This is a genomic window from Rossellomorea sp. DUT-2, from assembly GCF_052665285.1.
Window position 1 is genome coordinate 230,686 of sequence record NZ_JBQPEO010000002.1, and the last position, 55,602, is coordinate 286,287.

Consider the following 55,602-nt stretch of genomic DNA (forward strand, 5'->3'; position numbering starts at 1 on the left):
TTATTTCAAAAATGCTCTTTAATGAACCAGAAAAAAGAACCCATGAATGCTCATGAGTTCCCATCTGTTTATTTAAGTAAACGGAAGACCGTCGGAATTCGATAATGCTCTCCCTCATAGGCTCTGATCGCTCCCAATATCGTAAAGATCAAGGCCAGGACCCCCACGACCGGAGCCAGAACTAATCCAATCAGCACCACCATCAAAATGGTGCTTACCAAACCATAGACGGCATATGAAATGAGAAAGTTGAAATATTCCTTTCCATGATAGTCTACAAACTCCGATTCATCCTTCTTGATAAGCCAGATGATCAATGGTCCAATGAATGCTGTGAAAAAGCTTAATATATAAATAAGAGCAGCCATCATTCTTTCATCTTTTGTCGGCATATTGAAATTCCTCCTTTTCACCGCTCACCCTAAATCAGAGTAAACAGTCACTTTGTTTCTATCCTCCTCTATATTTACGTGCATTCAGTCAGAAAGTTTCATCTTATCTCGTATTTTTTTGAAACCCCTTAAAGAGAAATTCATCAAACTTCAGGACAGTCCTCATGAAACGTGAATGGATGGAATATATGTTAAATAGAGGAGTTTGTCCTTAGTGGACTTGCAGAAAGGTAGTGGTGGATTTGAATAAATTTGAAGCCTTTATTCTGGGAATCATACAAGGTTTAACTGAGTTCCTTCCAATCTCAAGCACAGGTCACCTTTATCTGGGGAGGCTTAGCTTTGGCTTGGAGGAAGCTGGACTTTTCTTGGATACAATGCTTCATATCGGAACCTTGATCGCTGTTCTCGTTGTGTATCAAAAGGAACTTCTTTACATGCTAAGGCACCCCTTTAGTAAATTATCGTGGATTCTCATTATTGGAACGATCCCGGCTGTAATCGTTGGTTTTTTGTTCGAAGATTTTTTTGACACAATCTCAAAGTCGGGTACCACCATCGGATGGGAGTTTCTTGCAACGGGATGTATTATGTATGTTGCAGATGGAGTGAAAAATGGCTATAAAAAACTTGATGATCTTTCTTACACTGATGCAGTGGTGATCGGGAGCTTTCAAGCAGCAGCCATATTCCCGGCATTATCAAGATCAGGCTTAACCATTGCGGCAGGTTTATTCAGGAAACTGGACAGGGAAACGGCGGCTTATTTTTCATTTCTTCTGTCTACCCCTGCCATACTCGGAGGGATTGTGCTTCAAGGAAAGGAAATGATAGGGGGAACTGTTGAAGCGATTTCTTTTTCAAGTTTAGCCATCGGAACAGTAAGTGCTGCAGTGTTCGGATACTTCGCAATCCTTACGATGGTAAATTTCTTGAAAAAGCACTCGCTGAAAATTTTCTCTTACTACGTGTGGGCGTTAGGGCTCTTGATTCTCTTTCTTCAATATTCAGGAATCATGTAGGAGGAACTCGATGAACCATGAAACGATTGTACACATCCTGACACAATTAACTGATTGGGGTTACACAGGTATCGCACTTGCACTCATGATAGAAGTGATTCCAAGCGAGCTTGTATTAAGCTACGCAGGCTTTATGGTGAATGCCGGTAAGATAACCTTCATTGGAGCTTTCCTTAGCGGGGTCATAGGAGGCACAATTGCACAACTATTTCTTTATTGGCTTGGCTATTATGGTGGCCGCCCCTTCTTCGAAAAATATGGAAAGTATCTTCTTATTCAGCAAAAGCATTTGACTGCTGCTGAAAAATGGTTTGATCAACATGGTACCATCGTCATTTTCACCGCTCGATTTATTCCGATTGTCCGTCACGCCATCAGTATTCCGGCGGGCATCACCCGCATGCCTCTATCTACTTTTAGTCTTTATACCTTTGCAGCCATGCTCCCCTGGACATTATTGTTTATTGTCATCGGGATGGAGCTGGGTACTCATTGGGAGCATATAGAAGTAATCGGAGTACGTTATATTAAGCCTTTGAGTTTCATTGCGGTGTTAGGAACATTTCTCTATCTGTTTTTTTCCAATTGGAGAAACAAAAGGAAGGAATAACTTCTTTTTTCCCATGATATTGTTTAAAATAAGAAGGAAACAAGACCCACGAAAGGATTAACTATGAATTCCATACTATTAAAGAACGCAACCATATATCCCATCACATCAAAGCCCATTCAAAACGGCTCTGTCCTTATAAAAGACGGAAAAATCAAACAGATATACTCACATAGCGTAGAGCCATCCCGCGAGGCTTCAGTGTATGATTGCCGGGGAAAATTTCTCTTCCCCGGCTTCATCGACTCCCATACCCACCTGGGATTATATGACGAAGGTACAGGGTGGGCAGGTAACGATGCTAATGAAACCATCGAGCCCATGACGCCTCATATCCGGGCTTTTGACGGCGTGTATCCATTGGATCCCGGTTTTAAAGATGCTCTGAAGTACGGTGTCACAACGGTTAATGTCATGCCGGGGAGCGCAAATGTCATCGGTGGTACGACTGCTGTGATCAAAACCCATGGCTCAACGATTCGTTCTATGATCATTAAAGAAACCTCCGGATTGAAAATTGCCCTGGGGGAGAACCCGAAGCGGATTCATAGCACTGGCAACAATGATTCCATTACTAGGATGGGCATTATGGGTATGCTTAGAGAAGCATTTTTCTCAGCTAAATATTGCGATCACCCAGAAGATCTGAGGGTTGCACCTTTAGTTTCCGCTTTAAAACGTGAAATTCCGGTTCGGATACATGCGCACCGTGCAGACGATATCCTGTCTGCGGTCCGGTTTGCCGACGAATTCAATTTGGATTTACGAATCGAGCATTGTACAGAAGGACATCTCATCTCTGAGGAATTTCACGGTAGGAATTTAATGGTTTCAGTGGGCCCCACCTTCACGAGAAGATCGAAAGTAGAGCTGAAAAACAAAAGCTGGATCACATATCAAAAATTGACGGAAGCCGGTGTCGAAGTATCCATCACGACAGATCACCCGTACACTCCCATTCAATACTTAAATATGTGTGCGGCTATAGCTGTACGTGAAGGATTGGAAGAACATAAAGCTCTTGAAGGCATTACCATCCTACCCGCAAGAAACCTTGGTGTATCTGACCGGATCGGTAGTATTGAGATGAACAAGGATGCGGATTTAGTCCTTTGGAGTCACCATCCATTTCATTTTATGGCGAAGCCCATCATTACGATGGTGAATGGAGAAATCGCTTATCAAAACGTGTAGGAATTTGTTAAAAATTTTCATCAAAATTTAGCATTTTGCCTATTTCCTTTTTGAGATATTTCGTATATGATACAAATGGATAATATATTTCCGGTTACATTATTCTAAAACACTTTATAGAGTGATTGTAATGAAGGGAAGGCAAAAGGTGCGCCACCAGTTTCTGACTGGTCTTAGTGGGTTCGATTCCCACCCCGAAATTTTTTAGTTACCATTTAAAAATTTCGAGGGTGGGATCGTACGCAAGTAGACTGCCCTCAAGGAGGGTCTACTATGATCAAGAAACGTGAATTACATGAGTGTCATGAGCTCTATGACCTGATGGTGCACCCGGAAGTCTTCCCTTTTGTGCGTCAAAAAGCTCATTCCTATGACGAACTCCTATTCTTAACGAAACAAACGATTGAAGCTGAGGAACGTGGAGAACTCATTTCACGAACCATTTTGGACGAATGGGGCAACCCGATCGGAACAATAAACTTATTTGATATTCAAGAAAATGCTGGATTCCTGGGAACCTGGATTGGCAAACCCTACCATGGAAAAGGATACAACCAGCCAGCCAAAGACGCTTTCTTCGCTGAGCTTTTCTTTGAACTGGGTATGGAAACCATCTTCATGAGAATCCGCAAAGTGAATACCCGCTCCCAAAAAGCAGCAGAAAAACTTCCATATGTAATAAAAGCGAATGACACAAGAAAATCTCTTTACGAACAATTAAATGCTCAAGAAGAAGTATATGATATATATGAAATCCCTAAAGACTTATACACACTCTATCTATATCAGCATCAACAATCCCAAGAAGAAGAGCAGGCTTTGGAAGCTTAGGATATAAACCGATTTCCCAATGAGGAAATCGGTTTTTTGTATAATATCAATGCATTTACGATTCCTCTCTCCTCCTTCATACATAAATTCAAGTGACATCCGGGAAAGCTATAGTGAAGAAAAAGGTTTATAGGAGGGCTGTCACAATGCCTATTCGAATTATTTTAGTTGTACTATCTTGGGGAAGCCTGTTGTTTCTCAAAAAGCAAACCATCCTCCGCTTCTCTCCCGCTGCGATTTTAGTGAGCTTCATTCTAACAACCATCACCCTATGTAATTCGGTGCTAAAGTTATGGGAGATTCGTGGGAATAAACAAGAAAAATTACTAGGTGATTTAATGTTTATTCTTGGCCCGTTCTTATGTGCTACACTTTGGGTTTCAGATTAACCTTTCGATCCTTCCCGCTTTATATGCTCTTGAACCTCGCCATTAATTATATATTCGCCTATCCCCTTACCTCATTCTTTGAGAAAAAAGGCATATATAAATTAAAACGGATGAAGAATCATTATATGTATATGGTTACTATCAGCTATTCCATCATTATTTATTGGTATCAATCCCTTATCGAAAATAAATTCATGAACAAGAATGAAGACTTATCCTCCCATAGATTCAGCGGGAAAACGAACGATATTATTGCAAAAAAAGCATTATAGCTCATAAAAAAAGGAGCTGCTGATCGTTGACGTCTTATCTCTTTTTCAAGAGATAAACACAAACTACAGGCAGCTCCCTCTTTTTATTTTTTTTTCGCTACTTTCTCGAAATACAAATTTCTTACGACATAGGTTTTATAATTCTCCAATTTTCTTTTTTCCAGTGGATGATAATGGATTCCCGCCTTTTTGAGCTCTTGAAGGTACCATCCTTTTGAAAATTGATAAGCCATCGTGCCTCTCCCCTTCAACCATTTATATACTATATGCTTAAAGTGGAGGACAATGACTTTTTATCGGGACATAGATGAAAGTTCCTCATACATGTCTTGTATGGTATAAGCTTTTTGACCTTTTTCCATGCTGTGGATATAGGTATCTCTATTTTCCTTTAACTCCTTGACTTTCATAAGGAAGCTCGCTTCTGTCAGCTCTTCTTCTTCCAGCTTTAATGCATATCCATGCTTTACGAAGCTGTTAGCGTTAAGGATCTGATCTCCCCGACTGGCTTCCCTTGATAAGGGGATCAGTAACATTGGTTTTTTCAACGCAAGAAATTCAAAGATCGAATTAGATCCCGCGCGCGAAATCACATAATCTGTCATGGCTAAATAGTGAGGAAGCTCACCTTTTATGAATTCATATTGTCGATAGCCATTTTGGGTATAAGTTTCATTGATATTCCCTTTACCGCATATGTGTATGATTTGAAAATCGGCTAACAGGTCATCCAGATTCCCTCTTACCGCTTCGTTAATTTTTCTGGCACCAAGACTCCCACCCATAATCATCAATACAGGCTTATCTTCATAATACCCGGTTAATCGTTTTCCTTCCCGTGCATCTCCTGTAAACAACTCTTCACGTATTATCGCTCCTGCACATAATGATTTATCACTTGGAAGTGATTGAACCGTTTCAGGAAAAGTGGTGAAGATTTTGGTCGCGAATGGAACCGCTAATTTGTTCGCGAGTCCCGGCGTTACATCTGATTCATGAATCGCTACTGGAATCTTTGCCATCTTGGCAGCCATGACGACGGGAACGGAAACAAATCCCCCTTTTGAAAAGATGATGTCTGGCTTCGTCTTTCGAATGACAGCTAATGCATCGAACACGCCCTTCATCACCCGGAATGGATCCGAAAAGTTTTTCCATGAAAAATATCGTCTGAGCTTTCCACTTGAAATACTTTCGTACGGAATATGAGGAAACTGTTCTGTTATGATTTCCTTTTCGATTCCCTCTTCCGATCCAATATACGTTATCTCCCAGCCTTCTTTTTCAAAGTGTGGGATCAGTGCCGTGTTTACTGTAACGTGACCTGCTGATCCACCACCTGTAAATAATATACGTTTACTCATATGTATAAACTCCTAACTCGATTTTCTACTATCTTTCTCATTCATCATTATACACTTTACCAAAAATGCAGGTAGGATAGAACTAAGAAAATTTGACAAAAGAAAAGGGTTCCTCCTGTTATGTTCAATAAGAACCCTTTCAATCTCAGCGAAGAACCCATAGGAGGATGCAATGAAGACTTCCTAAAACAGTGCTTCTTTATCTCGCTTCAGTATGTAGTTCGCTACATTTCTTCCGCTTATTGTAACCATCGGGGAGCCTCCACCCGGATGAGTCGTACCTCCGACATAGAAAAGGTGCTCAATGTCCTTGCTGACGTTGGAAGGGCGAAGAAACGCTTCTGTCATCCGGTGGGAAGCAAGGCCATATAGAGAGCCTTTATAGGCGGAGAATTTCTGTTTGATCGTATCCGGGGTATATACTCTCTCTACTTCTAATGATTCACGTATAGGAAGACCTTTTGCTTCTAATTTCTGATAAATCTTCTCCTTATAAGCATCGGCTTGCTCGTCGGATAACGGAGCGGCTGGAGCATTCACAAGGATGAACAAATTACTTCCCTTTGTAACACGGGAATCAGTGGCAGCTGAATGACTGATATAGATCGTAGGATCACTTGGAAGCTCTTTTTTTATGAAAATCTCCGAGAACTCCTTTTGATAATCTTCTGTGAAATACACTTGATGATGATGAACGGAATCCTGAAAGGTCCGTAACCCTGCCAAAATGACAAAAGCGGAAATGGAAGGTTCATAGGCATCCAGTTTCCTATCAGGGTGGCTTGGACGATCTTTCTCTTCAATAAGGTTTTTCGTAGCCGTGATAAAATCTCCATTCACTATCACATCATAAGCAGATATCGTTTCGTCGTCTCCAGTTACAACACCCACTGCTCTTTTGTCCTTGACCACAATCTCTTTAACTTTTTTCCCCAGGTGGACAGTCCCTCCCAGTTCTTTAAAGAATTGATAGAAGCCCTTAGCTATACCAGTGTTCCCACCATTCGTATAATACACCCCTTCTTTCATCTCGAGGTGGCCGATCAACGAAAAGGTAGCAGGGCACGCATACGGCGAGGATCCAATATACGTTGCATAACGATTAAACACCTTCAACACATCCTCATCCTGAAAGAACCTTCGGTGAAAATGATCCATCTTTTCAAAGGGACGGACCTTCATAAAGCTATAGGATAGCTGAGGGGAAAGATAATCCCGCCATGAACCAAAAACCCGGTAGAAAAAACCCCGCTCGGCTAATGTATACAGCTTTTCCACTTCCCTTAAGTATTCTTTGTAATGAGATGCCCCGTACGGATCTAGTTTTTCAAGTTCCGTACTCATTTCCTCCGGGTCCGCTGATTGATATAGAATTCTCCCATTGTGAAAGACGTTTTTCGTATGTTTTACAAGTCGCTTAAACTGAAAATAATGAGAAGAGTCTCCTCCCGCATCATTGATCACCGATTGAAACACTTCAGGCATGGTAATGGTATTCGGACCAAAATCAAAGGAATACCCATCCATTTCAACAGGCATCATTTTCCCTCCAGGATGAAGGTTATCTTCTATGATCGTTACGTTGTAGCCTTTACTTTGGAGAGAAATACCGGCGGACAATCCCCCTAATCCGCCTCCAATAATGACAATATCCTTCATGAATAGGTCCTCCCCTTCCAAACGTATCCCTGTTTCTTCATTCCTCTCAGCATCGAAGCCCACATAATGATGATAAAGCTTATAGAAGCAAGCGGCATGATAAGAAAATGCCACCTGGATTGATTGGATGCCATATCAATCATAAGGGTTTGTACCCATATCGCAACCAACGGAACACAATAGCTCCATTCCCCTGCTATTAACCCATATAGGAACAGGGGAAGCGGCAGTATGTAAAATACAGAGTAAAAAAGGGAAAGTAGCCAAACTGAAATGGGATTTCTCCCTAAACCTATATAAATATTTTTCAAGAAACCTGCCCATACTTCCCTATTCGTATCATACATATGACATGTCACGTCATACGTGTTGTTAACGATTGTTACCTTCCAACCCTTCTCTTTCACTTTCCTCGCAATATGCACATCTTCTAATAAAGACGATTTCACCGCTTCATGACCACCGCACTCTTCATACGCTTCCCTCTTAAAAAACATAAAGGACCCGTGAGCAGCCGTAAATGCTTTTTTAGTCGTATGATTGGCAACTGCAATGGGTAAATGAAAATATACCAGGAAGTGTTGAAATGGAACCAGCATTTTACCGAGTAAAGTAGGGATGGGAAATTGGGGAAATCCCGTTACAAGCCCTGCATCGTAGTGGTTCATCTGAAATAATACTTTCTCAATGACGGACGGGGACACCCTGACGTCTGCATCAAGGAATAAATAATAGGTTCCGCTTGCATGTCTGCTAAGCTCCTTGCATGCATGGACCTTTCCTACCCATCCTTTTGGAAGGGGCTTCCCATTGACTACCTTAAAACGGGAATCCCCTTTCGTCAGTTGAGATAGGAGCTCTTGCGTACGATCCGTCGAGCCATCATCTAATATGATAAATTCTACATGTGAATGGGTAATCTTCTTTATATTTGCAATTAATCCCTTCACATTCCTTTCTTCATTTCTCATTGGCACCAGGACTGAAACAAATTCATTCGAAGATAACTTACTGGAAAGCTTCGGCAAAAAGAGGAGATTGATGAATGTGACCAAAACAAATAAGAGCGTGATGAGGATATAATAATTCAATGTCTATTCACCCCCGCTTCCTTCTTTTCCAGAAACTCAACCATTCACTATTCGTAGGGAATCCTTTGAGTAATAATTGAAAGCTCGATAGGTCTTCTTTTATGATATCAGTTTTTAGGGAATCGAGCCTTTTTTCCATAATCGTCCTTAAACTGTCTGTAAGCTCTTTTCTTGATTGTTTGCTATGATCACCATTCTCTTCACAGATCCGGATAAATAATTCAGGCCTTTGATCATGACGAAATGTGTAGTAAAACGTGACCATCGTTACCTTTATCCCTGGGTTACGTTCACTTAAGAAGCCAGGTCCACTCATAAATGAAAGAGGTCTCTTCTCAAGATGCTCTTCCTTCCCCTGGGGAAAGATCCAGACAGTTCTTTTCTGTTGCAGGCATTTTTCAGCAAACTTTAAAGAAGAGACTAAGTCTTTAGGTGACTCAGGGTTCACAGAGAATGCCCCGATTTTACGAAAAAAAGAGAATTCCTCCATCCCTTTCTGACTCATCATCGCATAGCTGTCTTCTTTTACAACATAATGATTTAAGTAAAAGACCATCAACCCGTCCCACCAGCTCGAGTGATTCGCGAGTATCAAGTGTCCGGAAGGTGATTTCCTTTCCTCCCTCTGATCATCGATCCATACACGATAAAAATGTTTTTTCAGCTGATAAGTAAGGTAGTAGGCCAACATGCGTTGAAATCCCGGACTTTTCTTCGGTTCGATCATACTACCTTCTCCAATCGTTTTCTAAGTAAGAGAGACACACCGTAAAGTGCCAATGTAACCCAAACAGCCAGCCACAAGCCTTCTACGATCGCTGTCACGATAAACATAAAGATCACGAGGAAATACAACCGTCTCATCCGCGAGCTCCAATGTGAAGAAACACCCTCGTGTTTTAGCCAATAGTACAGAATAAATTGAATGAAGAACGAAACAAAAAACCAGCCTAAGAAATTTTGATTTGGAATATCATAATACATCCCACCCTCATCCCATATCCAGTATTCACGTCCTTTAAACGCTACCGGATCAATAATCAAGTCCATCGTCACCGCTAAAAGGGATGTGACCGTGCTATAAATAAACGCTCCCATTACAGTCTTACTGTGGTAAAGTAGAAATTCATAGTGTGCCATACTCGTGAAGATTACCATTACCCAGGCAAAGCCTATGGTGATGGGTACGCCAACTAGTTGAATGCCAAAGTCTTTTTCATAATGGTAAGAACCAAATATCAGTCCATAATGAACACCTAAAGACTCTGCAAAAATCGTAAGGAGCATTATACACATCGCGATGATGGCCCCATTTTGTCCTCCGAATTTCCTCATAGCATAAAGAATAGCCAAAAAACCGGCCAAATATAAAAAAACGGCATTTGCCCATTGAAGGGACGGTGGAAGCCAATCGAGAGAAACGAGAATGATCCCCACCCCGTACCATATTAAAAAAACAATCCAAATCCAGTCCTGCCATTGTTTAGTCATTCTCTGCCTCCCTGACAACTTAATCTTTTCAACACCCATTATATAAGAGTGCTGCGTTAAAATGCATATTTGACTCTCTATCACTTAAAAATATGATACAGTATGATAGTGAATTTATCATATGTTCAAGTGCCGTTATGCAAAGGAGTTCATTCCATGAGAGAAACACACACTTTTAAAGATAAAATCAAACAATTGTCCCTTATACTCATTCCCATTCTGGTCACCCAGCTTGGGATGTTTGCGATGAATTTCTTTGACACCATCATGTCAGGAAAGTATTCTCCCTCCGACCTAGCAGGTGTCGCCATAGGTTCCTCCCTTTGGGTTCCGGTATTTACAGGGTTAAGTGGCATCCTTCTCGCGGTTACCCCCATCGTCGCTCAATTAATAGGAGGAGGAAATAAGAAAGATGTTCCTCACACTGTGCTTCAAGGTGTCTATGCTGCCATTGCTCTATCACTTTTCGTGATGATTGTCGGAGCATTCGTTCTTAATCCAATTCTGAACGGAATGAATATCGAAACACAGGTCCGTACTGTAGCCAAAGAGTACCTTATAGGACTTTCATTTGGGATGATTCCATTGTTCATCTATAATGTGCTGAGATCGTTTATTGATGCTTTAGGAATGACAAGGGTCACCATGTTTATTACATTGCTTTCCCTTCCAATCAATGTGGTGTTTAATTATATACTGATTTTCGGAAAACTCGGTTTCCCTGCATTAGGAGGAGTAGGTGCGGGTTATGCATCAGCCATCACTTATTGGGTCATTACTCTCATTGCCTTTTGGGTCGTGCATACGAAAAGTCCTTTTGACCAATTCTTTGTCTTTAAAACCCTTCATAAGCCAAACCTTCTTAAGTGGAAAGAGCTCTTTCAAATCGGGGTACCCATCGGTTTATCGATTTTCTTTGAAGTAAGCATTTTCTCTGCCGTTACTTTGTTAATGAGCAACTATGACACCGTTGTCATCGCAGCTCATCAAGCAGCGATCAATTTTGCATCCTTTCTCTATATGATCCCTCTTAGTATTTCGATGGCATTAACCATTGTTGTAGGGTTTGAGGTAGGAGCGAAAAGGCTTCGGGATGCAAAGATCTACAGCTGGATGGGGGTATGCTTTGCATTACTATTGGCAGTCATATACGGTGTGATTTTGCTCGTGTTCCGTTCAGAAATCTCGTACCTTTATTCAGATGATGCATATGTATTGGAATTAACGGCTCATTTCTTATTGTATGCCGTATTCTTTCAGCTATCAGATGCCATTCAGGCTCCGGTACAAGGGGCACTCAGAGGATACAAGGATGTTAATATCACCTTTATGATGGCACTCATATCCTATTGGGTCATTGGATTACCTTTGGGTTATGTCCTGGCAAACTACACTGACTTTGGTCCATATGGATTTTGGCTTGGTCTGACTTCCGGATTAACGGCAGGTGCCATAACATTGACTGCCAGGCTGTTATTCATACAAAAAAAGTATCGTAAAGAATATAGCCTTATAAGTGAATAAACCCATAAATGAAATCAATAGACACGACAGATTCTATTTTCTGCCGTGTCTATTCTTTCATTCACTGACGAAATACCTTTCCCAGCACATCCTTGCCCCCTGTAACGGGGATGATGGAGCCGGTAATGAAATCAGATTCCTCTTTACAAAGAAAAGAAATGATCCTCGAAAGGTCTTCCCCTGTCCCAGGTCGCCCGACCGGTGTGCCCGGATCATGATATTCTTTTGCTTTATGGATTTTTTCTTCTTTCCATTCGCCTACGATATCTCCAGGGCAGATCATATTGGCGGTTATTCCATTACAAGCTTCTTCTATTGATATCGTTTTCGTAAAGGAAGCGAGTCCCGCTTTTGCTGCCGCAAACGCGGAACGATAGATCCAGCCTGGTGCTGTTTCAACTCGATCATATCCAAACGTAATGATTCTTCCCCAGTTCTTTTCACGCATTTTAGGGATGATCAGCCTTGATAAATAAAAAACGCTATTTAAATTTCCATTTACTATGTAATTCCATTCTTCCGGGGAATAATCCACAAATGACTTCCGCTCTTTCACGTAAGGACCTGCATTATGAATTAAGATATCGATACTTTCGACTTCAGTCCATATTTCCGTTACCATTCGTTCACATTCTTCCGGTACAGAAATATCACCTTTGACCGCTATTAATTTATTGTTAAATTTCTCCTTCAAGTGGGAGACAAGATCCTTAACAAATTGATCGTCTTGCCTATAGTTAATGATAACGGTATAGCCTTGTTTCGAGAATTCTTCTACCGTTCGCCGGCCGATCCCCTTCGACCCTCCCGTTATTAGCACAACTTTTTCTTTCATCAAGCTCACTCCACGTACTCGTTATACTTCAATAGTAAGAATGATTAGGCTGAATTGCAAATGTGAGCTCTTAATTCATGTGTTCATGAACTTACACGCGCTATTCTTTGTATATCTTTCCTAGTTGAGTGAAAACCTAATCTCAAACCTTCTTTGGAGGATTTGTTGTGCCAAATGTGAACATCACTTTAATTTTAAAGTAAAAAAAACAACCTCTCCAAAAGAGAGGCTGCTTTCATGGTTGCGTTATATTATTTACCAATGAACTGTTGAGTCCAGTAGTTACCGTTTTCTACATGTCCTACACCGATGTGAGTGTAGTTTGAGCTTAAGATATTTTTACGGTGACCATCGCTGTCCATCCATGCTTGTACTACTTCTTCTGGAGTAGCTTGACCCATAGCGATGTTTTCACCGGCAGAGCTGTATTGGATGCCGAACTGCTTCATCATGTCGAATGGTGAACCGTACGTCGGGCTATCGTGAGAGAAGTAGTTATTCGCTTGCATATCACGAGACTTTTCACGTGCAACTTTGCTTAGCTCAGTATCTACTTTAAGTGCTGGAAGACCTTGTTTTGCACGCTCTTGATTTGTTAATTCCACTACTTTTTGCTCATATTGGCTTAATTGACCTGTTTCTTCACTAGCCTGTTGTTCTGGTTGCTGTTGCTGTTCGTTTGCTGCAGGTGCTGGTGCAGGTGCTGGTGCTTCTGCTTTTGGAGCTGGCGCCTCTGCTTTTGGTGCTTCTGCTTTTGGAGCTGGTGCTGGCGCTTCTGCTTTTGGTGCTTCCTTAGCAGGCGCTGGCGCTGCCTGAGCTTTAGGAGCTTGTCCTTTTAACAGCTCTTGTACATTAATATCTTTACCTTCGATTTGGTATTTTGCTAGAGTATCTTGTACAAATTTATTTAAATCTTCTTGATTACCACTATATTTAAATGCGTTCACTTGTTGAGCAACCTTATCTGTTGGACATGGTGCTGCTGCGTCAGCTTTACCTGCCGCGAATGGTGCTGCTAATAAAGTGAATGCTGTTGCAGTTGAAATCATCATTTTCTTGTTCATAAAAATGAATTCCTCCTTAGTGAATGTGTTTTTCCTTGCTGCACATTCATCATACCACCCTGTTTTTGTTACATTTACGGGAGAACTTGGTAACTAGAAATCAATTGTTCTATTTTGAAAGACAATTTCTTTATAGTACTATAGTAATCATTGATTCTAGTAGGGAGAAATGTATTTCCGAAATGATTTACTTACATTTCCAATGATTGTATTATTTAGTCTTGAAGACTAATAATTACCTGTATATCAATATTGACAGCTTTTTGAAGGGTCCATCATTGTAACGGATGTTACAGTAACATTTCACACAACATGCGATTTCATCCTAAAGATAGGTATTCGTTGCATTTTTTGTCAGATTGAATGATAATATATCCTTCTACTTCAAAACCAAGACGTTTTAATTGTCTAACCCCTACATTGCATTCAATCGGATTACTCCCCATTACGACAATTGGTCCCTCAGGGATATCGTGGTAATGCCTTGTTATATATCCGCATGGGATCGCTACAATATTATCGCACTCTTCTTTAGATGAATCTTGATAATCCCGAACATCCACCACTACATTCCGGGAAGTCACCTCGAGAGAAGACCATTGTTTTGTTCTAACAGGAAAATATCGATAGTACATCATATAAGAAAGTACACTAAATAGAAGTAAGCTTATTACTAGCATACTGGCATCATCCTTTTTTATCATCTAATCATCATTATATACCTGTGTAGGTATATAAGAAAGGGAAATGCTCAGAATGAGATGATTTGTTTATTTTCTGATACTCCATCATGGATGGATACGCAATGTCTGTCCTCGGTTTTACATGCTAAACGTTTAAATGTCTTTATGTATCTCCGTTCAATTGTGAGACCATTTCAAGATGTACCTTTATTAATGAAACTTTCTCTTCACTCGTCAGGTCCGATTCAATGATTCTCTTCGTAGCTGATAGGTATTTTTCTTCCTTTGATTTACGCACTCTTGGATGACTATTTCCGTCCAATAGTTCACGTTTAATGGTTTCCTTCAGGATTTTTTCTGAAGAAGTATCCTCACTTATTAATAATCGGTTTTTCCATATCTGCCTGTAGGCCTCTAATAATGCTTCGAATGATTCTAATCTCATGATCCAACAACCTTTACATAAAAAGTTTATTTATTAAGCATACTAGAAAAAAACAAAGAAAGGTGATGTACATGACTACACCCTATCGCTGTCCCAGCTGTAAGACGAATCGTACACGATTTAATATTATACAACAAGTATCTCAGAGTGTGAAACTCGATCCTGCCTCTGGAGAAGTTGTTCAAAGTTATGAAGAAGGGCAGATCGAGCCTTTTCATCTAGCATACAATGGACCGGATTTAAAAGTACAATGTGCCGCTTGCGGTTTAGTGGAGGATGAGATGACGTTTAAGAAATTTGGAGAGAGTAAGATGTAATTCATTTTTAAAAAGGGGTAACTGGTTGGTTCTGTGTTTGAGTACAGATTCACCCGGTTACCCCTCTTCTTATTTAGAACTGGATCCAATCAATGATTGGAAGCTTCTTTAAGCTTTGTTTCTTTTTCTTCTTCCGTTACATCTTTATTCGACATACGTAATGGGATTTCATTCATAAAGAACGTTAATACAAAACCAACAAGAAGGATGATAGCACCAATAAAGAAGACATTCGTTAAAGCGAAACTTAACGACTCTCTCACCCCATCGAGAATGGTTGCGTATATCCCTTGGTATTCTTGAGGTAATGTTGATTGTAATTCTTTTAATTTCTCACCATTCATAATGTTTTGAGGATCCTGAAGCTGCTTCAGCACTCCTGATGATTCAGGATTTGTAAGAAGAGGTGAGTCTTTCACTTCTGACATTTTCTCAGTCATCTTTGAAGACATGGAAGAATTCATCACGGTACCCATGATGGCTACACCAATCGTACCGCCGATTTGCCTGAATAATTGGGTGGCAGCGGTAGCCACACCAAGGAACTTATGCTGGACAGCGTTCTGAACCGTTAAAGTGAACACAGGGAAGCTCAGCCCAAGACCTGTTCCTACTATAATAATATTAATTAGAGCCGTTGTATTGGTTGTGTTCGTATCCATAAAGGATAAGAGAATCATTCCAGCACTCATGACGAACAAACCGATTAGGGCCAGAAATTTATATCTGCCTGTCTTCGTGATGATCTGCCCACCAACTGTACTTGCGATCACCATACTCAATGTCATCGGCATCATTACCAAGCCGGACTTAGTGGCAGATGTCCCCATGACCCCTTGAATAAAGAACGGCATATACATAATGGCTCCAAACATCCCGGCACCCAGGATAAATCCAATGATATTGGATAAAGTGAAGATTTTATTCTTGAATAATTGAAGTGGAAGAACGGGATTACTTGCTTTCTTTTCCGTAATGATAAATAAGACAAAGAATATCACCGTTGCTGACAGTAACCCTATAATCGGAAGGGAAACCCAATCATAATCATTTCCACCCCATGTAAAGGCCAATAATAATGGAATAATCGTCAGAGTAAGCATAACAGAGCCCAAATAATCCACTTTCAGTCCTCTATTTGGTTTCTGTGAAGGAAACATTTTATAAATCATCCCAAAGGCGACGAAACCTACTGGCAGAAAGACCCAGAATACCCAATGCCAATCTGCATTATCAACGATCCAGCCTCCTAATGTAGGTCCGAACACACTTGCCAGACCAAATACACTACTCATTAAACCTTGCCATTTCCCTCTTTCCCGAGGCGAAAACAGGTCTCCTACAGCCGTAAAAGCAGTAGACATGATCATCCCGGCTCCAAAGCCTTGAATACCCCGGAAGATGATTAATTGAATGATTGAGGAAGAAAGTCCATTCAAGAATGACCCGATCATAAAGACTCCTATACCAAGGAGGATGAATGGCTTTCTTCCATACATATCCGATAATTTCCCTACTAATATGGCTGTTACCGAACTGGTTAACATAAAGATTGTAAATACCCAGCTATAGTAGTCAATCCCACCGATTTCAGAGATGATTCGGGGTAAAGCCGTTCCTACTATCGTTTGATTCAATGCTGCGAATAACATGGCTGACATGATGGCTATCATGATCATTACTTTTTTACGATGTTCTAAGTGCTCCATTTTTAAGTCTCCCTTAATATTTATAATAATAATAATTCACTTACTTAAGTAATTAAGCATAATAGAAGGGATGACCCATTACGGTCAACCCTTGCTCTTTCATGCTCACACTTATTACTTGCGATTCGATGCCAATAGTTTTTCAAAAAGTTCAATCAGGTGGTTTATCTCTTCTTTATCAAATTTCACAAATAGTTCCTGGAAGTATTGAGTCTTTTTTTCTTCACATTGAGAAAGCATTTCTTCGCCCTGAGGTGTCAGAGCTAACTCTACTACTCTACGATCTTCGTTAGACCGCATTCTTGTGATATAGCTTTTTTCTACTAATGTATCTGTAATAGAAGTGATGTGACTTGCCGATACTTCCATACGTTTGGATATTTCCGAGGATTTCAATGCCCCATTCTCGCTAATGAGCTGAAGCACCCGGAATTCTCCATTGGAAATGAACTCACCAAAGATGGTTCGAATATCTGATTTCATCATTCTAAAAACGGATCTGAATAATCCCTCTAACTCGTACATTTCTTTTCCCACTAAAAATCGACCTTTCTCACTTCTTGCACTAAATAAATAGTTCACTAAGTTAACTATTATAGTTTAAACATTTTCTTATGATCTGTCAATGGTCATGAACCCGTCAAGACCATGACGGTTCTGACTCCCATCTTGGAGAATAGAATGATACTGATTGATAGTCCGATCCCACATAGGAATCCGGTCAGCAACCGTAACGAATTAGTACTCATTCTCCACTTCCACTTCTGGGTGTATCCATCTGCCAGTAGGGGAAAGATGAGCATCCCCACATAAAGCAAATGAGCGAATGATACCAAATGGAAATACAACCAAACGTACGGGATCCCGATTAGAATGCCCATGAGAATACCCATACAGCGAAAACATACTGGAAATTGTTTCCCCCTGACGACGAGGGAACGCTCTCGTATTCTATGACAGGGCATAAAGGATAATGTAAGGATGCCTTTCACTCTATTCCCTCCTATGGACTGCAGTCCGGAGTACAATCACAGTCCGGTGAATCACAGTCAAACTTCTTTCCCCCTGGAAAAGGAAGACAGTCAGGTGAATAGATTGCACAGTCCCAACAATCATTGGTCCTTTCCCTTTTATGTTTTTTTCGCTGATAATACACGATCGTTGAAATAAACATGATGACACTTAGTACGATGAGGCCAGTAAAGATGATGAACTGCAGAGTGGTCTCATGTATACTCAGCCCGTAAAGTCCACCGATTAATAAGATCAGTTCTACACTAAACAATAGAAACACCATGAATTGTTTCTCCACCCCTTAGGTTATTCAGTTATATCTATCTCCTGCAATGAACGTATTACTTCTGATTTATGTAAATCTTCTCCAATTATGACGAAATTGGTAGGATATTTCATGTCTCCCGGCATAAATAAGGGCATACCATATGAATATTGAAACAAGGTTGGATTTTTTCGCCCCTGTAAAGGAACATACCCCTTCATTCTATAAATGCTGTCAGGTTGATTTTTCACCCATTCTTCAAACGCTTCTCCATTTACTGTTCCATTGAATGTATACACGATTGCTTGTAAGGTTAAATGCTCGCCGATCGATGCTTTCTCATAGGAACCGTTTCGGTTATCCGCTTTTAAAGATAATAGATCTGTCATAGAGACCTTTGAATAGTTCGTTAAGTACACTTTAGCATTTGGGTTGATTTGCTGAAGTTCATACGAGAATGTTCCCTGCTCCATCTCCGTAAGCAAATCCATCTTATTTGCCACAATATACTCCGCATGGCGAATTTGTTCTCTCATCAATTGTAATACGGCAGGACTGAATTCACCCCTATTTTTCCACTGGAGTCCATCCACAACAGTAACAATCCCTCTAAATTCGAACTGATTTGCAAAAAGTGGGGATAAGATGGAATCGACAACTTCAACGGGATGGGCTGCTCCTGTTGTTTCAATGACCAGTACATCGAAATTTTCATTAAACAGTAACTCCTGAAGCTGTGACTCCAGCTTTTCCGATATGGTGCAGCATATACATCCATCAAGCAACTCCCGTAAAGCCGTATCTTTTTCAACTTCATCACTATCGATGGATACACTTCCTAATTCATTCATTAATACAGCCGGTTTTTTATTCTGGTCCTTTAAGGCTTGAAGCAAATCTTTTAATAACGTCGTTTTTCCACTTCCAAGGAATCCGGATAGTATATAAACATCTTTCTTCATTTAATCTTCCTCTCTATAGATCCTATACATATTCTATTAGAAAGCGCTTGTGAACACAATGAAGGTATTCTCGTAAATCTCTTTTCACAAAGTTTATAGCTATTTTAGAGATAAAAGTAGTAGTGGATGTCCACTACAGGATGCTGGATTTGCATAACTTCCAAGAAAAAGTGCATATATCATGAGTGTTAGTGCGAAAATACGGACCGTTCCTTTCCGCTCCAGGCACTTGCTTTCCGCGGGGAGGAAGTCGAGCCTCCTCGGGCTTTGCCCTGCGGGGTCTCGACCTTTCCTCTATTTCCCGCAGGAGTCAAGTGCCTTCCGCTACAATCCACTCTGTGCTTCTATATTCTGACTGGCTAATGGACTATAAACAAAAAAAGCTCCAATTATAGATATTTTGAGCGTTTGTTCCAAAAAAACAATTTTACTAAACAATTGTGTACAATATCAACCTCATGACGCTTGCTCAAAAATCAGTTCTTAGTCAAGGTTTTGTGACGGATCAATTGAATACCTCTTTTTAGGTGAGTAAAGGTTAATGTCATATTGAAGAAAACTATACTTTCTAATTAGATTGTATTTTGACACCTTATAGATCTGTCACGAAAATTCTCTTAAAGATGGTGTGTCCAACAATAGGGGTGCAGCTCATAAGCTGAGGAGGATCGGCCGAACGCAAGCTGCAAGTGGAGCGGTTCCCCTCACCATCCAGCACACACTAATGGACAGAGTCAAAGTAGACCTTATGTTAAAAAACAACAAACTTATGGAAAAGAGCGATTGTAAAAAGCGTTTTATTATGTTTACACGCATAGAATGAACTAAAGAGGAATTGGGTCATCTAAGATGATTTATGGATGTTATTTACTTCTTTCATTTATCATCATAAAAGACCGTTCCGTTTCGGCAGGATCAATACACATGTGAGTACTATAAAAGGTGGGGTTGTCATTGTACTATGAGAAGATCGTTCCGCTTAAGTTAAGGGACTTTTTGAAGAATCCTTCTCATGAAACATTGAAGGATCTGTTGCTTCATAATACGGGTGAAACGGATTACGTGGATTTCAAATCAGATTGGATTGAATTCACAAAGATGGCGAAGCATATTCTGGCTATCTCCAATACAGGAGGTGGATGCATCATTATTGGAGTGATGCAATTTGATGATGGATCGTTAGATTTAAAGGGGTTGTCAGATGAGGAATTTTTAGATAAAGCAGATGTTGATAATAAACTACAGCATCTGCTTCCTAAATATTTACGTTATCGCACCGAGGACTTCATTTTCCCTAAAGGGATTCACCCTTTGTTGAACTTAAAACGATTCCAGGTTCTCATCATTGATTATGATCCACGATACGTTCCCTACACCTCTATTGTAACAAGAGGTGAATTAAGGTATGGGGCCATTTATGCCCGGCAAGGGACGAAGACAATCGAAGCCAGCCACGAAAAATTGGTGGACGTCATTCTCCGCAAAGTCCTGTCAGGTGGATCGGAAAGTGATGAGCGTACATTAAAAGAACATCTGGAACACCTTAAAATTCTGCATGTGGAACATGATCAAGCGGAAGATCCGAAGTACAAGAAATATTTACATGATTTGATTGTAAGAAAGATGAAGAAGATAGAAACTTTCCTGGACCTGGATTCTTCCGAGTTTCATTCTTGGTAAATCACTCAACCGTTTTCAGAAACTCACTGATGGCTTCTTGATTCTTCTGTTCATCCATGTCTAAAACCTGTCCTGCAGTCGCTGTAGAAAGATCCGTAAAGCTTCCTTCTATCGGTACTCGAAGTGTGTCCACAGAGTTTACGGGATTTAGCATTAATGACATTCCATACTTAATCACTTCACTCATTGGTGTAGAGGTTTCTACGTTTTTTAAACCTTCTCTCATAATGGAAACGACGGTTGTAATTCCTTCTCCAGACTGCATTTGCTCCATTAGACTTTTTTCTGCTAACGAAATGATTTCCTGCTGTCTCTCCACTCGTCCAAAATCGCTACTTATGTCTCCTCTAAACCTTACATATTGTAAGATTTCTTCTCCTCTTAACACTTGCTTCCCGGGATCCTTTGACCATTTCCAATACTTGATCATCGGTTCTGACACTGTAACCCCGACCCCTTCTGGAAAAACGAGATCCATTACGTTTATGAAATCATTAAAATCTACTTTCACGGTATGGTGAACCTCTATGTTGAAATTACTTTTTATCGTTTCAGCCAGGAGCTCTTCTCCACCCCACGTATACGCATGATTGATTTTGCTCTTTTCATATCCAGGGATGTTTACAAATGTATCCCTCATGATGGAGACAATCTTCATGGATGTTGATTGCGGAGTATATTGAGCAACCATTAAAACATCTGCACGGGCAGGTTCGTTATTTCGTTGATCTGAACCGATTAGAAGTACATGAACAGGAGATTTTCTATCTTGAAGGACTAAAGGGAAAATAGATTCATCTTTTTCATCTAAGAAATGCTTTTGCGATTGAACTTCTTCTTTTGGTGCAGGTTGTTCTCTCTCATCCCAGAAAGGTGAACAACTTACAACAATGAATACAGAAAATAAAGTCAGCAGTAACGCTGTTTTTTTCATAAGATCACCTCATATATACTCTCATTGTTCATTGTTGGTACATCTCATATATTCTATACGAGTAAGAAGAAACCAATAGCCAAAAAAAAGATCTCAGGTACTTTCACCCGAGATCTACCACTTAATTATTTTTGGTTAACTCTTCGATCGCTTTTTTCACTTGCGGATCGTTTTCTTTTAGCTTTTCTCGAAGATTGGACATTAGCTTAACCGTCGTCTCAGCATTTAACGTTCCAGTTACCTCTAGTTCATTCTTTTCCTGGAACTGCTTAACCGCTTTTGTCGTATCTTCATCATAATATCCATCAACGTTTCCTGGATTCAAGTCCAGTGCATTGAGCATCTGCTCTGCTGTTTTCACCTGATCGGATAAGTCTGATTCCTTCAGTTCCTTTTCAGGATTGATGTATGGAAGTTGTGCATATTCCGGCATCTTCACTTCAATATCGGGAGTGATCCCCTTTTCATGAATCCAATTGCCATCTGGTGTTAACCATTTAGCCGTTGTAAACTTCATGTTTGATCCATCTTGGAAGGTTTCCGCTGTTTGGACTGTTCCCTTACCAAAGGTTTTCGTTCCAACAAGGGGAATATCATTTGACTCACTTACAGCTGCTGCTAAGATTTCGGCAGCACTTGCGCTTCCACCATCTACAAGAACAGCTGTAGGAACATCTACCTTCTGCCCTGATTCAGAAACGTACTTTTCCACTTTACCGTTGCTGTCTTCCACTTGGAATAAAACTTCACCTTCAGGAACAAACAGGTTAGAGATTTTCACAGCTTGATCCAGCAATCCACCTGGATTTTGTCTTAAATCAAGAACAAGTTTTTTCATGCCTTTATCGTTCATTTCATTTAAAGCTTCCGTTAATTCTTTATACGTATTCTCCGAAAAGCTCGTAATTTGGATTTCAGCTACACCATTTTCTTTCATTTCTGCATAAACCGTTTCAATTGGAATTTCATCCCTTGTAATGGTTACTTGCATTGGCTTATCCTGACCTGGTCGTTGAATGGTCAGTGTAACCTTTGTCCCTTTTTCACCACGAATAAGGAGAACCGCATCGGTGACAGACATTCCTTGAATACTTTTGTCATCCACTTTCGTGATTGTATCGTTCGGCTGTAATCCGGCTTTCTCTGCCGGAGAACCTTTTATGGGAGATACGATGGATATATATCCTTCTTTCTCCTGTATTTCTGCACCGATCCCTTCGAAAGAAGAAGAGATGCTTTCCTGGAATTTTTCAGCTTCTTCTACATTCATATAATCAGAATAAGGATCTCCCACACTATCAAGCATCCCATTAATAGCACCGTTTACTAAGGTGTCCTGATCAAGGTCTTTAAAGTAATTTTCATTTAACTTATCATATGCTTCATAAAGTTTTTGAAACTCTGAACGTTCGGTTACCCCTACATTTACTGCCTTCTCGTCCCCAAAGGCCAGTGCAAATGTTGTAATTCCTGCAGTTGCAAATACAAGGAAAAACAAGAGCATAACAAATTTAAACTTCTTCATTTTTATAAAACTTGAATGGGTTTCTTGTTGTGACTGATCTGTCTTATCTTGTTCCAAAGCTTCCACCACTTTCGTTGCTATGTATCTTGTGTGAATTTACCGACTACACTATCACGAAACAGCTATATGAGCAATCTTCCCACTCATAGCTTCTTTATTCTATCAGCTTTTCAATATTAACGAAAGGAAAATCCATTGTCATGATTATGATGTGTCAAAATCGTTGTAAAAAACCCTACTGTACTGACAGCAAATAAAGAATATAAGAAAGACTCTGTACCAATGATCGGCCAGCCAACCACCAGCACGATGCTATCAAAAGCAAAGATTAATTTCCCCACATTCATTTGAAAACTTTTTCCAATCAGTTGAGCCAATAAATCAGATCCTCCCGTGGCAGAGTTTCCTTTTAACATAAGGCCGATTCCAATCCCAACACATGTCCCGCCTAAGAAGGCGCTCATAAGCGGGGGAAGAGTGAGAGTATTCTTCCACTGATGAAAAAAGTCTATCATTAACGAGGATAACCAGAGACCGTGAATACTATTATAGAAAAGTTTTCTGTCCACATAAAAAGCCAGCATATATAACGGGACACTCAGTAAGATAATCGTGAGCCCCGGCTTAAAACCAAACCAATAATGGGCAATCAGGCCAATCCCAATCATACCCCCATCCAGGAAATGATGTGGCATGAAAAAGAGATTGATACCGATCCCTACAAACACACTTCCTATGATAATAATGCTAAAAGTCCTCATCATGCGTCTCACCCGCTCACTTCAAACTGGGACAGCCCCTATTATTGTTGTATGTGAACTCGTGAGAAAACAGAACAACCCCAGTGCGGAATGGATTTAAAAAGAGTCTCCAATATGAATCACAAGTGACACAGAAAAGGGTCAGAAGCCTAAAGCCCCTAACCCTTGAAAAATCATTATATCTTTTTCACATTATTGAAATATTCCTCTAAAGACCAATCATTTTCATGAATGACTTTGGCAGCATCCTTACCAACATACCTATAATGCCAAGGCTCATATTGATATTGTGTAATGGAAACCTTATCTTTAGGGTAACGAAGGATGAACCCATATTTATAGGCGTTTTCAGCAAGCCATTTCCCTTCCTTCGTGTCGGCAAATTCAATGTTTACCTGGAAGTTATTACTTTGACTTGAAATATCCATGGCTAAACCGGATTGATGCTCACTTTGGCCTGGAGGAGCCACGGCCATTACGGCTTTTTCTTCTCCGAATTGAGCAATTTCTCTTTCCAGCAGCATTTTTTGATATTCGTATGAACGATAACCTGAAATAGCCGTTAGTAAAATCCCTTGTGATTGAGCGTCAGCGAACATTTTCTCTAGCTGCAATGCCGCTTCTTGTCGAAGATATGCCTTTTCAAGTTCTTGATTACCAAATACAAACGGAACATCTGGGCGAACCAAATCATTTGGTTTGTATTCATCTAATGCATATTCCTTATTCACAAGAGCTAAAAGGTTGGATGGATTTTGAATCACTTGTTTTCCATCCACTACTTTCACATCGTTAAAGTAGTGAGACTCTAATTGTAGTTCTGGCGGAACCGCTTCTTCCTCTGAAGTCGGAGGTTGTTCTTGTTCCGGCTGTTCATCCAGCTCCGGTTGTTCTCCTGGAGATTGCTGCTTAGGTTTTTCTTCTTTTGTTTCTTGTTGTTTCTGGCCAAATAAATTCTCTGACCAATCTTGTACTTGCGAACATCCCGATAACATAATCAAGGAAGCAGTCGTTACGAAGATGATCTTTTTCATACTTTCACCTAGTTTCTCTAAAATGGTTCCATCCTTCATCTTATCATGTAATCAGATTTCTGTAAGCAGGACAAACTTCACAAAATGAAAAACTGCCTATAAACCCGGAAGTGGGAATGTAAGCAGTTTCTTTTAATAATAGTTGAATCTACTCTTGAATAGCAGCTTCCAATGCAACTTCGATCATTTCATTGAATGTTGTTTGACGCTCATCTGCTGTCGTCTCTTCACCTGTTAAGATATGGTCACTCACTGTAAGTACAGATAATGCATTGCGTCCATATTTTGAAGCTAATGTATATAGAGCTGACGTTTCCATTTCAATGGCCAGAATACCGTATTGGGCCCATTTTTCGTGCTCTGCATTGTCATTGTAGAACATGTCGGCAGTAAATACATTTCCGACCTTTAGGTTAAGGCCTTTTTCCACACCGGCATCATAAGCACGTTTAAGCAGATCAAAGTTAGCTGTCGGAGCATAGTCAATCCCGTTAAACGTTAATCTGTTCATTTGAGAATCAGTTGATGAGGTCATAGCCAGAATGACGTCACGAACTTTAACATCCTTTTGGATAGCTCCACAAGTACCGACACGGATCAGGTTTTGTACGTTATAGCTTTGCATCAATTCGTTGATATAAATGGAAATGGAAGGTACGCCCATACCTGTTCCTTGAACCGAAATTCTTTTTCCTTTATATGTCCCTGTGTACCCAAACATATTACGAACCTCATTATAACATGTTGGGTTTTCCAGAAATGTTTCTGCAATGTACTTTGCTCTTAGTGGATCTCCTGGTAATAAAACCGTTTCTGCTATTTCATTTTCTTTTGCATTAATATGTATACTCAATTTACTTTTCCTCCTAACAAGTCTGTTGAAACACCATTGTAATCCTTTTTTATTTCATATGCAACGCTTGAAAATGGAAGGATAGAAAGCATTGCATGGGGTCAAACTAACGAAAGAAGGAGGGATTCACATGGTAAAAGAAAAAATGAGTAAGAAATTGAAGCAGGCAGTACAGCATGCAAATGAAACAAACCCTTCTACCCGATCCGGGACACAACCTAACTCTTCAAGAACTGAAAGACTTAAATCATAACGGGGAGGAAGATTGCTATGGGTAAAAAACACAGAAACAGAATCAATGCTCCTAAGAAAAATAACCATATTCCAAAAGAAGCCCTGGAAGCAGAGCACAATGCACATGCGAAGGAAAATTCAGCTCAGAACCGAAAAAACGGTCCGGGTAATCACATATAAGGAATTCCAATAAAATAAAGGAAAGAATCTTACTTTGAGGAAGATTCTTTCCTTTTACTTTTTGTTGTCCCCTATTTAATGAATCAAGATCCGGTTCACTCTTTTCCATCCATTTGGCTGAAGACGGTAATAATAATGACCTCTCCGCCCCTCGTCAATAAAGATAATATCACGTGTAGCAATGTATCTGCCCTGATAATCTTTAGGAACCAAATCTGGTACGTTAAATGTTCTGAACGTTTTATACAGGGCTTCTTCATGATTATTTGCTTCAACCGAGATTCGATATACCTCTTCATAGCCTTTATCCTCTCCATACTTTGGAGTTTGGAAAATGGTCATGTCATAGGTCGATCTCAAAAGCTTAGGACGAATGATTTTTTCAAGTAAAGGCATGAGTACCCCTCCGTCATTATGTTGTACTCATACTATTACACATAGACCTTGTCGAATCCTTCATGGAAACATAGGAATCTTTGTCGAATTGCTTCTTTAAGTGAATTTATTAATCACATCTTGCAGTTTTGATGAAAGATGAGGGATATCTGACGTTCTAATGGTTAATTTAACCATGGATTCGTCCATTTCAAGAGCTTCTGCTAAAAATCCACCTAACCCTCTTGCCCGTCGATCCACTTCCAGAAGCAGATCCACTTGTTCTTCAGATTGATTCAGGAACATCACTTCAAGTTCATCTAATTTTCGTTGATATGGACCATTGACCGGAACGAATTCGAATTCCTGTATGAATGGATAGCGACCTCTGTAGCGGCGTGGTGCCTGCTCACATTCTACCTTGCGAATCCTGAAGCCCAGTTCCTGAACAGATGTGAGCACCGCATTCGTCAATCCATTCGGAACGATTTCAATATAATCTTTGTCTTTAGGATCAACTGCATTTTTAATATCCAAGCCAGTGGCTACCCACACCCTTGTATTTCCATACGTGATGGGAGTTTCAAATGGTAAGGTAAAGGTAAAAGGAAACTCTTTCTTTTCATTTTCACCGATGGTAAACGGCTCGGATATTTGAACTTTTTGAATGGGAGCATAATCAGTATACTTTTTGTCATCTGATTCACGAATATATGTAGTAAAGAGAGTTAAATAGATAGAATCAATGTTTTGATCTGCGCTTCCTCCTGTAATTTCTACTATACCCTTTGCTGTTTCCCCTGCTTGATAGCTTGATTTTTCTAATTTTGTATCTACTGTAGCCGCTCCGATTCCTATTGAAGCAAACACTTTGTTAAAAAAAGACATATGATTTTCCTCCTCGATTATCGTTCTTGTAATGTGTCAATCACTCGGTATAATTCCTCCAGAATCTCTTCAGCGTCCCTAAACCCTGAATCAATCTGCAGAAGTCTTCTGATCACCATTCTGGTATCATGCTGAATGGCAAGTTCTACTTCCCAGCTTCTCTCCTTTTTCATCGTCGGTTCATAAGAAGAATACAATAAAAACAACAGAAAATGGCCGATTGCGTAGAAATCACTCTTCTTGGATTTATCCCTCATATAATCCTTCTGTTTCCCTGGGGTAGTCTCTGGTGTTGCATTCATTTCACAAGCAAGGCCAAAGTCTATTATTTGAAGCGTTCCATGATCCAGTAGAATATTAGGGATCCTTAAGTCTCTGTGAACGAATCCATTTTCATGGATCCATTGAACGAGGATAACCAATTGTACACCTAACTTTAGTGATTCTCCCTCTGAGTATGTTTTTCCTTCCTGAAAAATTAACTCCTCAAATGTTTGACCGTCCATTTTTTCCATAACGAAATAAGGAGTCTTCCTATACTCACCTGCTGTATAAACGGATGGAAACTGAGGATGAGATAAAGTTTGTAGTGCATTCATTTCATTTTGAACATATTGGACGTGATTAGAAAATAACTTTTTGTAAGGGCGAATTCTTTTTAATATGGCTTCTTTTCCACTCGAGTGGTCGATGATCGAGTAAGTAGTACCATAGCTTCCTTTTCCAACTAATCGGATGATATGGTAGCCATTGATGTTTTCCCCCGGTTTCCACGTCTGTTCAAAGCCATCGATCAGTCTGCGAAAAAGCGTGAGTGGCATATCCCATTTCCTCTCATTCCATCAGCTGCTATAAAAGCTGGAAAAAAAGCTTTTACTCTTATGCTTCTTATAATGCTGATGTCCAAAATGTTTATGTTTAGGTGATTTATGCTTTCTCCACGCATCACTTGAGCTGTATCGATGATGTTTCGAACCTAACAGACTTTTAATTATTTTCTTTAACATAAGCAAACCTCCCCAAAATGTTTCTCTTCCACTTGTATTACTATATACGTTTCATTTTGAAATTAGTTTCAAACATAAAAAAATATCTTGTGGGAGCGTGATCCCTTGATTTATTCACCGTTTCAGAAGTTTTTAAACCTTATCAAGACTGGGAACAATGACCATACGAGGCCGCTTCTTAAAGAGGAATCTATTTGTGAGCTTTATAATCAAGCAATCCAAGAGCCTGCTCCGATTGTTAATTTCCATCAGGATCTTGAACTGTATGAACAGATTGTCATGAAAGTAAATGATGCTAATCTCAATAACGTAACAAGAACTGCATGTTACCTTGATTTTTTCAAGAAACACCCTGAAATCCACTGGTCGTTTCTTGCTCATATGGTATCCAGGAATGCTGGTTATCATATGACTGACATTCGAAATAACCTGATTTCACTCGTCTTGTCCAAAAAAGAGCAAAATGCGTTTTTCTCATTTCTCGAGTTGTGTAACGCAGCCATTTTTCAAGATGCGTATCCTCAACTATTACTATATGAACATTGGAAAAGAACGGGGCATCCTTCTTTTCATCTTCTAAAAAAATTCAACGTTTCCATGTTCATGGAAAGTATATGGAATGACTTTCTTACAACGGGCAATAAACAAGTTTTAACTATAGGGCTCATCATGAATGAACAGCATATGATTCAAAAGAGAATATTAACAGGTATGAAGAAACCAACTGGAGTGGATGAATGGCTATTCCTGTTGCAGGATCGTTTAGAATTCACTTCTATTCTCTTCCCATATGGAAAACAATCCCCCTTCTATCTGGCTGGTCTTTCTGTCTCTCACTTTGAACAGGTTAAGCACAGAATTCTATTAGGCAAGAGGTTATACGGAATTTTATTTAATCACTCTGTCTTTCCAACTGCATACTCATTTGCGATTCACCATTGCCACAGCGGATCGAGAGCGGATTACTGGCCTCACATTTATTCGAAGGAAAATAAAAAAACCCGTCTATATAGTCCAACTTTATGTTCTGTCTGGGATAACATGCCTTCTTTCACACTCTCTTCGTCTGACTGGTTTACTGACCAGCCGATCGAAGTGATGGCACCTCTTATGACGATGATGGTACCTGATCGTTTTTCTATGACCAAAAAGTGGAAAGCGTTTACCTCATTACTTGTGAATCTAAAGAGGGATTAACTCAAAATAAAGTGCCTCCATGTTTTTCTAGAACCCGAAAAACATGACAGACACTTAAGAGTTAATCCCATTATGTGAAAGGACATTCCTTACGATGTGACTCCCATTTCGATGGTTGAAAAGATCCTATACATCTTCTTCCCATTCTTCATCAATGATACATTTGGCAATCAGATACTCGAATGTGATATCCGCTATTTCTTCCAGCTCATCTTCTGACGGTACATATCCTCTTTGAACGAGTTCTTTCATGAAGAACTCGGCAATTTCCTCGGTGTCGATAAAGACTTCTATCTCCCGCATGTGATCGCCCCCTTTGATTCTCAATTTATGACAGAATGCTTCCAGTTATGCTATGAGAAAAAAGTTTTCATAAGACTTAAAAGACAAGCATAGACTTTATCATCAAAGATAAGGAGCGATTCGATGTTAAACACATTTACTCAAAAAACGAAAATGATGTTAAAAGATTTAGAAAATGGTGAGGGAATGATTGTCTCAGGAATGCAGTGGATTCTTCGCGTTGTATTGCTATCATTTTTAATCATAAGCGTTCCGGTTTTTCTGTATATCATGTGGCTTATTCCTTCTCTTTAACAATAGATTGTGAGTTTGTATGAGTTTTCAATTGTTCTAACACATAGTCCATCTTATTCTTATATTTAGTATCTTCAAAGAGAAGATACAGTGCTTTGTAATCATTATAATGGTCCAGAAGCTGATCAATCCAACTTGGTTTTGGGTGAGCAGGTGAACGAAGGGATTTTATTTTGCCTTCTTTTTTCTGCGGAAATACGAATCCGTATTTCTTAATAAAGGCTTCTGCTTGCTCTTCATCTGCAACTAAGGTGATTTCATCTTCGTCTGCTTCCAACCACTCACCATCTGTAATTCTCATTAACTCATAAATAACATCTTCCCAGGCATCGTCCTTATAACGCCATATTTCCGTCCTGAATCCTACCACCTTAAAGAGATCCTCTTCATACCCCTTGACAATAACAAGATCTCCGAATAGAAATTTATATTCAATATCGATCTGTTCCTGTTCAAAAATGTATCCATCATAAGAATCAAGCAATTCTAATGATTTCTCCTTGAAAAGTCCTTCACTTTCGTTTACCTCATATAAAAACTCACCATCGAGTTTCTTAATATCGGTGATTTTCCCGACAGTACCATAAATTGTTACAACTACCGTTTCTCCAACTCTGAATCTAGGCTCTTTTCGTTTCTTCATTCTCCCCTCACCCTTAATCGCCTTTTTTATATGATATGCAACAACAAGCATATCGGTATACACGAAAAGCCTTTTTAAAAATGGACCGACAATTTGTTTAGAACAAATGTCGGTCCATTGGCTTCATTGACTTTAAGGTTATTTAGTTACACTTTTTCTTCTAATAAATAGGCGTCCCATGCCATATCGAAAATGGACATACTTTCAAGATAATGACCATTCATTTCAAGATAAGAACTAATCTCATGGTATTGCTTTGATTGTTTAGGAAAGCTATGATCATCATAAGCCGAATTTGCGAAATGAGTTAATTCATCCTTGGCAGTAGGTTGCCTGTATTTCATTAAATAATGATAAAAGGATTTTCTCACCTGTTCCACCTACCCTTGTTGTTTCTTTTCTAAAAGGATAGCCGAAGAAGGTGAATTCGTAAAGTTTTTGCTTTAGGTGAGTGCTTTTCCCCTGTATGACCCACGGTTAATACCGAAAGTAATTTTTCTTTAGTAACCGGGGAAGTTCCATTAAATCTGTGTACGTGATCACTTTATCGATTAATTTGGTGTCGATTAACATAAGCTGGTCTTCTATTTCATTGATGACCGCTTCTTCCTGATACTCCATTCCACAATGACTGCAGCTCATACTGGGGACAATCGAGATTTGAATCGCTCTTGAACCATCAGGGAGCTCCCAATACACGTTCGATTTTTCCTCATGAGCTGTCTCTTCTTCACACCATTCGCACACTTTTGCATTATTTTTATCCATTGATGGTTTTTTCCTTATCATCATTTTTATCTTTTTCCATTTTCGTTAGCATCGCTTTATGCTTCTTTTCTTTAAGCTGATCTCTCTTCCCTCTAAAGTCCTTAAGGGAATTATGATCCGGATTTTCCTGGTATTCCTTTCGCCGTTCCAAACGCTTAAGTCCACTCGGGGTGAGGGAAGAATGGGTTTGATTCATCAAGCCGGCAATTCCAATGGTAGGCTCTTTAATCTCTTCATCATGATACACTTCTTTAAAGTAATCATCTGCCCTGCCTGCTACGTATTCTTCCGGTTCCGGATAGGTGGAGATGACTCCTTCAAAATTACGGACGACCACTTTAGAAGCACTTTGAGATATAAGGTAATTCGGTTGCAGGGAAATTTTCCCTCCACCACCTGGGGCATCCAACACAAAGGTCGGTACGGCATAGCCGGATGTATGCCCCCTTAAGCCTTCGATAATCTCCAGTCCTTTGGAAACAGGTGCGCGGAAGTGCCCGATTCCTTCTGATAAATCGCATTGATAAATATAGTATGGACGTACCCGGATCTTAACAAGATCGTGCATAAGCTTTTTCATAATAGGCACACTGTCATTTATACCGGCGAGAATAACCGCTTGATTCCCTACAGGAACTCCTGCATTTACGAGCATCTCACACGCTTTCTTGGACTCTTCCGTAATTTCGATCGATGTATTAAAGTGAGTATTCAACCACACTGGATGATATTTCTTCAAGATATTACACAGGTTTTCGGTAATCCGCTGTGGAAACACGACGGGCGCCCTCGTTCCAATCCGTATGATCTCAACATGTGGAATATCTCTTAAGTTCTTTAAGATGTATTCAAGAATCTGGTCATTAATCAGTAGACCATCCCCACCCGATAGCAGTACGTCTCTTACAGCGGGAGTCTCCCGTATATATTCAATGGCAGCATCAAGTTGCTTCTTTGGTACGCCCATTCCAATTTGTCCCGAAAACCTTCTTCTCGTACAGTAACGACAGTACATGGAGCATTGATTTGTTACGAGAAATAACACTCTGTCAGGATATCTGTGCGTCAATCCGGGAACAGGAGAATCTTCATCTTCATGTAAAGGATCCTCCAGGTCATACTTCGTTTTATGAATTTCCTGACCGATTGGAACGGATTGCATCCGGATAGGGCAGCGCGCGTCATCCTCATTCATTAACCATGCATAATAAGGAGTAATATTAAGGGGGATCGTTTTAGTCGAAATCCTTACACCTTCCTCTTCATCCGGTGTCAGGTTTACCACTTTCTTTAAGTCATCAAGGGTTCTGATGGTGTTTGTCAGCTGCCATAACCAATTATTCCATTGTTCATCCGTTACGTCTTTCCAAAGCTCAATATCCTTCCAATCCCTTTTCGGTTTATAAAGATTCATTTTCATCTACTCCACCAACTTTCCAAAAGTATCTTTCCACCAGGAACAAAACTATACATTAGCCTATGAAATAGAATCCAAATCGGTTTTCATCCTTTTACATTACACTCAAATCTTTTTCCCAAATGTTCATATCTTCCATTTTGTCGAAGATGATGCAATTGTTCGCCAGTCTTCCACCGTATCGATATCCGAGCTGATGGAATACCGCATTCATACCAAATGAAAGTGCCCTGGCAATCGTATAAGCACAGAAAATGTCGCGGTTAAGCAGTTCCCATTCCAATTTTCGGATCAGATGCTTCATATACCCGCCTTTGCGATAGGAAGAGCGTGTAGCACAATCCGTCAGTTCAGCGTTCTTACAGGTTGAAGATACATCGGCGGAAGCAGCACTGATGATTCTTCCTTCCTCCTCGATATAAACAAAGATTGTCCCACTTTTCATTGACTCTCTCACATAGTCGGGATTGTGTAATGGTACAGGATATAGCTTAAATACCTCCTGATAAAGGTCGGCCAGCTGCCCTGCATGGTCTTGGGTTGCGACGGAAATCGGTATAAGACCTCCGCTTTCGTGTCTTCCGAGCTCCTGGACGGATTGAAGAATGGCATCCTCATCCCTCCAGTACGAGCTATTTCTTCTTTCATCCGTTAAAAACTTACTCATAAAAAATGCTTTATCCCCATTAAAGTAAGCGTTTACTCCCCCCTCCAAGATGAACCCTTTTTCGAAAAAAAAGAGAGATTGATCCCGCCTTGCTTTCACAATTACCTTTTCATAAAGATTGGACTGAGCTTCTTTCTTCACATACTCCCACAGTAATACCGGGTTCCCTCTAAACTCATCCACCCGCAGTCTTCTGTTATAGCCATCCTTATAAATGGCGGCTTCTATCTTCGGTTTTTTAATATATTCGTATGTTTGCATTCTCATAAGCCCCTTTTTTACCAACATATGAAGTGATAAGGTAAGTTATGAAACAAACCACTATAAAAAGGAACAACCTATGTCTTTAATCATGAGAGTTGTTCCTTCTTTGGATGATATGAAGTTTATAAGATTACATTGAAGATGACCAACGAACGGATTGTGAAAGGGTTAAATCACCATTTAATACTCTATACCCATAAAGAGGAAAATTATGACTCTTTATTACACCAATCCAAAATAAATAAGGAAAGGATTTCAGCAGTTTGGTAGATTTTATTCAATTCGATGTATTCGTTTGCGTCATGAGCCACTTCAGTTGTTCCTGGACCAAATACGACGACCGGAATATTCCCTCCCTTAGATAGGATTCCACCATCCGTTCCCCAGGGAGAAGCTTCAATGATTGGAGTGGTTTGCAATACTTCATTGGCATGATAGCAAAGCTTCTCCACTAATTCATGTTCACAGGAAAGGTCACCCGGCTGCCACCTTCCACCAAACCATTCGATTTCCACAGGATGATGATCAAACCATGAATCAACCTCATTCATCTTCGAGAGGGCATCTTCTACCTCTTTTTCTACTTGTTGTAAGGACTCCCATGGGCCAACCCCCACCCTGCCCTCTATGATAGCAAGATCAGGAACGGAGGACGGCCACTTCCCGCTTTCAATTCTTCCAATATTAATGGGTAATGGGATGGGAATATTTCTATATAACGGATCGTCCACCCTCTTGTTTCTGGATGATTCCAATTCTTGAAGAGTTTGAATGACGGTATAGGCTTTATCAATGGCGTTTATCCCTTCATACCTTGTGCCCCCATGTGCCGATTTCCCTTTTACTTTCAGGCGGAACCACATGGATCCCTGTTGCTTCGGAAAGATCTTCATGTTGGTGGGTTCGGGAATAATGGCAGCATCTGCTTTGTACCCCCTCACTAAGGCGGCAAGCGTCCCGGTCCCGCCACTTTCCTCCTCTATCACACTTTGAAAGAAGATATCACCCTTCAGTGGAATGTTTAACTCTTTCACAATTTCCAATGCAAGGAGTAAAGCAACCGATCCCCCCTTCATATCGGTTGAACCTCTTCCGTAAAGCTTTCCATCTTCAATCACACCACCGTAAGGATCATATGTCCAATTCTCCCTGTCCCCTTCCGGTACGACATCGATGTGCCCATTTAACAGGAGACTCCTTCCTCCACCTGTCCCTTTTAACACACCCACTACATTTGGGTTGCCTTCGAAGTTCTCACGATCACAACGATAAAAAGGATGATCCAATACATCCGATTCTTTCACTTCCCAAATGTCCAACTCCAAGCCAAGCTTCCTGCATTTCTCGATGACAATCGCCTGTGCCTTAGATTCATTGCCCCTTACACTATCTTCCTGCACCATCCTTTGCAGGAGCCTGATTGTACTTTTCTTTTTTTCTTCTATTATTTCCTTGATGAGACGGTGAGTTTCCAAATCGGTTCCTCCTAATCTACATACTTGATAGCGGGACTCACGGTATATTGAGCATCTGTTGTCTCTTCAATATCCTGAAGTGTGTATGGTTTAAAGAGTTCTTTTAATATCATACGACCATCCTCAATGGTAAATACGGCCCTGTCCGTTATGATCATTGAAACACACGATTTCGTCGTTAATGGAAGCGTGCATTCCCGAACGATTTTGCTTCCACCTTTTTTATCTAAATGGGTCATGAGCACGATGACTCTCTTCGCCTTCGAGGCAAGTTCCGTCGCACCTCCCATCCCCGGTACTTTTTTGCCTGGTATGATCCAATTGGCAAGATCGCCTTTTTCACTAACTTGCAGGGAACCGAGAATCGTTAAATCGACTTTGCCCCGGCGAATCATGGCAAATGCGATGGAACTATCTGTATAACAGCCTCCATTCATTAATGAAACAGGGTATCCTCCCGCATTACACAAGTTTTCGTCTTCTTTCCCTTCACCAGGCGCAGGTCCGATTCCAATAATCCCGTTCTCCGATTGAAAAACAACGGGAAACGCCTGGGGGAGATGATTGGGTACAAGAGATGGTATTCCGATCCCTAAATTTACGATCATATGCTCTTTCACTTCCAAAGCCGCACGCTTAGCTAACTTATCCTTCAATTCGTTTCCCATGCCCATTTCCAGTCGACTCCTTTAGATAACACAATATGATCTACAAAAACACCCGACGTAACAATTTCCTCAGGATCCAACTCGCCGACATCCACAATTTCCTCTGCCTCTACAATCGTAATATCTGCTGCCATAGCCACAAGTGGATTCGTATTTCTGGCACTTTTATCATAAATAAGGTTCCCATATGTGTCGGCTTTTTGGGCATATACTATCCCAACTTCTGCAACCAGGGCTGTTTCATATAAGTAACGGTCCCCATCTATCTCCAGTATCTCTTTTCCTTTATTTAAATAAGGATCATCCACACCTATTTCGGTTACGATACCCTTCAACCCCACTCCACCAGCCCGAATTCTTTCGGCCAATATCCCTTGAGGAGAGAATTCAACTTCCAGCTTCCCTTCACTCATTAATCGACCTGCTACCGGGTTAGACCCGATATGAGAGGCTATCACCTTCTTGACTCTGTATTGTGCAACCAGTTGTCCGATTCCGATATGAGGAAATCCTGTATCATTTCCAATAATCGTGATATCCTTCGTTCCCCAATCCAATAAGTGCTTACATATAGTAGGAGGAGAACCCACCCCTCCAAATCCGCCAAACATCAAGGTCATTCCATCATTAAAAAAATGTTTTATATTTTCATAGCTGCTTCTTTTATTATGAAGACGGGACATATTTAGATCTCCTTCCAATTCTCATCTACTAGTTGAAAGGTTCTTCTTAGTCTTTTTACCATTTCCTCGAGCTCCCTTTTCGAACTGTTCAATGGAGGAGCAACCATAATGGCGGATCCCTTCCTCCCATCTATCCCCGCAGCTGCGGGATATAATAGAATCCCACATTCTACCCCGGCTTGAACAATATAAGAAGTAAATGGAGCTCCAAAGGAATTCAGCTCTATTCCCAGCATCAGTCCTTTTCCTCTCACATCTTGCACAAAGGAAAATTCAGTTTTTAATTTATCCAAAAGATTTTTCAAATAGGTTCCTTTATGATCGACACCTTCAATCATCTTTTCTGAATCAATCAGTTTTAGAACAGCAAGTGCTGCTGTTGCAGACATTGGATTTCCACTATAGGTATGACCGCTCATAATGACTCTCGACCCATTCAATATCGGCTCCATAATGTTATCGGAAATGAGCGTTGCAGCAATTGGGGCATACCCGGCACTCAGCCCTTTCCCTATCGCTACAATATCGGCTTTTACTTGCCACTGCTCTAAAGCTAAAAAGGTTCCAGTCCGACCACAGCCTGTCATCACTTCATCTGAAATAAACAAAACATCATGTTTCTCACAGATTGATTTTATCCGTTTATAATAACCTTTTGGAGGAGTAATCGCCCCACCTGCCGCACCGATGATCGGTTCTGCCATAAATGCAGCAATATTATCGGCTCCTATTCTGCTGATCATCGTTTCTAATTGAGAAGCGCAGGCAAGGTCACATGATGGATATGTTTTTCCGAAAGGACAGTGAGCACAATAAGGCGGCTCAATGGTCGGCCAGTCACCTAAAAAGGAGTCGAATCGTTCTCTTCTGGATGGATGTCCTGATGCGGATAATGCACCGAAAGTGATACCATGGTAACTCAGCCATCGGGATAAAATCTTTCTTTTCATCGGTTTCCCTTGTTCCTGCCAATGCTGGATGGCAATTTTGATGGCCGTCTCAACCGCCTCAGAACCACTATTAACGAAGAAACTCCATGGATAGCCTGTCTTATCGTGAAGAAAGGCCGCTAAATCCTCAGCAGGCTGATTACTGAATTGAGAGCGATACACAAATGCCACTTTATTTCCTTGATTCACAATGGATTGAAGAATTTCTTCCATACCATGTCCTACATTTGCCGTAACTGCACCAGAACAAGCATCTATATACTCCCGGCCATCAGTATCGTACAAATACACACCTTTTCCGTAATCAATTGTCGGATAGTGTTCACCAATCAACGGCTTTATTAAATGCGAATGAGGCATAATCCCCCTCCTGAAAGAATCAGATTCGTACTCTCTTTCGATTCGCTCATCTGGATGCATAAAAAGATTTCCCTACCATTATTCATATGTATGAAAAACAGAATCTTTCTTTTCTTTAAGAAAAAAGAATAGTACAAATGAATTTTTATTAAAGCTCAAAGACCTTGTAAAAAAAAACAGCATTTTTTCTCTCATCAAGAGTTTATTGAGTGAAATGTACTAAGATTCTTAAAAATTCGACAAAAAGTTTACAAAGTGACTAGATAAATTAGGTCGATATGTATAAAATAATGGTAAGTTCATCCTATGATGCTACTTTTTGCTTATCTTCAGGAGGGGGAAATGGTGAAAAAGACAAGAGAAAAACATCTAAAAAAAGCAACAAAAACGAAGAAAAATAAGAAAGAAAAACAGAAAAAGACCTTGGGAGCCTTCTCATATTTCCGGACAATCCGGGGAAAAGTGGTTCTGTCTTTCGGTCTATTGACCATTGTCCTTTTAGTCCTTGCCTCTACTTCTTACTTCAATATGCTGAAGCTGGGAAAAGAAATCAACACGTTGATTACATACGATATGCAGGTTGATACGAAGGTGAAGGATTTATCAAAGGTATTAAATGAGATTGAAATAGGAGAACAAGGCTTTGTCATTACAGGGGCAACGGGATTTCTGGCACCCTATCAAAATGGTAAAGGTCAGGTAGAAAGTCACATCGAAGACTTGAATACTTTATTACAGGACGATCAGGAGCAGCTTGACAAATTAGATAAGATCGAAGCTCAATATGGATTCTGGATTCAATTCGTTGATCGGGTAATCGAGACAAGGAAGGATAAAGGTCTTGAGCAAGCAGCAACCCTCGTTGAATCGGGTACGGGGAAGAAGTATTTGGACGGAATCCGCTCATATGTAGATATGATTGTGGTCGACCAACAAAAGGACCTGAATAATCGGATTGATTCTCTAAATCAACAGGTTTTCCTGTCCAAAGTCGTTACCATTGGCTTATCGGCATTTGCGGTTTTATTGGCTATCTTCTTCGGAATCATTTTATCTCATACAATTAAAACGAATACAAGGAAAATCAGTCGCTCTATTTTAGAAATAGCCAACGCAGGCGGAGATTTAACAAAACGAATTCATGTGAAATCCAAGGATGAGCTAGCAGACCTGGCATCTGATACAAATCAGCTTATTGCCGGAATTGCCATCCTGGTAAAGCAGGTTTCGGAAATGGCAGAAAACGTTTCAGCCAGCAGTCAGGAGCTTCTTGCTTCAGCCGAAGAAACGTCAAGGACGATTACTTCCATTGCAGAAACATCTACTGAAATTGCAGCTGGAAGCGATCAAACAACAAGTCGGATGTCTACTTCATTAGAAAAAATGAATAGCTTGGAAGAAGCCGCCCGTTTCTTATTCAATCAAGCTGAACAAGTTAAAGAAACTGCTCGTGATATGAGAGTAGTCGCTGAGCGAGGCGGCAAAACCGTTCAAGCCTCTTCTTCTAAAATGTTGAACATTGAAGAAACCATGTCCAATACAAGTGAAACCGTCGAAGCGTTAGGACAGCGTTCATCACAAATTACGACAATTATCGGTACCATTACTGACATTGCAGAACAAACCAATCTACTTGCTTTGAATGCTGCCATTGAAGCGGCACGTGCCGGGGAGCATGGTAGAGGATTTGCCGTTGTGGCAGATGAAGTCAGAAAACTGGCGGAACAATCCCGACAAGCGGCAAAAGGTGTAACCGAAATCGTACACAGTATTCAAGAAGAAGTGAATGTCATTATTAAGCAAAACTCGGATGGAGTAAAAGAGGTTATCGCAGGGGTCGAAATCACCAATGAAACAAACGCCTCCCTTGAAGATATTCTAAGCCAAACCACTAAAACAACGGTGGTAGTGGATGAAATGGTTGGTCATATTCAGGAAACCCTTAGTCTAAGTCAAGATGTAGCCGCTTCATTTGCCTTGGTCAATGAAATCGCTGAATCTACTGCTTCTAACACAGAAACCACTGCGGCTGCATCTGAGGAAGGATCTGCTGCGATGGAACAAGTAACAGCAAGCGCTTCAGAGCTTTCACAACAAGCAGAAAAATTGAAAGAACTTATTTCAAGTTTTAAAATTTAATACTGAAAAAGAGCCGTCGAGTGACGGCTCTTTTTCATTTCTCATATAACAACTAAATCTGTAATCACTTCCCGCAGTAGCAAACGGCTCCAATAATAATTAACAGGATGAATAACACAACAATCAACGCAAAATTATTGACACCGGCAACTGGATAAGCATATCCACCTTGATAACATGGATCACAACCATAACCATAGTTCATACCTATCACTCCTCAAAAAATATTTATTTACATTACACTGTATGTCATTCACCTATAAATGGTTTGTGTATTTGCCTAATTTATTTAGGGCTACTCCTTTTCTGTACTGTAGGCTTTCTATATAATAGGAATAGGTTTTAAGAGAAGACAGGAGAAATGACAGGATGAAATGGTTTATAAAATCGTTTATTAACGGTGTTCTAACAATTGTTCCGATTGGGTTGGTCGCTTATGTAGTATATAAGCTGTTTCTATTTCTCGATGGCTTATTAGGAAATGTGTTAAAACCCTATCTTGATGAAAATTATATTCCCGGTATTGGACTTCTCGCAACCATCGTTCTATTGACCATGCTCGGTTGGCTATCTACAAAGTTTTTTACGGGTACAATCATTCGTATAGTTGACATCCTTTTACAAAAAATCCCCTTAGTCAAAACGATTTACTCGGTCATCAAGGATACCATTCACTCTTTCTTAGGGGAAAAGAAGTCCTTTTCCAAAGTGGCACTCGTCAAAATGCCTGGTACAACAATGAAATGCCTGGGCTTTATTACGACAGAAAACCTTACAGATTTGCATAATGACCTGCAAGATCACGTAGCAGTATACGTACCTCAAACGTTTCAAGTAGCAGGATTCACCTTTTTAATTCCCAAAAGCGATATTGAAATACTGGATATTAAATCTGAAGAAGCGATGAAGTTTATATTGTCTGGTGGGATGACGACGAAGAAGGAGAAATAGTTGATAAGCTGATTAGGGTAACATTGCGGTGATTTGCTCCGAACCCGATGTACACCCTAAAAAAAGAGACCGGCAATCAAGCCGGTCCCTCCCTACTATATTATTTAGATGAAATTTCCAATACCTCATCTTGTCCTGCTGTCACAGACGTCAATTCTTTTTTCACTAGTTCAGCCATGTCATCACCGTTCGTTAAGATGATTGGTGTGATGGTACTTTTTGCTTTTTCTTTCACAAGGTCTAAGTCATACGTAATTAATGGATCACCGATATTCACTTTGGATCCTTCTGAAACATGTGCTTCAAAGCCTTCACCGTTCATTGATACTGTTTCAAGACCGATGTGGATAAGAATTTCAGCACCGTTTTTCGCTTTGATCCCAACTGCGTGCTTTGTTGGGAAAAGCTGCATGATTTCGCCGTCTACAGGTGAAACGACTTTACCTACTGTAGGATCAATCGCAATCCCGTCTCCCATCATCTTTTGAGAAAATACTGGGTCCGGAACCTCTTCAAGTGATTTTAATGTACCCGTTAAAGGCGCAACTGCATGAACGGTTTTAGGTGCCTCTTCTTTTTTACCGAAAAGTTTTTTTAACATGATCATTCACCTTCCTATATATATTTTATATACACATATGTAGCGCAATGTAAACATCAGAAATCTATTCTAGCACATATGTGAAGTTTTTCACAACACTTCATTATATTAAAATAACTTTGTATATTTCCCATATCCTTCTTCGTCAAGCTTCTCTGCCGGGATAAATCGCAGAGCGGCTGAATTAATACAGTATCGAAGCTTCGTTGGTCCCGGACCATCATTAAATACGTGACCCAGGTGAGAATCTGCTTCTTTACTCCTTACTTCCGTTCTCACCATAAAATGACTGCGGTCTTCCTTTTCAGTGACTTCCTCTTCGTCGATCGGCTTTGTAAAACTTGGCCAACCACAGCCGGCATCATATTTATCTTTAGAGCTAAAGAGAGGTTTACCTGATACGATATCTACATAGATTCCCTCTTCAAACGTATTCCAATACTCATTACTAAAAGGAGGTTCAGTGCCATTCTTTTGTGTGACATCATATTGTTCCGGAGTTAACGTTTTCTTTAAATCTTCTTTACTCATTTCTCTTCCCCCCAATGATTTTCAATAAATGCCATTCTTCCAGACCCTTGGCTGTAGCGATTATAATGACCAGGGTTCTTTTTGTAATAACCCTGATGATACTCCTCTGCAGGATAAAATTCCTTCGAAGGCAGAATTTGAGTAGCAATCGGCTTTTGAAACTTGCCTGACTGCCTAAGTTTCTCTTTAGATTGTTCGGCAAGCACCTTTTGCTCTTCATTATGGTAGAAAATAACTGTTTTATACGAATGTCCACGGTCAAAGAATTGCCCTCCTGGATCGGTTGGGTCAATTTGCTGCCAGTATACTTCCAGTAATTTCTCGTAAGGAAACACTGATGGATCGTATTCAATTTGAACGGCCTCATAATGACCAGTCGTTTCTGAGCATACTTCTTTATAGGTTGGATTCGGAACGGTTCCTCCCGTGTAACCTGAAATTACACTGCCAATCCCCGGCTGTTCATCAAACGGTTTCACCATGCACCAAAAGCATCCTCCGGCAAATGTAGCTTTTTCATATTGCGAAGCTTCCGACATGCTCATCATCCTTTCCATTTCATTCTCTCTCACTATTCCCTTTGTAAGAGATTTTAACGCATTCACGTTAAAAGGGAAAATATTAAGCTTGTCGAATTGGCTTACAGACAGCAATGTAAAAATAGACCCTGGAGTCATCCAGGGCCCCTCTTACATCTAATATTTAAGCTTTCTCTGCTTACCGATACTCTTCCATTTTTTTCGTTCTAACGACTCCAGTCGCTTATTCCCTTTTCTCTCCATGTAGGCAATTTCTCTTTGCAATTTCTGATAATGCCCGAATCGTTCCTCTGACAGAGTTCCCTCTTGTATCGCTGCTCTAACCATACAACCAGGTTCATCCTCATGACGGCAATCGGCGAATCTGCATTGAAGTGCCAGCTCTTCAATATCTTTATACTGTGTGGATAGTCCTTCTTGTCCCTGCCATAGTTGAATCTCCCTCATACCGGGTGTATCAATGATGGATGCACCACTATCCAATAAGAATAACTCTCTGTGTGTTGTGGTATGGCGTCCTTTATCATCAGATTCCCTAATTTCTTTAGTCTTCTGAACGTCATTTCCTACAAGAAGATTGACCAGGGTCGATTTTCCGACACCAGAAGAACCGACAAGAGCAACCGTTTTGCCCTTCTCCAGATAAGGATGCAGTTCCTCAATTCCCTCATGATTTACAGCGCTAATGGCTAATACTTTAACCCCGAGCAATGCGTTTTCAACTTCTCTCTTTTTCTCCTCAATGTCCTCACATGTATCGGATTTTGTAAGAATGATAACGGGATTTGCCCCACTTTCCCAGCAGAGGAGTACATACCGCTCCATCCGTTTACTGTTTAAGTCATCATTTAAAGAAGATAGAATAAATACGGTGTCTATATTCGTAGCAATGATTTGCTCTTCTGCTTCTTCCCCTGCTTTCTTTCTTGAAAACTTACTCGTTCGGGGCAACACCTTTTCTATGATTGCGCCTTCTTCGCTTAGGAGAATCCAATCCCCTACTGCAGGAAGGTCTTCACGCTTTACCGTTTCGAACCTGAGTTTCCCGGAGATTTTACTTAATCGATCTCCTGTTTTAGTCATGACCATGAAGGCTCCCTTTTGTTCAGTCACAACTCTTCCTAACGTGTATCCTTCTTCTTCAAGGTGGCCCATTAGTTCAAATACGTTTTTTCTGTTATCCAATTCAGTTCCTCCCAAAAATAAAAAAATCCGTTGCGTGATTCGACACGTCAACGGATTTTCAAGTTTGAAAGAATAAAAAATCAGATTACCCCGTTAAAAGTGAGTTGACGTGCAGAACCATTATGAAGCATATTTAGTTTACTTGTATAACAAATCAATAATACGTTCATATGTCATCACCCACTTTCTCAATTAGTAATTTTATTATCCATTATTTTCTTCTATAACGCAAGAAATATTTCTGATTTATTCAAAAAATAGGTTCTTTCACCATTTTTTCTCCTCCGCATAATCTATTGTGTTAATAAACAAAAGGGAGAGATACGGATGAGCCAACACGATTATTTGAATAAAGCAGCGATGTATGACTTATTATCCGGTTATTATAAATACACAGATCCATCCATGCATATTCATTACTATCAAAAACATTTAAAATACATGAGGATGGCTTTACAAGCACAGCGCGCTGATTTGACTACATCCACCCAGCCTTCTTATGTTCGCGTTTTACATGCTGTACCCGATGCACCGAATGTGGATGTTTATGTGAATGGAAACCGTGTTTTAAGGGATGTGGCCTTTAAGGATGTAAGTGATTATTTAACTTTACCGGCTGGGAAATATCATATTGACGTTTATCCTGCTGGTACAAGTGTGACGACTGTTATAAGCAAAAAAGTAAAAATTGACCCAGGCAAAATTTATACTCTCGCCGCTGTAGGTACTCTTAATAAACTACAACTCCTTCCGTTCATTGATGATCCGACGGTTCCCAGCGGAGAAACAAAGGTTAAATTCATTCATCTTTCCCCTGACGCCCCTGCAGTGGATATCGCAGTAAAAGGTGGAGACGTCATATTTCCGAATGTATCCTTCAAGCAAGCTACCGACTATCTTGGGTTAACTCCAATGACAGTCAACCTGGAGGCAAGAGTGGCAGGAAGTAAAAATACGGTCCTGAGTGTTCCGAATGTTAAATTTAGCCCCAATCAAGCTTACACCATCGTAGCTGTCGGGTTAGCCAACGGAACCCCTGAATTAGAAGCCATTCTATTAAAAGGGTAAACTCGAATCTGTCCTAAGAAAGTGTCTACTTACACGCGTATACGAAAAAGGTGGCTTCCTGATGGAAGCCACCTTTTTCCTATTGAGCACGATCTACTGGTACTAATAAACGGAAAGAAATATTATCTTCCTTTAAGTTAAATTCCTTCGCTCTTACTTTAATATCACTCTTCAATTTCATGTCCTGTAATGAAACGTAGATTAATTCATCGGTAGGTTGTATCTTCACCCATTCCGGAAAGTTATATGAATCTCTCATTACCTTCAATACGTATGAAACCGGCAAATTCAATTGTCCAACGGATATGGATTTCTGTTTCAGGAGGATGTCTCCATTTTCCAGAGCTTTAGGTTCGAAATCCAATTTAAAGTCTAAGTTTGATGTAAATACCGGAACAGAACCCATTAATTCCACGTCGTCTTTTAACTGAACCTCATAATCAACAGGTCCCTTCATTCCCTCTTCTTCAATATAATGTTCAATAATCAGATTTAAGTCCTTTTTGTTTGTTTCTACGTTAAATCCTACTTCTTGATTGGTGTTTTTGCTGTTTTCAGGCAGTGCATCATCCTTAATCGGCATAAACATCATTGAAACAATGATGGCTAATCCTATGAATACCACTCCTAAAAGAACAAAAAAACCGACCTTCCATTTGTTCTTCATGACGGCTGCTCCTCTTCCTCAACAGGTTTCGTTCTATCTGTCAATGTAGCTAATGTTTCCCCGTTTGTCAGGTTTATAAACATGCGGTCTGCAATCATCTTATAGCCTTCGTCATTTGGGTGAAAATAGTCCTCAAATAATAAAGTATCCCCTGCATCAATAAATAAGTCCTCTATCTTAACGAATAAGGTTTTATCATAATCTGAAAGAATCGCCCGGCTGGCACCATTCCAATCATGAATCACCTGGTTGACTTCTTCAATATCGGAAAACCATGTATTGAATGGATTATATAACCCTACAAGAACGATTCCTGCGTTTGGGTTATAGCTCCTGATCGTCTCGATGATTTCTTGTAACCGCAATTGGTATTTTCGTTTCTCTTCTTGAAACACTTCTAACTTCAAGTGGGACAGATTTTCACGAAAAATTTTCATAACGTCGTTTCCGCCGATCGTGATCATGACTAAATCTGATTGTTCGATCGATGTTTTCACATCTTCTTTTTTCAATCTTTTTAATAATTGGTCGGTACGGTTCCCTCTTACCCCATAGTTATGGAACTGGGCGTCTTTTACTCCATCCAATGATTCCAGATGTTTCTCTAAGTAAGGGACATATCCACCCTTTTTCGTACTATCACCTACACCTTGAGTTAATGAGTCGCCCACTGAAACAACTTTTAAGTTCTTCGGTATGAAAGTTTCGGTCGGATTATCTTTATCCCATATGGATACTTCTCTTGTAATATGCTCAGCAGCATCTTCTAACGAACACCCTGACAGGAAAAAAACAAAAGCGAGCATGATAATCGGTATTTTTTTCATATGCGTCACCTCGCTTGCACTTTAATATTATTATATCACGCTTGTTTCGTGATGAAACCTTTGTAAACAAATCATTAAGAACATGTAAATTTATATGACTTCGTCAATTTGTTCATAAACTATCGGCTCGGACCAGATTTCAATGTCTGGAATACCTCTGTAATAAACTGCCCATAGTTGAACTGCTTTGCGATCTTGTGGACCTGCCAATTTTCTTTTTCCTTTGATTTCCTGAAGTCCCCTATGCTCTGACCAAAAGTCCAGCCTGTATTGGTGGCAACCCGGATAGGAACTTCTTCAAACATCATCTTATCGCCATCCGCAAGAGTCCACATTGCCAATAAGTCGTGCAGGGGACTTCCCGAAATATCAGGGTACGTTTTCTTATAGAACTTATAGTAATAATCCACCATCGGCTTAATGATCTGTCCAACTTTGTCATTTGAATTTACATAAAATTCATGAAGAGAATCAACCATAGCAGGTGTTACAAGAGCATACATGGTTACATCCAAGGGGATGAGATGAATTGGTTTGGGGGCGAGTTGAATCAAGATATTGGCAGCATAAGGATCGCCATAGAAATTTGCTTCTGCCGTCGGGGTCACATTCCCCGGTACATGAAATGCACCTCCCATCACATAAAATTCTTTGACCTTTTTCATTGTTTCCGGGTATAGCACAAAGGCAGTTGCCAAGGAAGTCAGTCGACCAGCAGAGTATATATATAACTCACCGGCATACTTATTAATTAACGCATTGATTTCATAAAAGTTTTCAGTTATTTCTGAGTTGTCGAGTTCTTTATCATCAAGGGTTATCGGCCCCAAGCCATCGATACCGTGTACATCAGGATAGAATTGTGGTTGTATGCCCGTTAAAGCGCAGACCGCTCCCCCGATAACAGGTATATCGGTGATTCCGGTAATTCGTTGAAGATATTTGACGTTTTTCAATGCACTCTCTTTAGAGACATTTCCATAATCAGAAACAATGCCTACAATTTCAATCGTATCACTATAGTAAGCATATAATACTGCGACAATATCATCGATCCCAAAGTCTGAAATCACCAATACTTTCTTCTTATCAGCCAAGTCCGGTCACTTCCTTTCTTTTGATTTCAATGTATTAAGAAAGAATCTTTTATATCTATTGGAGAGATCAGAACATACTTCTTACCTATTATACTTCTATGATATGATGGCAATGGTTATGAGGACGCAATAAGATTCATAAAATCATCAAGAAAAGATACAAACCTGCTTATTTAAAAGTGGTACAATACATATATAATCGTATAGGAAAGGGGCACATATGAAGAAAAATCTCTTATTATATTTCACTGTTGTATTTAGTTTATTAGGTATTCTTGCGGGTTGTTCAAGTACTCAGGAGGAGGAAGCCCATCATGATCATACAGCAGCCAATGGAGATCTTCGGGAGGAGACGGCTTCCGTTGATACACTACCCTCTTTTCTCGATGATAAGGACGACAATATGAAGCTTATCTATTCTTCAGCTGCTAAAAACCCTGAACTGTTACAATATATCCCTTGTTATTGCGGGTGCGGTGATTCTGCCGGGCACGAGAGCAATCTGAATTGCTTTGTTTATGAAATAAAAGGGGAAAAAGTGGTATGGGATGATCACGGTACCAGATGTCAGGTGTGTTTGGAGATTGCGGCGGAATCCATTGTGAAGTACAAGAATGGTGAATCCATCAAGCAAATTAGAAACTTTATTGATGAACAATATAATGAAGGTTACGCTAAGCCTACCCCGACGCCTATGCCTTCATAATGAATAAAGACAGCAGATGTTTCTGCTGTCTTTTTGAATGAAATAGGAGGCTGGGACAAAACTAAAATGCCACGATATAAAGACGAACAATAGAAGTGTAGGTTCTTAATACCGCTAAAATCAAATGTACCGAAATAAATAATAAACCCGAACAAGTCTGTCTACTAGAAAGCAGATTCGTTCGGGTTTTACTTAGATTAAAACACTTTTGTCCCAGCCTCTTTTCACCTTTGGGTTGATCAATCCGTATAATACATAAACCCTATCGCACCAATTCCAGTGTGAGTACTGATGATTGGTGTGGTGGGAACTATATCGATTTGGTCGTAACCTGTTTTCTCGATAATCTTAGCCTTAAGATTTTGTGCGAGCTCCATACCATCTGCATGAACAAGCCCTACACCACGAATTGTCTTCCCTTTTACATCTTCTAAAAATTGCGTTGTTAAGTATTTTACAACCTGAGAATGGCTTCGAACCTTTGCAACCGGAGTGTATTCGCCTCCTTCTAATGAAGCGATGGGTTTAATATTTAGCAATGAACCGATCATGGCACGTCCCTTTCCGATTCTACCGCCTTTTGCAAGGTTCTCAAGTGTATCTACCACGACGAACAAGTTTGTATTTTGACGGATCGTTTCAACTGCTTTCAGAATTTCTTCCAATGGTTTTCCTTCTTTGGCAAGCTTGGCAGCTTCCATTACCTGAAAGGCCAGTCCTTTAGAAATAAAGCGTGAATCTACAACCGCCACATCGGATGAAGACATTTCTGCAGCGGACTCGGCTGAGCGTACTGTACCACTCATTCCACCTGTCATATGTATGGATAAAACTTTCGAACCATCTTTTCCTAATTCATCATAAAGTTCAACAAATGTTCCTGCAGGCGGCTGGGAACTTTTTGGTAATTCCTTAGAAGCTTTCATTTTTTCCAGAAAGCTAAGCGGTGAAAGATCTACTCTATCTAAGTATGTCTCTCCATCGATTGAAATGGATAGAGGAACTACATGAATATCCAGTTCCTTTACGACCTCATCTGATAAATCTACTGTTGAGTCTGTTACAATCTTAATTTTGGTCAATTTTGCCACATCCTATCTCCCATATCATTAGTATTATATCGTTAAATGCCAAGGAATTAAATAGATACAAAGGATTTCCACAACCGGTTTTCTAAATAGATATACATTTTGAACGTGTAACGTCCATAATTGTTTCATACATGTAGAAATATTCATATAAAAAGGACTGGTCCCACGTAAAGATACGCTCATAGACCAGATCCCGAGAGAATTATGCATTATTCTTTAACTCTTCTGATTGATAAATTTCTTCATACTCTGACCATTTCGTCGTTCTCTTTAAATGTTCTCTAAAGCTGTACATGGTCTTAGGCCCATTCTGTTTGACAACCTTTGAAATGAATTGATGAAGCCTGAGGTTTACCCTTAGATAGAGCGGGCTATCTTCCTTCATGACAGGAACTTCTAAGATTTTGATCTTCCGTCCATCCTTTGATTTGAACTCAATGGTTTTTGTCAGCAAAGTATCAATCCTCTTTTTCACCCGTTTATACTCTTATTATACCCCATATTAAAGCGCATAAAATGTCTAATCGTGCAAAAATACGAATATTTTTTCTCTCAATCGGTTATGAAACAGGCACAATACATTCGGGGAAATCATGTTTGGGTGAATTGACGATATCGGATACCCGGTACCCTTTCATTTGGTCTTTTTGAAGCGGCGTTAAAACGGAAGAAGCTTCTTCAAAAGAGTAATCGTCTGTGTTTAACCATTTCTCAATCGCTTCCTGACTCGTGAGCATAACAGGCATTCGTTCATGTACTGGTTGTACAATGGAATTGGCCTCTGTCGTAAGGATGGTGGAGGTTGTGAACTCTCCATTGCGATCCCACAATCCGGCAAAAACAAATGGCTTTTCTTCTTTTAATTGAAATCTTACAGGTACCTTTTGGTCTTTCTCCTTCTTCCATTCATAAAATCCATCGGCAAAAATCACCATTCTTTTCGTATGGACAAGGGAATTGAAGCTCGGTTTCTCCAATAAGGTTTCACTGCGGGCATTGATCAAAGGTTTCCACTTCTTCCGATTGGCCCAATGAGGTACGAGGCCCCACGTTATTTCTCCCGCTCTGCGCTTACCCTTAAGTGAAATAAGGGACAAAACTTTTTGTGTTGGAGCAATATTGTATCTTGGCTGCCACTCTTCAAGGAATTCATCAATTAAGTATTGTCTCACTAATTCTTCTAAGGGGGTTGTTAAGGAAAACCTACCGCACACGACTGTCACCTCACTTATTATCTTTACTAAGGAATATACATCATTATGAGGAGAATTTCTAATCTAAAAGGCGCACTTTAACTCTTTACTTTGTTAATGATTGCACAATGACGATAAGAGGATTATCATAAATATATACAATATTGACTCATTGAGCGTTCAATGAGGGGATAATAGAAAGGATGAGACTTTTTTGACATATGATTTCGATTTTTCCAATTGGAAAGAAGAAGTTGCGAACGCCATTACCCATGGAATCGGATTGATTTTGAGCATACCGGCTTTAGTGATGTTAATCATTTTCGCCGTTCACGAAGGCTCTGCCTGGCACGTTGTCAGCTTCTCTATCTTCGGTGCTTCAATGATACTTCTATACTTATTTTCAACCCTGTTACACAGCTTCAAGCCTTCGAAGGTAAAGAATTTGTTTGCCATTTTAGATCATTCGGCGATATATATCCTGATCGCGGGAACGTATACACCGTTTATGCTAGTCAGTGTGAGAGGCACACTCGGCTGGACATTGTTTGGAATTGTCTGGGGACTCGCCATTGTAGGGATTGTATTTAAATGTTATTTTGTTCAACGTTTTCAAGTTGTTTCCACTCTCTTTTACCTGGTGATGGGCTGGCTCGTGATCATTGCCATTAAACCATTGTATGCAAGTCTTACCGGTGCCGGATTCGGTCTATTGCTGGCAGGTGGAATCATGTATTCCATAGGAGCCATTTTCTATGTGTGGAACAAACTGCCTTACAATCACGCCATCTGGCATCTTTTCGTCCTGGCAGGAAGCAGCTTTATGTATTTCTGTATTTTGTTTTACGTTTAAGTAAGATTATGTTTTCCCAATAAGAGGGTACTGACGGAATATCCCGGCAGTACCCTTTTATTATCTTCTCATCTATTTACGGACATAAACCTTAAATTCATAGTCGTATGGGTTTTTCTCATCCTTCAATCCTTTAACGGAGGAGATACAGGTGAAATCCTCCCATGGGATGGAAGGCATGGTCGTGTCGCCTTCAAATTCATGATGAATCTCTGTTACATACAGCTTATCTACATGAGGGATAAACTGCTTGTACACTTCTCTTCCGCCCATAATAAAGGTTTCTGAGTCTCTTCCATCCGCCCATTCCAGGATATCCTCCACAGAATGCAGGACAAGACAGCCTTCCGGTTGAAAGCTTGTATTTCTTGTAAGTATGACATTTTCCCGTTTTGGTAACGGCTTACCGATAGAATCAAACGTTTTTCTTCCCATGACGATTCCATGTCCATCCGTCGTTTTCTTGAAAAATTTCAGGTCTTCAGGAAGCCTCCATGGCAATCCATTGTCTTTCCCGATCAAACGATTCTGATCCATTGCCCATATAAAAGAGATCATACACTCACAGCTCCTTTAATATGTGGATGCGGATCATATTCTTCAAGGTTGAAATCTTCAAACTTAAATTCGAAAATATCCTTCACTTCAGGATTGATAGATAATGTTGGTAATGATCTTGGCTCCCTGGAAAGCTGTAAGTTCACTTGGTCAAGGTGATTCTGATAGATATGCACGTCACCAAAAGTATGGACAAACTCCCCTACTTCCAGATCACATACCTGAGCTACCATCATCGTTAATAGAGCGTATGATGCAATATTAAAAGGAACCCCGAGGAATACATCAGCGGAACGTTGGTACAGCTGACAGGATAATTTGCCATCGGCTACATAGAACTGGAATAAGCAGTGGCAAGGAGGCAAAGCCATATGATCTACATCCGCAACATTCCACGCACTTACAATCATTCTTCTGGAATCGGGATTGTTTTTAATCGTATCAATGAGGTTCGTAATTTGGTCAATCGTTTCCCCGTTTGCTCCAGACCATGATCTCCATTGGTGACCGTATACAGGGCCTAACTCTCCATTTTCATCCGCCCATTCATTCCAGATCCGGACACCGTTTTCTTGAAGATATTCAACGTTTGTATCTCCTTTTAGAAACCAAAGGAGTTCATGGACAATGGATTTCACATGCAGCTTTTTCGTTGTAAGTAGAGGAAACCCTTCTTTCAGATCAAAACGCATTTGATAACCAAACGTACTTAACGTGCCTGTACCCGTTCGATCTTCTTTCTTGGTGCCTTTTTCAAGGACATGTTTGCACAAGTCTAGATATTGCTTCACAACGACCACACCTTTTATAAGTTTATAGTTCTTTAAAGAATTGATATGTTGCTGGTGCTCTCTTCTTCAGAAGATTTCTAGTTTCAGAGTTTAAATAATACATTGCAAATGTTTCAGCAAAATATTCTTCTTTGTATTGAAGAAAATAAGGTTCATTCGGGAATACCCGTGGAGCTTCCCTCTTCCAAAGAGGCAAAAATTCCAGCTCGTAATAAAGGTCCGTTAAGACGTAACGATCAATACTGTGAGCGAGTTCATGTAATTCCAGATTTGACGAATTATGACCCTTTCCTTTCTCACTATGACCGATTTTCACTAATACAAGCTTCGATCCACCGATTCCAGGAACGTCATCCCATGTAATACTTTTATTAGTGTACCCTCTTGGGGTCACTCCTTTCAAGTGACTTGTCGTAGAAAAATCGGTTAATTTTTTTTCAAACAGCCTTATTTTGATTTCCTGTGAATTCGTAGACTCTAAGAGTGAGGTGGGAATATGATCTAATCTTTCAATCATTTCCATAGCAGCTGTTTTATCATAAGCAGCTTGTGGCAACAGGACCATATTTTCTAACTGTTTACCGGATTGAAGTTGCAATTGTGCTTTAAGAGGAGAATGCTTTAAGAGGGTTCCGCTGTAGTTGGCTTTTGAGTTGGTCCAGAGAATAATTAGAGTAACCGAAATAGCGAGGATGATGAATATACGCTTCACTTATTGTCCCTCCTTTCTTCTAAGGAAAGTATCATGATGTTATTACTATTTTAACATAATGATAGAGTTGTTTTTAGGAAAGATTGTTTCCAATACCTAAAGCGGAGGCGGCTTGCCAGAGGCGACAAGCATAAGACGAAGATGCCGGGAAGGCGGTTTTTGCCTTCTTGGCAGCTTTGTCTTATGACCTCGAGGGGCAAGCCACCGGAGCTAGATGACACTAAAGCGGAGGCGGATTGCCTATTAGAAACCAAAAAAACAAGCACGCTTGTCCACGTACTTGCTTTCATTCATTTCTATATAATCATAGAGATTACGAAACACTTCTCCATTGTGGCGGAGTGTTTTTATCCCAATATATGCTTCCTAAATCATGGTGAGCTTGAAATTGATCATGCACTGTATGATAGTGAAAATTAAAGTAATAGCCATCTTTCGGCGGATGATCTTTTCTTACATGAAATCGTATGACATCATCACCAGAGCGTTGGTCATAAATATGAAAAATCTTTTCTGTTTTTGCATATTGAGGCACTTCTGAAATAGTAAGTGACGTTAAGTCTTCTTCTGGAAAATGAACAGCTGTATCAGCTATCGCCTTTTCGATCTTAGGAAGGATCAAAGACTTGAATTCGTCTTCAATGACAGGCTTGATCTTAGTCCCAAACTTTTCATAAGCGTTTTTCTCTGCTTGTACCATCATATTCCCTATGAAATCCTCATGGGAAATGGAAGACTCCTCTTCCAGTACTTGTACTTCCTCTGGAACAGATTCAACCGACGAAGGCTTTCCATTGCCTTTTGCCATTGTGTGATTTTGTTCATTGAGAAAGGCTTGTGAAGGGGAAACAAGTCCAAATGTTAGAATGGATAGCAGGATGAAAAACGACTTTTTAAGCCAGATTGACATAGATAACGTCCTTTCCTATGTATTACGTCTATTATTATACTATTTCTTACGGATAAAAAGTGAAAAAGGTTTCATTTTTTTGTAGGATATAAAAATATTTATGTGGTAGTATATTAAAGAGGATACTTTGTAAGGAGGATAACTAGATGGATACAGGACTTATGATCAATATCGGATACTTACTTCTATTAGGTTATTTCGTTGTACTAGGATTTACTGATTAATACTTAGATGATTAGACAGGCTTTGATGCCTGTCTATTTTATTTCTAAATATTTTTCACAACGATCTTTTTTTAACAAAAGGTCTGCTTCGGCTCTGTCAATCAGTATGTGCTGGATGGTGAGGGGAACTTCTTCGCTTGTAGCTAGCGTTCGACCGAGCCTCCTCAGCTTCGCTTCCGGGGTCTCGGCACGACCGTACTTCCGCAGGAGTCTGCGCAGTTCCCCTCACCATCTTTAAGAGATTTTTTAGTGACAGAGCTAAAAGGTGTTAAAATAAAATTTAAATCGAATACAGTATTCTTCATCAGAAGGTAGGGTCCAACAGCTTTCCATAGTCGTTAATGAAATTCAGAATATGTGAAATTTATTAATTACTAATTTACTGTGGGAACTAATACTCGACAACATATCTACATTAGGAGCTAATTTTTGTGTTTTTCTATCCTGCATTAGGCAGTCAAAATATAGAAGCACAGAGTGGATTGTAGCGGAAGACACTTGACTCCTGCGGGAAATAGAGGAAAGGTCGAGACCCCACAGACGGGACGTCGAGGAGGCTCGACTTCCTCCCCGCGGAAAGCAAGTGTCTGGAGCGAAAAGGAACGGTCCCTGTTTTCACACTACCTATTGTTTAATCTATTTTCTTCTTAAGAGAGACACAATCTT

The 55,602-nt window shown here is 40.1% G+C and carries 68 protein-coding genes; 18 read left to right on the top strand and 50 right to left on the bottom strand.

Annotated elements, in window-relative coordinates:
- Nucleotides 1-68: 68 nt before the first annotated feature.
- Nucleotides 69-392 carry a DUF4870 domain-containing protein gene (locus ACOSV2_RS06775; protein ID WP_428974490.1) on the bottom strand — a complete coding sequence of 108 codons (324 nt, stop codon included), beginning with the start codon at nt 390-392 and terminating at the stop codon, nt 69-71.
- Nucleotides 393-634: 242 nt separating this feature from the next.
- Here ACOSV2_RS06775 and ACOSV2_RS06780 point away from each other — a divergent pair, with 242 nt between their 5' ends.
- From ACOSV2_RS06780 to ACOSV2_RS06805, 6 genes are all read left to right on the top strand, one after another.
- Nucleotides 635-1,414 carry an undecaprenyl-diphosphate phosphatase gene (locus ACOSV2_RS06780; RefSeq protein ID WP_428974491.1) on the top strand — a complete coding sequence of 260 codons (780 nt, stop codon included), beginning with the start codon at nt 635-637 and terminating at the stop codon, nt 1,412-1,414.
- Between the two features lie 10 nt (nt 1,415-1,424).
- Nucleotides 1,425-2,024: a DedA family protein gene (locus tag ACOSV2_RS06785; protein ID WP_428974492.1), complete on the top strand. Its 600-nt coding sequence runs from the start codon at nt 1,425-1,427 to the stop codon at nt 2,022-2,024.
- A 63-nt stretch (nt 2,025-2,087) separates the two neighbouring features.
- Nucleotides 2,088-3,218, top strand: coding sequence for an amidohydrolase (locus ACOSV2_RS06790; RefSeq protein WP_428974493.1), 1,131 nt, complete (start codon nt 2,088-2,090; stop codon nt 3,216-3,218).
- Nucleotides 3,219-3,491: 273 nt separating this feature from the next.
- Nucleotides 3,492-4,049, top strand: a complete 558-nt coding sequence (locus tag ACOSV2_RS06795) for a GNAT family N-acetyltransferase (RefSeq protein ID WP_428974494.1) — start codon at nt 3,492-3,494, stop codon at nt 4,047-4,049.
- Between the two features lie 146 nt (nt 4,050-4,195).
- Entirely contained in the window at nt 4,196-4,438 is a 243-nt protein-coding gene (locus tag ACOSV2_RS06800; RefSeq protein ID WP_428974495.1) for a hypothetical protein, read from the top strand.
- Between the two features lie 125 nt (nt 4,439-4,563).
- On the top strand, nt 4,564-4,710 hold the full coding sequence (locus tag ACOSV2_RS06805; RefSeq protein WP_428974496.1) for a hypothetical protein: 147 nt from the start codon (nt 4,564-4,566) through the stop codon (nt 4,708-4,710).
- An 83-nt stretch (nt 4,711-4,793) separates the two neighbouring features.
- Here the strand turns inward: ACOSV2_RS06805 and ACOSV2_RS06810 are convergent, their stop codons facing one another.
- From ACOSV2_RS06810 to ACOSV2_RS06835, 6 genes are all read right to left on the bottom strand, one after another.
- Nucleotides 4,794-4,943 carry a DUF2639 domain-containing protein gene (locus ACOSV2_RS06810; protein ID WP_113970979.1) on the bottom strand — a complete coding sequence of 50 codons (150 nt, stop codon included), beginning with the start codon at nt 4,941-4,943 and terminating at the stop codon, nt 4,794-4,796.
- A gap of 60 nt (nt 4,944-5,003) precedes the next feature.
- Nucleotides 5,004-6,074: an undecaprenyldiphospho-muramoylpentapeptide beta-N-acetylglucosaminyltransferase gene (locus ACOSV2_RS06815; RefSeq protein WP_428974497.1), complete on the bottom strand. Its 1,071-nt coding sequence runs from the start codon at nt 6,072-6,074 to the stop codon at nt 5,004-5,006.
- Nucleotides 6,075-6,257: 183 nt separating this feature from the next.
- On the bottom strand, nt 6,258-7,733 hold the full coding sequence (locus tag ACOSV2_RS06820) for a phytoene desaturase family protein (protein ID WP_428974498.1): 1,476 nt from the start codon (nt 7,731-7,733) through the stop codon (nt 6,258-6,260).
- Entirely contained in the window at nt 7,730-8,824 is a 1,095-nt protein-coding gene (locus ACOSV2_RS06825) for a glycosyltransferase (RefSeq protein ID WP_428974499.1), read from the bottom strand. Before ACOSV2_RS06825 ends, ACOSV2_RS06820 begins: the two co-directional genes overlap by 4 nt.
- 7 nt (nt 8,825-8,831) lie before the next feature.
- Complete coding sequence (locus ACOSV2_RS06830) at nt 8,832-9,551, bottom strand: lysophospholipid acyltransferase family protein (RefSeq protein ID WP_428974500.1); 720 nt, start codon at nt 9,549-9,551, stop codon at nt 8,832-8,834.
- Nucleotides 9,548-10,315 (bottom strand): carotenoid biosynthesis protein, encoded by a 768-nt coding sequence (locus ACOSV2_RS06835; protein WP_428974501.1) that lies wholly within the window; start codon nt 10,313-10,315, stop codon nt 9,548-9,550. The genes ACOSV2_RS06830 and ACOSV2_RS06835 overlap by 4 nt, the downstream gene beginning before the upstream one ends.
- Nucleotides 10,316-10,471: 156 nt before the next feature.
- On the opposite strand from ACOSV2_RS06835, the gene ACOSV2_RS06840 reads away from it, so the two are divergent.
- Nucleotides 10,472-11,839, top strand: a complete 1,368-nt coding sequence (locus ACOSV2_RS06840; RefSeq protein ID WP_428974502.1) for an MATE family efflux transporter — start codon at nt 10,472-10,474, stop codon at nt 11,837-11,839.
- Nucleotides 11,840-11,900: 61 nt separating this feature from the next.
- Here the strand turns inward: ACOSV2_RS06840 and ACOSV2_RS06845 are convergent, their stop codons facing one another.
- From ACOSV2_RS06845 to ACOSV2_RS06860, 4 genes are all read right to left on the bottom strand, one after another.
- Entirely contained in the window at nt 11,901-12,674 is a 774-nt protein-coding gene (locus ACOSV2_RS06845; protein ID WP_428974503.1) for an SDR family oxidoreductase, read from the bottom strand.
- A 251-nt stretch (nt 12,675-12,925) separates the two neighbouring features.
- The gene (locus tag ACOSV2_RS06850; RefSeq protein WP_428974504.1) at nt 12,926-13,738 is read right to left on the bottom strand and encodes a CAP domain-containing protein; all 813 of its coding nucleotides are present in this window, start codon (nt 13,736-13,738) and stop codon (nt 12,926-12,928) included.
- A 320-nt stretch (nt 13,739-14,058) separates the two neighbouring features.
- Nucleotides 14,059-14,418: a hypothetical protein gene (locus ACOSV2_RS06855; protein WP_428974505.1), complete on the bottom strand. Its 360-nt coding sequence runs from the start codon at nt 14,416-14,418 to the stop codon at nt 14,059-14,061.
- 166 nt (nt 14,419-14,584) lie between these two features.
- A complete protein-coding gene (locus ACOSV2_RS06860; protein WP_428974506.1) occupies nt 14,585-14,866 on the bottom strand; it encodes a hypothetical protein in 282 nt (93 codons plus the stop codon).
- Nucleotides 14,867-14,937: 71 nt separating this feature from the next.
- On the opposite strand from ACOSV2_RS06860, the gene ACOSV2_RS06865 reads away from it, so the two are divergent.
- Nucleotides 14,938-15,183 carry a DNA alkylation repair protein gene (locus ACOSV2_RS06865; RefSeq protein WP_428974507.1) on the top strand — a complete coding sequence of 82 codons (246 nt, stop codon included), beginning with the start codon at nt 14,938-14,940 and terminating at the stop codon, nt 15,181-15,183.
- Nucleotides 15,184-15,272: 89 nt separating this feature from the next.
- Here ACOSV2_RS06865 and ACOSV2_RS06870 read toward each other — a convergent pair whose 3' ends face one another.
- The 5 genes from ACOSV2_RS06870 to ACOSV2_RS06890 all read right to left on the bottom strand — a co-directional run bounded on the left by ACOSV2_RS06870 (nt 15,273) and on the right by ACOSV2_RS06890 (nt 19,133).
- Complete coding sequence (locus tag ACOSV2_RS06870; RefSeq protein WP_428974508.1) at nt 15,273-16,892, bottom strand: MDR family MFS transporter; 1,620 nt, start codon at nt 16,890-16,892, stop codon at nt 15,273-15,275.
- A gap of 114 nt (nt 16,893-17,006) precedes the next feature.
- Entirely contained in the window at nt 17,007-17,417 is a 411-nt protein-coding gene (locus tag ACOSV2_RS06875) for a MarR family winged helix-turn-helix transcriptional regulator (protein ID WP_428974509.1), read from the bottom strand.
- 104 nt (nt 17,418-17,521) lie between these two features.
- The gene (locus ACOSV2_RS06880) at nt 17,522-17,884 is read right to left on the bottom strand and encodes a DUF2085 domain-containing protein (RefSeq protein ID WP_428974510.1); all 363 of its coding nucleotides are present in this window, start codon (nt 17,882-17,884) and stop codon (nt 17,522-17,524) included.
- A gap of 11 nt (nt 17,885-17,895) precedes the next feature.
- Nucleotides 17,896-18,189, bottom strand: a complete 294-nt coding sequence (locus ACOSV2_RS06885) for a hypothetical protein (RefSeq protein WP_428974511.1) — start codon at nt 18,187-18,189, stop codon at nt 17,896-17,898.
- 23 nt (nt 18,190-18,212) lie between these two features.
- Nucleotides 18,213-19,133, bottom strand: a complete 921-nt coding sequence (locus tag ACOSV2_RS06890) for a CobW family GTP-binding protein (RefSeq protein ID WP_428974512.1) — start codon at nt 19,131-19,133, stop codon at nt 18,213-18,215.
- 954 nt (nt 19,134-20,087) lie between these two features.
- Here ACOSV2_RS06890 and ACOSV2_RS06895 point away from each other — a divergent pair.
- Entirely contained in the window at nt 20,088-20,813 is a 726-nt protein-coding gene (locus tag ACOSV2_RS06895; RefSeq protein ID WP_428974513.1) for an AlbA family DNA-binding domain-containing protein, read from the top strand.
- 1 nt (nt 20,814) lies between these two features.
- Here the strand turns inward: ACOSV2_RS06895 and ACOSV2_RS06900 are convergent, their stop codons facing one another.
- The 5 genes from ACOSV2_RS06900 to deoD form a co-directional block, all read right to left on the bottom strand.
- Nucleotides 20,815-21,747 (bottom strand): LCP family protein, encoded by a 933-nt coding sequence (locus ACOSV2_RS06900; RefSeq protein WP_428974514.1) that lies wholly within the window; start codon nt 21,745-21,747, stop codon nt 20,815-20,817.
- A gap of 121 nt (nt 21,748-21,868) precedes the next feature.
- Nucleotides 21,869-23,329 (bottom strand): lmo1851 family serine protease, encoded by a 1,461-nt coding sequence (locus tag ACOSV2_RS06905; protein WP_428974515.1) that lies wholly within the window; start codon nt 23,327-23,329, stop codon nt 21,869-21,871.
- 119 nt (nt 23,330-23,448) lie between these two features.
- Complete coding sequence (locus tag ACOSV2_RS06910) at nt 23,449-24,036, bottom strand: YitT family protein (RefSeq protein WP_428974516.1); 588 nt, start codon at nt 24,034-24,036, stop codon at nt 23,449-23,451.
- A gap of 173 nt (nt 24,037-24,209) precedes the next feature.
- Entirely contained in the window at nt 24,210-25,067 is an 858-nt protein-coding gene (locus ACOSV2_RS06915; RefSeq protein ID WP_428974517.1) for a D-alanyl-D-alanine carboxypeptidase family protein, read from the bottom strand.
- A gap of 148 nt (nt 25,068-25,215) precedes the next feature.
- Nucleotides 25,216-25,920: a purine-nucleoside phosphorylase gene (gene deoD, locus ACOSV2_RS06920; RefSeq protein ID WP_113970961.1), complete on the bottom strand. Its 705-nt coding sequence runs from the start codon at nt 25,918-25,920 to the stop codon at nt 25,216-25,218.
- Nucleotides 25,921-26,050: 130 nt separating this feature from the next.
- Between deoD and ACOSV2_RS06925 the strand changes: the two genes are divergently transcribed.
- The gene (locus tag ACOSV2_RS06925; protein ID WP_428974518.1) at nt 26,051-26,173 is read left to right on the top strand and encodes a hypothetical protein; all 123 of its coding nucleotides are present in this window, start codon (nt 26,051-26,053) and stop codon (nt 26,171-26,173) included.
- A 17-nt stretch (nt 26,174-26,190) separates the two neighbouring features.
- Nucleotides 26,191-26,334 (top strand): hypothetical protein, encoded by a 144-nt coding sequence (locus ACOSV2_RS06930; protein WP_181778227.1) that lies wholly within the window; start codon nt 26,191-26,193, stop codon nt 26,332-26,334.
- 75 nt (nt 26,335-26,409) lie between these two features.
- On the opposite strand, the gene ACOSV2_RS06935 is transcribed toward ACOSV2_RS06930, so the two are convergent.
- The 4 genes from ACOSV2_RS06935 to ACOSV2_RS06950 form a co-directional block, all read right to left on the bottom strand.
- Entirely contained in the window at nt 26,410-26,730 is a 321-nt protein-coding gene (locus ACOSV2_RS06935; protein WP_113970960.1) for a YodL domain-containing protein, read from the bottom strand.
- Between the two features lie 96 nt (nt 26,731-26,826).
- Nucleotides 26,827-27,597, bottom strand: a complete 771-nt coding sequence (locus ACOSV2_RS06940; RefSeq protein ID WP_428974519.1) for a sporulation protein — start codon at nt 27,595-27,597, stop codon at nt 26,827-26,829.
- Between the two features lie 17 nt (nt 27,598-27,614).
- Nucleotides 27,615-28,418, bottom strand: coding sequence for a serine/threonine protein kinase (locus ACOSV2_RS06945; protein ID WP_428974520.1), 804 nt, complete (start codon nt 28,416-28,418; stop codon nt 27,615-27,617).
- Between the two features lie 21 nt (nt 28,419-28,439).
- Entirely contained in the window at nt 28,440-28,604 is a 165-nt protein-coding gene (locus ACOSV2_RS06950) for a hypothetical protein (RefSeq protein ID WP_397553979.1), read from the bottom strand.
- Nucleotides 28,605-28,709: 105 nt separating this feature from the next.
- On the opposite strand from ACOSV2_RS06950, the gene ACOSV2_RS06955 reads away from it, so the two are divergent.
- Nucleotides 28,710-29,801 carry a DUF2515 family protein gene (locus tag ACOSV2_RS06955; protein ID WP_428974521.1) on the top strand — a complete coding sequence of 364 codons (1,092 nt, stop codon included), beginning with the start codon at nt 28,710-28,712 and terminating at the stop codon, nt 29,799-29,801.
- Between the two features lie 126 nt (nt 29,802-29,927).
- Here ACOSV2_RS06955 and ACOSV2_RS06960 read toward each other — a convergent pair whose 3' ends face one another.
- The gene (locus ACOSV2_RS06960; RefSeq protein WP_148969368.1) at nt 29,928-30,104 is read right to left on the bottom strand and encodes a YozD family protein; all 177 of its coding nucleotides are present in this window, start codon (nt 30,102-30,104) and stop codon (nt 29,928-29,930) included.
- 123 nt (nt 30,105-30,227) lie between these two features.
- Between ACOSV2_RS06960 and ACOSV2_RS06965 the strand changes: the two genes are divergently transcribed.
- The gene (locus ACOSV2_RS06965) at nt 30,228-30,398 is read left to right on the top strand and encodes a hypothetical protein (protein WP_181778224.1); all 171 of its coding nucleotides are present in this window, start codon (nt 30,228-30,230) and stop codon (nt 30,396-30,398) included.
- Here ACOSV2_RS06965 and ACOSV2_RS06970 read toward each other — a convergent pair.
- From ACOSV2_RS06970 to ACOSV2_RS07010, 9 genes are all read right to left on the bottom strand, one after another.
- Entirely contained in the window at nt 30,382-31,041 is a 660-nt protein-coding gene (locus ACOSV2_RS06970; RefSeq protein ID WP_113970955.1) for a hypothetical protein, read from the bottom strand. The two genes, ACOSV2_RS06965 and ACOSV2_RS06970, sit on opposite strands and share 17 nt — an antisense overlap.
- A gap of 146 nt (nt 31,042-31,187) precedes the next feature.
- Nucleotides 31,188-31,412 carry a YozE family protein gene (locus tag ACOSV2_RS06975; RefSeq protein ID WP_113970954.1) on the bottom strand — a complete coding sequence of 75 codons (225 nt, stop codon included), beginning with the start codon at nt 31,410-31,412 and terminating at the stop codon, nt 31,188-31,190.
- A 106-nt stretch (nt 31,413-31,518) separates the two neighbouring features.
- Nucleotides 31,519-31,809, bottom strand: a complete 291-nt coding sequence (locus tag ACOSV2_RS06980) for a YokU family protein (RefSeq protein ID WP_428974522.1) — start codon at nt 31,807-31,809, stop codon at nt 31,519-31,521.
- Nucleotides 31,802-33,229, bottom strand: coding sequence for a lysine 2,3-aminomutase (ablA, locus tag ACOSV2_RS06985; RefSeq protein ID WP_428974523.1), 1,428 nt, complete (start codon nt 33,227-33,229; stop codon nt 31,802-31,804). Before ablA ends, ACOSV2_RS06980 begins: the two co-directional genes overlap by 8 nt.
- Before the next feature lie 91 nt (nt 33,230-33,320).
- Complete coding sequence (gene ablB, locus ACOSV2_RS06990; protein ID WP_428974524.1) at nt 33,321-34,154, bottom strand: putative beta-lysine N-acetyltransferase; 834 nt, start codon at nt 34,152-34,154, stop codon at nt 33,321-33,323.
- 212 nt (nt 34,155-34,366) lie between these two features.
- Complete coding sequence (locus ACOSV2_RS06995; protein ID WP_428974525.1) at nt 34,367-35,632, bottom strand: peptidase; 1,266 nt, start codon at nt 35,630-35,632, stop codon at nt 34,367-34,369.
- A gap of 11 nt (nt 35,633-35,643) precedes the next feature.
- Entirely contained in the window at nt 35,644-36,306 is a 663-nt protein-coding gene (locus ACOSV2_RS07000; RefSeq protein WP_428974526.1) for a 3-oxoacid CoA-transferase subunit B, read from the bottom strand.
- Entirely contained in the window at nt 36,285-36,983 is a 699-nt protein-coding gene (locus ACOSV2_RS07005; RefSeq protein WP_428974527.1) for a CoA transferase subunit A, read from the bottom strand. The genes ACOSV2_RS07000 and ACOSV2_RS07005 overlap by 22 nt, the downstream gene beginning before the upstream one ends.
- A 2-nt stretch (nt 36,984-36,985) precedes the next feature.
- Nucleotides 36,986-38,293, bottom strand: coding sequence for an aspartate aminotransferase family protein (locus ACOSV2_RS07010; RefSeq protein ID WP_428974528.1), 1,308 nt, complete (start codon nt 38,291-38,293; stop codon nt 36,986-36,988).
- Between the two features lie 342 nt (nt 38,294-38,635).
- Here ACOSV2_RS07010 and ACOSV2_RS07015 point away from each other — a divergent pair, with 342 nt between their 5' ends.
- Complete coding sequence (locus ACOSV2_RS07015) at nt 38,636-40,432, top strand: methyl-accepting chemotaxis protein (RefSeq protein ID WP_428974529.1); 1,797 nt, start codon at nt 38,636-38,638, stop codon at nt 40,430-40,432.
- A gap of 64 nt (nt 40,433-40,496) precedes the next feature.
- Here ACOSV2_RS07015 and ACOSV2_RS07020 read toward each other — a convergent pair whose 3' ends face one another.
- Nucleotides 40,497-40,637, bottom strand: a complete 141-nt coding sequence (locus ACOSV2_RS07020; RefSeq protein WP_113970745.1) for a YjcZ family sporulation protein — start codon at nt 40,635-40,637, stop codon at nt 40,497-40,499.
- A gap of 164 nt (nt 40,638-40,801) precedes the next feature.
- On the opposite strand from ACOSV2_RS07020, the gene ACOSV2_RS07025 reads away from it, so the two are divergent.
- A complete protein-coding gene (locus ACOSV2_RS07025; RefSeq protein ID WP_428974530.1) occupies nt 40,802-41,383 on the top strand; it encodes a DUF502 domain-containing protein in 582 nt (193 codons plus the stop codon).
- Between the two features lie 100 nt (nt 41,384-41,483).
- On the opposite strand, the gene ACOSV2_RS07030 is transcribed toward ACOSV2_RS07025, so the two are convergent.
- From ACOSV2_RS07030 to rsgA, 4 genes are all read right to left on the bottom strand, one after another.
- A complete protein-coding gene (locus ACOSV2_RS07030) occupies nt 41,484-41,984 on the bottom strand; it encodes a PTS sugar transporter subunit IIA (protein ID WP_113970793.1) in 501 nt (166 codons plus the stop codon).
- A 108-nt stretch (nt 41,985-42,092) separates the two neighbouring features.
- Nucleotides 42,093-42,515 (bottom strand): peptide-methionine (R)-S-oxide reductase MsrB, encoded by a 423-nt coding sequence (gene msrB / locus ACOSV2_RS07035; RefSeq protein WP_428974531.1) that lies wholly within the window; start codon nt 42,513-42,515, stop codon nt 42,093-42,095.
- Entirely contained in the window at nt 42,512-43,054 is a 543-nt protein-coding gene (gene msrA, locus ACOSV2_RS07040; RefSeq protein ID WP_428975077.1) for a peptide-methionine (S)-S-oxide reductase MsrA, read from the bottom strand. Before msrA ends, msrB begins: the two co-directional genes overlap by 4 nt.
- A 156-nt stretch (nt 43,055-43,210) precedes the next feature.
- Nucleotides 43,211-44,239 carry a ribosome small subunit-dependent GTPase A gene (rsgA, locus tag ACOSV2_RS07045; protein ID WP_428974532.1) on the bottom strand — a complete coding sequence of 343 codons (1,029 nt, stop codon included), beginning with the start codon at nt 44,237-44,239 and terminating at the stop codon, nt 43,211-43,213.
- Between the two features lie 327 nt (nt 44,240-44,566).
- Between rsgA and ACOSV2_RS07050 the strand changes: the two genes are divergently transcribed.
- Entirely contained in the window at nt 44,567-45,307 is a 741-nt protein-coding gene (locus ACOSV2_RS07050; RefSeq protein ID WP_428974533.1) for a DUF4397 domain-containing protein, read from the top strand.
- Nucleotides 45,308-45,386: 79 nt separating this feature from the next.
- Here ACOSV2_RS07050 and ACOSV2_RS07055 read toward each other — a convergent pair whose 3' ends face one another.
- The 3 genes from ACOSV2_RS07055 to ACOSV2_RS07065 all read right to left on the bottom strand — a co-directional run bounded on the left by ACOSV2_RS07055 (nt 45,387) and on the right by ACOSV2_RS07065 (nt 47,898).
- Complete coding sequence (locus ACOSV2_RS07055) at nt 45,387-45,974, bottom strand: YpmS family protein (protein ID WP_428974534.1); 588 nt, start codon at nt 45,972-45,974, stop codon at nt 45,387-45,389.
- On the bottom strand, nt 45,971-46,801 hold the full coding sequence (locus ACOSV2_RS07060) for an SGNH/GDSL hydrolase family protein (protein WP_428974535.1): 831 nt from the start codon (nt 46,799-46,801) through the stop codon (nt 45,971-45,973). Before ACOSV2_RS07060 ends, ACOSV2_RS07055 begins: the two co-directional genes overlap by 4 nt.
- A gap of 119 nt (nt 46,802-46,920) precedes the next feature.
- A complete protein-coding gene (locus ACOSV2_RS07065; RefSeq protein WP_428974536.1) occupies nt 46,921-47,898 on the bottom strand; it encodes a nucleoside hydrolase in 978 nt (325 codons plus the stop codon).
- 220 nt (nt 47,899-48,118) lie between these two features.
- On the opposite strand from ACOSV2_RS07065, the gene ACOSV2_RS07070 reads away from it, so the two are divergent.
- Nucleotides 48,119-48,604: a PCYCGC motif-containing (lipo)protein gene (locus ACOSV2_RS07070; protein WP_428974537.1), complete on the top strand. Its 486-nt coding sequence runs from the start codon at nt 48,119-48,121 to the stop codon at nt 48,602-48,604.
- Between the two features lie 239 nt (nt 48,605-48,843).
- Here ACOSV2_RS07070 and ACOSV2_RS07075 read toward each other — a convergent pair whose 3' ends face one another.
- The 3 genes from ACOSV2_RS07075 to ACOSV2_RS07085 all read right to left on the bottom strand — a co-directional run bounded on the left by ACOSV2_RS07075 (nt 48,844) and on the right by ACOSV2_RS07085 (nt 50,909).
- Nucleotides 48,844-49,686 (bottom strand): DegV family protein, encoded by an 843-nt coding sequence (locus tag ACOSV2_RS07075; protein ID WP_428974538.1) that lies wholly within the window; start codon nt 49,684-49,686, stop codon nt 48,844-48,846.
- A gap of 211 nt (nt 49,687-49,897) precedes the next feature.
- A complete protein-coding gene (locus ACOSV2_RS07080; protein WP_397553957.1) occupies nt 49,898-50,170 on the bottom strand; it encodes a DUF2535 family protein in 273 nt (90 codons plus the stop codon).
- Between the two features lie 85 nt (nt 50,171-50,255).
- Nucleotides 50,256-50,909: an SOS response-associated peptidase gene (locus ACOSV2_RS07085; protein ID WP_428974539.1), complete on the bottom strand. Its 654-nt coding sequence runs from the start codon at nt 50,907-50,909 to the stop codon at nt 50,256-50,258.
- Between the two features lie 193 nt (nt 50,910-51,102).
- On the opposite strand from ACOSV2_RS07085, the gene trhA reads away from it, so the two are divergent.
- A complete protein-coding gene (gene trhA / locus ACOSV2_RS07090; RefSeq protein ID WP_149156850.1) occupies nt 51,103-51,741 on the top strand; it encodes a PAQR family membrane homeostasis protein TrhA in 639 nt (212 codons plus the stop codon).
- Between the two features lie 72 nt (nt 51,742-51,813).
- Here the strand turns inward: trhA and ACOSV2_RS07095 are convergent, their stop codons facing one another.
- The 4 genes from ACOSV2_RS07095 to ACOSV2_RS07110 all read right to left on the bottom strand — a co-directional run bounded on the left by ACOSV2_RS07095 (nt 51,814) and on the right by ACOSV2_RS07110 (nt 54,712).
- Nucleotides 51,814-52,299, bottom strand: coding sequence for a dihydrofolate reductase (locus tag ACOSV2_RS07095; protein WP_428974540.1), 486 nt, complete (start codon nt 52,297-52,299; stop codon nt 51,814-51,816).
- Nucleotides 52,296-53,090 (bottom strand): thymidylate synthase, encoded by a 795-nt coding sequence (locus tag ACOSV2_RS07100; protein WP_428974541.1) that lies wholly within the window; start codon nt 53,088-53,090, stop codon nt 52,296-52,298. Before ACOSV2_RS07100 ends, ACOSV2_RS07095 begins: the two co-directional genes overlap by 4 nt.
- A gap of 22 nt (nt 53,091-53,112) precedes the next feature.
- Nucleotides 53,113-53,802, bottom strand: coding sequence for an anthrax toxin lethal factor-related metalloendopeptidase (locus ACOSV2_RS07105; RefSeq protein ID WP_428974542.1), 690 nt, complete (start codon nt 53,800-53,802; stop codon nt 53,113-53,115).
- A gap of 313 nt (nt 53,803-54,115) precedes the next feature.
- A complete protein-coding gene (locus ACOSV2_RS07110; RefSeq protein ID WP_428974543.1) occupies nt 54,116-54,712 on the bottom strand; it encodes a YpjP family protein in 597 nt (198 codons plus the stop codon).
- Nucleotides 54,713-55,602 lie beyond the last annotated feature (890 nt).

What these genes read in the sequence shown, in the direction of transcription:
- ACOSV2_RS06935 (WP_113970960.1), bottom strand. Translation starts at nt 26,730, where the DNA reads ATGCCTTTACTTGAAAAAATCATTCGTCCTAAGCTTTTGAGATCGACC.
- ACOSV2_RS06885 (WP_428974511.1), bottom strand. Translation starts at nt 18,189, where the DNA reads ATGGTGTTTCTATTGTTTAGTGTAGAACTGATCTTATTAATCGGTGGA.
- msrA (WP_428975077.1), bottom strand. Translation starts at nt 43,054, where the DNA reads ATGTCGGAAGCTTCGCAATATGAAAAAGCTACATTTGCCGGAGGATGC.
- ACOSV2_RS06915 (WP_428974517.1), bottom strand. Translation starts at nt 25,067, where the DNA reads ATGAAAAAGATCATCTTCGTAACGACTGCTTCCTTGATTATGTTATCG.
- ACOSV2_RS06860 (WP_428974506.1), bottom strand. Translation starts at nt 14,866, where the DNA reads ATGAGATTAGAATCATTCGAAGCATTATTAGAGGCCTACAGGCAGATA.
- ACOSV2_RS07010 (WP_428974528.1), bottom strand. Translation starts at nt 38,293, where the DNA reads ATGCCTCATTCGCATTTAATAAAGCCGTTGATTGGTGAACACTATCCG.
- ACOSV2_RS06850 (WP_428974504.1), bottom strand. Translation starts at nt 13,738, where the DNA reads ATGAACAAGAAAATGATGATTTCAACTGCAACAGCATTCACTTTATTA.
- ACOSV2_RS06820 (WP_428974498.1), bottom strand. Translation starts at nt 7,733, where the DNA reads ATGAAGGATATTGTCATTATTGGAGGCGGATTAGGGGGATTGTCCGCC.
- ACOSV2_RS06890 (WP_428974512.1), bottom strand. Translation starts at nt 19,133, where the DNA reads ATGAAGAAAGATGTTTATATACTATCCGGATTCCTTGGAAGTGGAAAA.
- ACOSV2_RS06790 (WP_428974493.1), top strand. Translation starts at nt 2,088, where the DNA reads ATGAATTCCATACTATTAAAGAACGCAACCATATATCCCATCACATCA.
- ACOSV2_RS07015 (WP_428974529.1), top strand. Translation starts at nt 38,636, where the DNA reads ATGGTGAAAAAGACAAGAGAAAAACATCTAAAAAAAGCAACAAAAACG.
- ACOSV2_RS06960 (WP_148969368.1), bottom strand. Translation starts at nt 30,104, where the DNA reads ATGCGGGAGATAGAAGTCTTTATCGACACCGAGGAAATTGCCGAGTTC.
- ACOSV2_RS06950 (WP_397553979.1), bottom strand. Translation starts at nt 28,604, where the DNA reads ATGTTAAAGAAAATAATTAAAAGTCTGTTAGGTTCGAAACATCATCGA.
- ACOSV2_RS06940 (WP_428974519.1), bottom strand. Translation starts at nt 27,597, where the DNA reads ATGTCTTTTTTTAACAAAGTGTTTGCTTCAATAGGAATCGGAGCGGCT.
- ACOSV2_RS06910 (WP_428974516.1), bottom strand. Translation starts at nt 24,036, where the DNA reads ATGATGAGGACTTTTAGCATTATTATCATAGGAAGTGTGTTTGTAGGG.
- ACOSV2_RS07060 (WP_428974535.1), bottom strand. Translation starts at nt 46,801, where the DNA reads ATGAAAAAAATACCGATTATCATGCTCGCTTTTGTTTTTTTCCTGTCA.
- ACOSV2_RS06805 (WP_428974496.1), top strand. Translation starts at nt 4,564, where the DNA reads ATGTATATGGTTACTATCAGCTATTCCATCATTATTTATTGGTATCAA.
- ablB (WP_428974524.1), bottom strand. Translation starts at nt 34,154, where the DNA reads ATGCAAACATACGAATATATTAAAAAACCGAAGATAGAAGCCGCCATT.
- ACOSV2_RS06980 (WP_428974522.1), bottom strand. Translation starts at nt 31,809, where the DNA reads ATGGATAAAAATAATGCAAAAGTGTGCGAATGGTGTGAAGAAGAGACA.
- ACOSV2_RS07030 (WP_113970793.1), bottom strand. Translation starts at nt 41,984, where the DNA reads ATGTTAAAAAAACTTTTCGGTAAAAAAGAAGAGGCACCTAAAACCGTT.
- ACOSV2_RS06795 (WP_428974494.1), top strand. Translation starts at nt 3,492, where the DNA reads ATGATCAAGAAACGTGAATTACATGAGTGTCATGAGCTCTATGACCTG.
- ACOSV2_RS06875 (WP_428974509.1), bottom strand. Translation starts at nt 17,417, where the DNA reads ATGTACGAGTTAGAGGGATTATTCAGATCCGTTTTTAGAATGATGAAA.
- ablA (WP_428974523.1), bottom strand. Translation starts at nt 33,229, where the DNA reads ATGAAAATGAATCTTTATAAACCGAAAAGGGATTGGAAGGATATTGAG.
- ACOSV2_RS06810 (WP_113970979.1), bottom strand. Translation starts at nt 4,943, where the DNA reads ATGGCTTATCAATTTTCAAAAGGATGGTACCTTCAAGAGCTCAAAAAG.
- ACOSV2_RS07025 (WP_428974530.1), top strand. Translation starts at nt 40,802, where the DNA reads ATGAAATGGTTTATAAAATCGTTTATTAACGGTGTTCTAACAATTGTT.
- ACOSV2_RS07070 (WP_428974537.1), top strand. Translation starts at nt 48,119, where the DNA reads ATGAAGAAAAATCTCTTATTATATTTCACTGTTGTATTTAGTTTATTA.
- ACOSV2_RS07095 (WP_428974540.1), bottom strand. Translation starts at nt 52,299, where the DNA reads ATGATCTCTTTTATATGGGCAATGGATCAGAATCGTTTGATCGGGAAA.
- ACOSV2_RS07050 (WP_428974533.1), top strand. Translation starts at nt 44,567, where the DNA reads ATGAGCCAACACGATTATTTGAATAAAGCAGCGATGTATGACTTATTA.
- ACOSV2_RS06775 (WP_428974490.1), bottom strand. Translation starts at nt 392, where the DNA reads ATGCCGACAAAAGATGAAAGAATGATGGCTGCTCTTATTTATATATTA.
- ACOSV2_RS06845 (WP_428974503.1), bottom strand. Translation starts at nt 12,674, where the DNA reads ATGAAAGAAAAAGTTGTGCTAATAACGGGAGGGTCGAAGGGGATCGGC.
- ACOSV2_RS07055 (WP_428974534.1), bottom strand. Translation starts at nt 45,974, where the DNA reads ATGAAGAACAAATGGAAGGTCGGTTTTTTTGTTCTTTTAGGAGTGGTA.
- ACOSV2_RS06815 (WP_428974497.1), bottom strand. Translation starts at nt 6,074, where the DNA reads ATGAGTAAACGTATATTATTTACAGGTGGTGGATCAGCAGGTCACGTT.
- ACOSV2_RS06800 (WP_428974495.1), top strand. Translation starts at nt 4,196, where the DNA reads ATGCCTATTCGAATTATTTTAGTTGTACTATCTTGGGGAAGCCTGTTG.
- ACOSV2_RS06870 (WP_428974508.1), bottom strand. Translation starts at nt 16,892, where the DNA reads ATGGAGCACTTAGAACATCGTAAAAAAGTAATGATCATGATAGCCATC.
- ACOSV2_RS06835 (WP_428974501.1), bottom strand. Translation starts at nt 10,315, where the DNA reads ATGACTAAACAATGGCAGGACTGGATTTGGATTGTTTTTTTAATATGG.
- ACOSV2_RS06930 (WP_181778227.1), top strand. Translation starts at nt 26,191, where the DNA reads ATGGGTAAAAAACACAGAAACAGAATCAATGCTCCTAAGAAAAATAAC.
- ACOSV2_RS06830 (WP_428974500.1), bottom strand. Translation starts at nt 9,551, where the DNA reads ATGATCGAACCGAAGAAAAGTCCGGGATTTCAACGCATGTTGGCCTAC.
- ACOSV2_RS06965 (WP_181778224.1), top strand. Translation starts at nt 30,228, where the DNA reads ATGTTAAACACATTTACTCAAAAAACGAAAATGATGTTAAAAGATTTA.
- ACOSV2_RS07020 (WP_113970745.1), bottom strand. Translation starts at nt 40,637, where the DNA reads ATGAACTATGGTTATGGTTGTGATCCATGTTATCAAGGTGGATATGCT.
- ACOSV2_RS06855 (WP_428974505.1), bottom strand. Translation starts at nt 14,418, where the DNA reads ATGCTAGTAATAAGCTTACTTCTATTTAGTGTACTTTCTTATATGATG.
- msrB (WP_428974531.1), bottom strand. Translation starts at nt 42,515, where the DNA reads ATGAGTAAAGAAGATTTAAAGAAAACGTTAACTCCGGAACAATATGAT.
- ACOSV2_RS06785 (WP_428974492.1), top strand. Translation starts at nt 1,425, where the DNA reads ATGAACCATGAAACGATTGTACACATCCTGACACAATTAACTGATTGG.
- ACOSV2_RS06945 (WP_428974520.1), bottom strand. Translation starts at nt 28,418, where the DNA reads ATGCCACTCACGCTTTTTCGCAGACTGATCGATGGCTTTGAACAGACG.
- ACOSV2_RS06865 (WP_428974507.1), top strand. Translation starts at nt 14,938, where the DNA reads ATGACTACACCCTATCGCTGTCCCAGCTGTAAGACGAATCGTACACGA.
- ACOSV2_RS07005 (WP_428974527.1), bottom strand. Translation starts at nt 36,983, where the DNA reads ATGTCCCGTCTTCATAATAAAAGAAGCAGCTATGAAAATATAAAACAT.
- ACOSV2_RS06970 (WP_113970955.1), bottom strand. Translation starts at nt 31,041, where the DNA reads ATGAAGAAACGAAAAGAGCCTAGATTCAGAGTTGGAGAAACGGTAGTT.
- ACOSV2_RS07110 (WP_428974543.1), bottom strand. Translation starts at nt 54,712, where the DNA reads ATGTCAATCTGGCTTAAAAAGTCGTTTTTCATCCTGCTATCCATTCTA.
- ACOSV2_RS07000 (WP_428974526.1), bottom strand. Translation starts at nt 36,306, where the DNA reads ATGGGCATGGGAAACGAATTGAAGGATAAGTTAGCTAAGCGTGCGGCT.
- ACOSV2_RS06840 (WP_428974502.1), top strand. Translation starts at nt 10,472, where the DNA reads ATGAGAGAAACACACACTTTTAAAGATAAAATCAAACAATTGTCCCTT.
- ACOSV2_RS06925 (WP_428974518.1), top strand. Translation starts at nt 26,051, where the DNA reads ATGGTAAAAGAAAAAATGAGTAAGAAATTGAAGCAGGCAGTACAGCAT.
- ACOSV2_RS06900 (WP_428974514.1), bottom strand. Translation starts at nt 21,747, where the DNA reads ATGAAAAAAACAGCGTTACTGCTGACTTTATTTTCTGTATTCATTGTT.